Raw genomic sequence first — 57,671 nt, 5'->3', positions numbered from 1 at the left:
GGGGGTAACTACAATCCCGTTGATGAAACTGAAGATAAAATCAACCGCCTAATTGAAGGACGCAAAATGCTGACCAATGCCAGCTATTTCGCCTTTACCGCCACGCCGAAAAATAAAACACTTGAGATGTTCGGTGTTCCTGCCCCTCAACCGGACGGCACAGTAAAACACGTTCCATTCCATAATTATTCCATGAAGCAGGCAATCCAAGAAGGATTTATCTTGGACGTGCTGCAATACTATACACCAATTAAGAGCTATTATAGGCTTGCAAAAACCATCACCGAGAACCCAATGTTCGATAAGAGAAAGGCCCAGAAGCGCCTCCGTTCCTTTGTTGAGAGTGATCATTTCGCATTGAACACCAAAGCGAATATTATCGTAGAGCATTTTCATGAGCAAGTTATCTCCAAGGCGAAAATCGGTGGCAAGGCCCGCTGTATGTTGGTCACTTCCAGCATTGAACGGGCTATTGATTACTACTTCGCTATTAATCGATTTCTTGCGGAGCGAAAAAGTCCATATAAAACCATTATTGCTTTTTCTGGTGAGAAAGAGTATGACGGCAAACCCCTTACGGAGTCGGCCGTTAATGGCTTCCCTAGCAATCAGATTGAAAAGATCTTTAAAACAGAGCCTTACCGGTTTTTAATTGTTGCAGATAAGTTTCAAACGGGCTTTGACGAGCCGTTACTTCACACTATGTACGTTGACAAGGTTCTAACGGATATCAAGGCGGTTCAGACCCTATCTCGTTTGAATCGTGCTCATCCAGATAAACATGACACCTTTGTTTTGGACTTTGCCAATGAGCCGGATGATATTCAGGAGTCGTTCTCTCGCTATTATCGCACAACGATCCTATCTAAAGAGACCGATCCAAACAAACTCTACGATTTGATTGCTGCCATGGAACAGCATCAGGTTTATACAGAGTACCATGTTGATAACTTTATTGAACTTTACCTCAGTGGTGCGGAGCGCGAAAAGTTAGACCCGATTTTGGATGCTTGTGCCGTTTTGTACAAAGGTTTAGATGAGGACGCGCAAGTGGAGTTCAAAAGCTCTGCCAAGGGATTTGTGCGTACATATGGCTTCTTGGGAGCAATCTTGCCTTACGGAAATGCAGAATGGGAAAAACTTGCTATCTTCCTAAGGCTACTCTTGCCCAAGTTACCCTCGCCTGTGGAAGAAGATCTGTCAGCTGGTATTTTGGAAGCAATCGACCTTGACAGCTACCGAGCTGAGGCTCAGGCAATGGTTTCTATCCAATTGAAGGATTCGGATGCAGAAGTTGACCCAGTACCAACAGACTTTGCCGGAAGCAATCAAGCCCCTGAACTTGATTTACTTACCAACATTTTGTCTACTTTTAATGATCTGTTTGGCAATATTGACTGGAAAGACGCAGATAATGTTCGGGCTCAGATACAGCGCATTCCCAGCATGGTGTCGCAAGATAAAGCATACCAAAACGCAATGAAAAATTCCGATAAGCAAAACGCTCGTATTGAAAGTGATCGCGCTCTACAAACGGCAATCCTCGGAGTAATGTCGGATAACATGGAACTTTTCAAACAATTTACAGACAATCCGTCCTTCAAGAAGTGGCTGGCGGACATGGTATTTAGTGTAACGTACAATACCGAAGGAAAACCCTACGAGGGGCAAAAGACGGTTTAAATCTATTAATACGTTTAAAAAGCCTGCCTCTGTTAAGCTCCTGCCGTTAGGCAGGGGCTGTTTTACACTCACAAATACAAGATATTTCACTATTGCTGCAGCTAACCAAAGAATTGACAGGCAGTGTGTCGTATTGAGTAAAAATGAAAATTGAGAGGACCAAGGGAACCGTCAACCAACGCGTTATATGTGATTATGGAAAGAAAAGTCTTCATACTGTGACATTGGTATTTATATTCTTGTAGTTAGGTAAGCTACAAATATAAAGAAATATTCACTAACCTCTTTTCTTAAAAGGGGGCTCTTTGCGCAGGAACCGGTCACCTTTACGTCGAAATCTAAGAGCATATGTAGAACTTTGTACTACTGGGTAAAGGTGGTTCCCATGAGTTTGCCTGAAAGTCTCACTAATATTTTCGCTCATAAACAAAAGTCATATAAAATGATTCTAATTCTCGCCTTATTGGATGAGATGAATAAAACACAACAACTTGAGATTGGACTTCAAATGATTAAATCCCGATTCCTTACTCTAATGCGAGAGAGGGAAAATCGTGGTTTGCCCGTAGATTCTCCGATAAATAAGGCATCCAGCTGGAAGCAAGTGACGATAAGTCAGATCTCTTCTATAATTGGAACGCCAATCAATACTTTAAGTAGTATCCTCGAACTCAAAAACGAACGCCAGACCCTCAGCTTTAAAGAAGACCTCTACAACACCTGGGACGAAAACGTGCTCAAAGATCTTTATAAGTATGCTTCTAAGGAGCTTGAATTATATCATCAGCGGCAGCCGATCGACTTCTCGTTGCGTGATGCGCTCCAAACTGTAATGTTCCGCTACATAGATCAGAAAAGAGAGCCGTTCAAAAACAATGGCTTCGGTCAGTATGTGCGAAACCAAATTCCCACAGGATTCAGAAGCTATTCCTTCATTCAATCCAATCCCAACCTTAAAGTCCAAGCTTCCGTCGGAATGGGCGTCTGGGCGACGATACCGTGGATCGCAGTCATGGATCGCCGGATCACGGAGTCAACGCAGAGCGGGGAGTATATCGTCTATCTATTCGCCGAGGATATGAGCTCGGTCTATCTTACATTGGCGCAAGGCGTCACTGAGGCGAATAAGAACGGAAAGATCGAAGGGCATAAGTACCTTCGTCAGAAGTCCCGAGAGATTAGGGAGCTTATTCCGCTAGAGGGACTTCGCAAGGACGAAGAAATTGCGTTGACTTCAGGCGGGTTAGGCCGCGATTATCAAGTATCAACCGTCGCTTATTATAAGTACGATCGCGATAATCTTCCGAGCGAAGAAATGCTCCGTGGGGATCTTGAGAATCTCGTGAATAACTACAATCGGTATGTAGACCTAACCTTAAGGACAATTCCGGAAGAGGAGTCAACAGTCGTGCTCAATTTCTCGACGTCTGAGCGTCTCGAAGCAGTTAAGGCCTACATATCTCAAAAGGGTTTTGCGTATCCGGATCGCCTGATTGAGAACTTCTATTTGTCGTTGAAGACGAAGCCGTTCGTCATTCTCGCAGGTGTATCGGGAACGGGCAAAACGAAACTTGTGAAGTTATTTGCCGAAGCGCTGGGTGCAACGAGCGAAAACGGACAATTTGCGCTTATTCCGGTGCGTCCGGATTGGAGCGATCCTTCTGACCTGATCGGTTACAAGGATCTCAACCAGCGGTTTCGGCCAGGTCCTCTCACTGAAGTGATGGTCGAGGCATTGAAGCCCAAGAATCGACAGAAACCCTATTTTATCTGTCTGGATGAGATGAACTTAGCACGCGTCGAGCACTACTTCAGTGACGTGCTGAGTGTGTTAGAGTCGCAGGTGCGGCAAGGTGATCACATTATAACGGATGTAGTCATTCGGAAGTCGAGCTTAATCGATGCGACTGATATCCAACAGTATGGAGATCTCTGCATTCCTGACAACGTGTACTTGATCGGTACGGTCAACATGGACGAGACGACGCATCCGTTTAGCAAAAAAAGTGCTGGATCGGGCGAATACGATTGAATTCAATTATATTCGCTTGGATCAGTACCCTATCAGCGAAGCCACGGATTACCAGCCTCAGCCAGCACCCAATGCTTTTCTTCGATCAGATTATCTTCAGCTCGTAGATGCATACCATTCTACATATCAAACGCTGATTGAAGAAACGACTAATCAACTGGTTGCGATCAATAACATCTTGGAGACCATTCATTCACACGTTGGTTTCCGAATCAGGGACTCGATCTGCTTCTACCTCATCTACAATGAACAAGCTGGTCTTATGAGTCGGGAAGCGGCTTTCGACTTCCAGCTGTTGCAGAAGATCTTGCCGCGTATTCAAGGGAGCAATAGCTCAGTCCGGCAGGTGCTGATGCAGCTGCTTCAGATCACGCTAGGCGCAGACAAGAAGCTGGACAAGAGCAAGCTAGAGGAAGACGCTTCGGAGTTGTGGCGGAGTATCGAGAAGACGGTGGACGGTGCGGCTTATCCGCAATCCGCTCGCAAGATCGTATACATGCTGCGGAGGTTAGATGAAGATGGCTTCACTTCATACTGGCTCTCCTAACCGCGCGGTTGAACTTCTTCGAATCGAGACAAACTGGTTCGATCTCTATCTCCAAGGCAAATCATATCATCCGGCGGTAGAGTCACTACAGCTTCATCGACAAGAGGATGCAGGATGGGTGGAAGCGCAGTTTTATCCTCAATCTCTGATGCCAGAGCTCGAGCTAAGCTCGGTAGCGGTGTTTGACCCGGAGATTCGAGCCTTAAAGCTATGGGCGCCTGGCGATGTTTGCGCGCCGGTATTTTTTTGAGACGCAGTCTTATGAGTTGATCGTGGAAATGAAGGATGAGTCGTCGCTAACGTTTTATCATGACAATGCAAATGTTCGAGAATCGGTGCTTCCAAAGGGGGAAGCGACTGCTGTCAGGCGTTCTTAATTTTCAAAATGAGGTTGGCTATACGGAGCTGGAGCTGCGCAGGGATGGCAAGCCGGTTTTCCGTCTTCAGCTTGAGATCTTCCCCCTCGAAGATGGATTATCGAAGGGACTATGAGGTGATCATGCAGGAGGTCAACGGGCAGATCTATAATCTGTCCTTCGACTTTCTACGCAAGACATATCAGCTCACCGGACTGAAGGAAACCCGTAATCAGAGTTTAACGGAGTTCTTCGTCATCGTTCAACATGTGTTCCAACAGCTCGTGCAGACGGTAGAGCGAATGCAGAGTGCGCCGCATCATCGGATGCGGATGGAAAATCGACTGGTCGATGCCGCGCGTGTGAAGAAGGCTGGTCGAGAAAATATTGCCTTTCTCGCCAAGCGCTCTCACTATCTTGCTCGGGATGACCGGAGAGGAATCTTGTCAATCGAGGAGCAGCGTTATTCGCCGACGCATGTCTTAGAGACGAAACGACATGTCGATTACGATACGATGGAAAATCGATTTGTACGCTGGGTGTTGCTGCGGGTGCAGAATCGGCTTCGGAGCTTGAAGCTGCTGCTAAATAAGAAGGATAGAGCGCCGGATCCTGTGCTGATGGGTAAGCTGGATCGGATGCAAAGCGATCTTCAGCGTCTGTTGAAGCTGGACTTCCTCCGGGTAGGAGAGATGCGGCAAATGACGGTGTCTCTGGTGCTGCAGATGGCGCCAGGTTACCGTGATGTATATCGCTACTATCTGATGCTACTGAAGGGCCTCTCTATTCAAGATGACCTGTTCCGTCTCTCGATGAAGGATCTGGCGCAGCTGTACGAGTACTGGTGTTTCCTCAAAATTCACGAACTCCTCAGCCGCAAATATGATCTGGTGAGTCAGGACGTGGTGAAGCTGAATCGAAGCGGATTGTTCGTGACGTTGGATCGGACGCGTGCTTCTCGCTTGGTATATCGGAATCCGAAAAATGGAGAGATTTTCACGCTCTTCTACAACGCGTTACCGGCGGGCGATCGGAGCGCTACCGTTGCGCAGCGGCCGGATAATGTACTGACACTGAAGAAGCAGGATGCGTCTGTCGAGTACAAGTACATCTTCGATGCAAAGTATCGCATTAACCCGGCCTATGAAGGAACGCCATACCGTCAGACGTATAAGACGCCAGGACCGCAAGAAGACGATATCAACACAATGCACCGATATCGCGATGCGATTGTATATGCCAATCCGCATGTGCAAGGACAGGTTGAAGTGGAGCGGACGATGTTTGGAGCTTACGTGCTGTTCCCGTATCCGAATGAGGAGGAGTATCGTGAGCATCACTTTTACAAGAGTATCGAGCTTGTGAACGTGGGAGCGCTGCCGTTCTTGCCAAGCGCAACGTCACTGATGGAAAAGTTCTTAGATGAGCTTATCCTCGACAGTCCGGAGAAAGCTTATGAGCGTTCGACGCGACCGAGAGGGACGCAGTCGTACTATAAGGACAAGCTGTCAGGGAAGAACGTGTTGGTGGGTTCGCTTCGGCGCGCAGAGCAGCTGCAGGATGCGTTGAAGTATGGATTCTACCATGTGCCACTGAGTAGGTTCGCGAAGCATGGGGATCTGGCGAATCTGGAGTATGTCGCGATTTACCAGTCGAATGCGTTGTTTGGGCGGGAAGCAGCGGGGATTCATATCTTGGGGCGAATTCAGTCGTGGAGTGTGCTGCCGAGAGATCAAATAACGGAGATTCCACTAAGACCGGGGGCATCGCCCAGCGAGCTTTATGCAAAACTGGTTGTGGAGAAGTGGCAGCGCAAGAAGCAGCCGATCATGCCGGGTGGTCATGGTGTGCAGAGTGTGCTGCTGACTTCGGAATATATGTTCCAACGTGCCGTGGAGATTGCGGAGCTTCGGTTGGAGACCGAGGAGCAACTGCGGGATTGGCGAGAGAAGCGTAGGCTTGGCAAGGTTGATGTGAAGTGGGACCAGGTTGATGTAGATAAAGCGATGAGGTTAGAATGGTTGGAACTGGGAGATGAGAACTAGCTTTTTAACTCTTGATCAATGAATATTAGCATCTTAATTCTTATTTAGTATTTCTTTATACCTAAGAGGGAAAATAAGGGATTGTGTCGAATACTAGGTGAAATACGGAAAGGGAGTGTTAATTATGAAGGATAAGGTTAAAGGATTGATTATTGGCTTGGTGGTAGGGAGCCTGCTGTCTTCTTCAGCAGCGATGGCTGCTAGCTCCACAAAGATTGATGTCGTTTTCCAGCAGGTAAAATATATGATTGATGGAGTACAAAAGCCAAGTTCAGAAGCAGCAATTACATATAAAGGGCAGTTGTATGTTCCTTTAAAATATATTACAAATGCTGTCGGAAAGGATCTTAATTATGACAGCAAGAATTCCACAGCTTGGATTGGAAAAAAACCAGGAGCATTTAAATATTTGAGCGATATTAGCTACGCAAGATTAGATGCACAAAGGGAATCCTACATAGATTTCAATCAAAATTACGATAGGAAAAAAATTCAAATTTCTTCTAATATATATCAGAAGGGCATTAATTTTTATTTCTACACTAACGGTAAATCTATTGAGTCAGTAGATTATAACTTAAATGGACAGTACAAGAAGTTTGCAGCATTCGTAGGAATTGACGATGAAACAAAAAAACTCAAATGAAACAGTTACTTTTAAATTTATTGGCGACGATAATGAGTTACTCGCAGTGGCAGATGTAAAAGGTGGAAATAACCCTATTCCGGTTAGTGTCGATCTGACTGGTGTTTTAAAGTTCCGTATTGTTGTTGAAAAACCTGATCCAGAAAATATTATATACGGAGAACTTTATGCCTCGTTGGCTGATGGCAAACTGTTTCAATAATTAAGGATTTGAGCTAGATATAAGCGCCATACGTGGCGCTTTTTAATTTAATGTAGGGTATGCTGGTCACTTTATATCATGATGAAATGGAAGAGGTCCCATGGCAAAACGAAGAAAAAGAAGTAAGAAGGATTCAACTGGGGAAATGATTGCCGGACTCGTATTTTTGTCGGCTATTGGTATGTATGTGTGGAGCAAATCGGCAGTAGCAGCTGTTATTACATTCATTTTTGTGCTCGGTATTTTTATTGCAATCAAGCTAATTATAGATAAACAGCGTGAAGAGCGACTACGAAAGTCTGGAATTTATGATATCGACAAAATGGATGGTAGACAGTTTGAGTTGTATCTCGGATCACTGTATAAGGCATTAGGCTATAAAAGTGAAGTGACACGCTCGACCGGTGATTATGGAGCAGACCTTGTAATAGAAAAGAATGGCGTTCGCACCGTCGTTCAAGCAAAGTGTTACTCCAAAAACGTTGGCATAGACGCCGTGCAGCAAGTGCAGGGATCGAAGGCGCACTATAAGGCGGAGCAGGCTTTGGTAGTTACAAACCGCGGATTTACGGAAGCGGCCAAGACTCTGGCTCACTCAAATGGCGTGAATTTAGTTGACCGCGAGTTCTTAATTAACATGATATTAACCATAAATCCTGAGCAGAAGCCCAACACAATAGAAGTCGCAGCGACAACAGAAAAGACCGAGAAGCCTTGTCCCCGCTGCGGAAAGCCGTTAATACTGCGGAAGGGGCCTAAAGGCGAGTTTTACGGTTGCAGTGCATTTCCGAAATGTCGGCATATTAGTGAGGCTAGCCCACAACGAGAAATGAGAGTGACGAAATAATGAGTACAAGTGTATTTATTGAATACTGGCAAAATATTTTCTCCTCCCCGGACCCAATCGAAGCGATGGGACTTAGTGCGTACGGTAAGGAACTTTCTCAGTTTCAGATTGATACGGCACCTGAACCGTACTATGGCTATTTGCATGAAGACATTGGAAATGATGTGTTGCTCCTCTTGTTGAATCCAGGGGCCAAAGACGAGCGTACGCGACAAAAAGGTTGGAATGATAGCGTTAAAGATCGATATATTCGACTGTGGAAAAAAGTGGAGTACGATAAGAAAGAGGAAGAGCTAAAGACGACAAATCGCTGGAGGGATAAGCGTCTCCAGCAAGCGAGAGGCATTATCGAGGGAGCAGAATTCCTGCATACGATGGAGTTTTTTCCTTTCCACTCAAGAAAGGATGAATTGACCGAGGGGTTCAAGCGTGCGTGGGTCAACGATTTCCCTTTAGCGGACCTGACTTTCCATGCGCTAAAGGATATAGCTGTCAACCAAAAGGTAAAGGCCATTTTCTCAGTCAGTAACGACTGGACGCGTCTATTGGACAAGCATAGCATTCCGCTCATAAAGGAAGTTGTTCTTAAAAAAGCATGGTGGCAAAGACTATTCGTTTGCATTCAAATTGTACCGATTCAGTGAGGGCGGTTTACCGATTTTGTTCTGCGACTTGAAGGGTTCACCTATTAACCTGCCGAGGAATCCTTTCGCGGTTCATGTAGCACAAATTTTACTTGGAATAAAGAATGAGGCCCTTCCGATGGTAGCGTCAAGAAGTTTGTGTAAGTAAGGTATCTCATCGTTATGGGCAACCAGATGTTGTGAAGATGGGGAGCGTAGCCCAAGCGAAGGCGCGGGAGTTCTATTCCGCCATTGCCTTTGCATCAGCAGGGTACCGTTCCTCAAACATCTCAGCGAGTTTTTTCTTTACAACAGAATCGCCAAAGCCACGGATGACGCGGTTCTCGAAGCGTTCGTTGTAGTCTGCGGCTTCGAGATAAACAATCTTTTCGGCAGCGTCCATGTTGGTCAAACTGTTCATCGGTTTAAGACGTTTTCGGATTTCTTTGTTCATCCGCTCGATTGGATTGGAGGTGTAGATGGCGTCCTTGATTAAGGACGGATATTTGTAGAACGTAAGCAGCGTCGGCAACTGCTCCTTCCACGCTTTCATTTCTTTGGGGTACAGCTTTCCCCATTTGGCGGTTACGGTGTCGAAGGCAGCGAGCGCCACATCGTAGTCCGCAGCCGTGTAGATGGTCTTGAGATCAGCAATCACATCCGCTCGGTGCTGGACGCGGATCTTGGGGAAAGTGGCTCGAACCTTGTGCACGACGCAGTGCTGCACGTCGGCCTTCGGATAGGTCTCGCGGAAGGCTTCCTCGAGCCCCGACAAGCCGTCAAAAACGCCGAGCAGCACCTCGGTGGCGCCGCGGTTGTACAGATCCTTAAGTACCTCGCGCCAGCCGTTTGAGCTCTCCTGGCCACCGACGTAAAAGCCGAGGATCTGACGGCGTCCGTCCTCGTCGACGCCCATGGCAAAGTAAATGACTTCGCCGCTCACGGTGCTGCGTTTGAGCTTCACATAGAGGCCGTCCAAGTAGATGACGGCGTAACGCTTTTGCAGCGGACGCTGCTGCCAGGCCTGAATGTCTTCAAGCACGGTTGCCGTAATGTTGCTGACGGTTGTAGGCGAATAGTGGCTGCCGAACATGCCCTCGATAAAGCGCGCCACGTCTCGGGTCCCCATACCGCCTTTGTACATCTGGATCACGGCTTCTTCCAGCCATCCGTCGCGGCGCTGGTATGGCTCGAACACATGCGTCTGAAACTGGCCATTGCGATCCCGTGGCACTTCAAGATCTTCAATGTGTCCGTACTTCGTGTGAAGGCTGCGTTTGTAGTAGCCGTTGCGGCTATTGCGCTGGCCTTCCTGCTCGTCCTCCATGAAGTGCTTAATCTCCGCCTTCATGATGGATTCCAGATTGGCTTTTACAAACTGAGTGACAACATTTTCAAATAGATCAGACAGCAGGTTTTCGGGTATAGTAGTCATCGAGTAGGGTTCCTCCTTGGTGATGTCGCAGTCCCGAGGATACCCTACTTTTTTTGTTGCCTGGCTAGGCTCCAAAACCTGGTACACAAACTACTTTACGTCATCCTTCCGATCGAAGATCCGGTTTTCGAGATCCGAGTACGCTGAAGTAGATTTCCGAAAAGGAGAAAACATGATGGCGGGTACGAAGGATTTAGATTTTGAATTGAAAATGTGCGGAAAAAAGGTCTATGTTACTTACTTCGAACTATGGAACAAACCAGGATTTGACGAACAACCAATTAGGGAGCTCATGAAACAAACTGGTAAAGATGAGGGGGGGCATCAAGATGTGCATCCAAGCAGCACGCAGAATTGCGGAAAGCGGACTGCAGGCTGACGCATTGAAGATAATTGTAAATTCCCCTCGTATAGATAGAGTGGCACGCGAGAAAGCAATCAAACTTCTACAGACTATGTAACTAATCATCATTCAATGGACAGCGGTACCTAATTCCAGGCTACCGCTGTATTTTACTCTGCCTCTTCGCCTAATAATTCCGCGACAGATACATCTAAAGCCTTCGCAACGGCGACCACCTCGTAGTCCTGAACAAGTCGATATTGTCCTTCGAGTCGCGATAAACTGGTAGGACTTATATCAAGCCCAAAGGTCTGCAGCTTGGCTAGAAACTCCTTCTGCTTCATCCCTTTAGCTGTGCGAACGGCTACCACTTTGGTACCGATTATATTCTTATCTCCAGGTGGTTCTTTCCGATGTTTCATTAGATCGCACCTCACATTTAGCCAAATTGTAAGTGAGGTTATGGTTGTTTTAATGCGATATTCGCATTAAAATGAAATAAACCGAATTTCGCAGTAAAATGTAGAATTTAACCGCATAATAGCTGAGCAGAGAGCGATCAATTACGATACAGGGAGGGCCAACCATGCTCCACTTACTCCATCAGTATGAGGAGGAAAAGCGAAAGTTAAACGAGCTGGGGCGCCGATCGCTGGAGCAGGGGATACCATTGTATATGAATGAGGCAGTGCAGGCGCAGAGTCGGAAGGTGGACGAGCTGATCGTTCAGTTGCATAAGAGGAAGGCGGGACGCGAAGAGCGGCTGCGCAAATAAATGAAATCTGAGAAAGGGAGAGGGGTATGGAGGTTCCGGCATGGTTCCGAAATGCAATTCAGCAACGGCTCGTTGAGATTACATCCGATAGCGAGGTAGGTCCTGAGCTGCTGCAGGCGCATATAGATGAGCAGAAGGCCTTTGAGTCGTTGTACGAAGGCATGGATGCGGCACAATTCACCAGGTACATGGCCTGGGAAGATCGGCATCTTTTTAGGAGGGCTCTGGAGAATGAGCGTTTGTACATGGAAGGCATGAAAGACGGAGCTCAGTTGGCTGCAGCACTGATGGCTGATTCATGCAAGACATACGATAAATGAAGTTGAGCCTTGGAGCGTGGTGAAGCGAGTTACTTTGCCGTGCTAATATAGAGCCATACCACGCACTTATGCAAAAGGATGAAAATAGATGCCAATCTACAATAAGCTCGTGCGTGACCGGATTCCCGAGGTCATTGAATCCACGGGCAAGGCTTGCCGGACGCGGATCTTGAATGAAAAAGAATATCATGCCGAACTCGTCGTTAAACTAAGGGAAGAGTCGGAGGAATACTTCGCTGCTAATATTGCACAGGATTCTCTGGAAGAACTTGCAGATATGCTGGAGGTCATCCGCGCATTGGCAATCGTGCACGGCGCTTCGTGGGAACAGTTGGAGGCGACCCGGGAAGAGAAGGTGGCAGCTCGCGGCGGATTCCGGGATCGCGTGTATCTCATCGATGTCAGAGACGCATAAGGAGGGACGACCGAATGTCCATTCGGTTTAGAAGCATGCTCATAACCGTTATAGTCGCGGCGCTTCTCGTAACCCTTTTGTACTATGGCATCGACTATATGAAAGGAAGGACGACTACGCATTCCGACGAGGCCATAGCGACCCATATCGATCAGGCGATTTTGAATGCGCCGATTGTCATTATGGGGATTGTGACGGACGGCAAGGGGGGAGCCCCGGAACTTGAGGCGGGATTCAACGGACCCAACGAAAGAAGATGCTCGCGTGGTCGTTCCCGGAACCGACTACAACGTCACCGTGACCCAAGTATTGAAAGGCAATCTGGAGACGGGAAGCCGGATCAAAATTGCGATAGGCGGCGGAAATTACAAATCTAAAAAAAGCGCCGTTACGCGCGACGGTACTGGCCGGAGAAGAATATATTTTTACCATTGCGCCTAGCAGCGCGGGTGCTCAGCAGTATTACGGCATTATCGAACCGTTCATTTACCAGCTCAAGGACAATCGCGTAGTAGCGATCAGCAATATTGAAAAGTATAAAGCGGCATTCCATGAAACTGAGATCAGCGAGGCTGAATTTTTGGATAAGTTTAAGTAATGATCATGAATTAGAAGGAGTGAACGGACCTTGTACAGCTTTGAAAACTTTAAAGAAGATCTTAGTCATGGAGGAGAAGCGAATTTTACATACAAAGGTTTGATATATGCCATTGTCAGAACCGGCGGCGATAATCCTCTCGATGGTTGGTACTATTGCGATCCGACGAAGTCGCATGAAGAAATCGTTTTTTACGACAATATGTCTTCGCTGTTAGATAACTCTATAATCGATGGAAGAAGTCTGAAAGAGGTATTTAATAGCGATGAGATTGAAGATATTACGATTTGGTAAGGATGACAACAGCTTCGTCCTAGCGGGCGGCACGACACAGATGGGATACATCTTAAAAATCGGACTCACCGTTTTGCTTACCTTTACGATGGTCGCATGCAGGCTGCAGGGATCGGACAAACGGGTCGATCAAGTGTCCGGCTATATTACTGACATTCAAAATCATGAGATCCTCTTATCAGCTGGTCCGGATGGCCAACCTCCCATGTGGTTTTCCAATGCGCCTTCGGGCTTAGAGATCGGACAGCAAGTCACAGTCATTCCGGACGCTCATGTGCCTGTCGCTTTGACCATGCCGCCGCATTTCCAGGCTAAGAAGGTCACTGTCATGGCTCGGGCTTCAGACCATCCTTCCAAGCTGACGGAGCAAGAGGCCGTGCGAAAAGCGATTCATAAGGTGACGTTTCCGTACTATGCCATTGAAGACGTGACTTACAGTTCCGCGAGCGCTGCGTGGGAAGTGCGGGTTCGGGAATGGGTGAACGAAGTATTTGGAAGCGAGAATCCGAAGACGGCTCGAACGATTGTTGTGCGAGAATAATGAAGACGCCGGGCAGATGCGCCCAGCGTCTTTAAAACGATCGCCCACATATGGCCGTGCAAGTCCTAAAAGCCCACTTCAAGCTCGCGCCTATGAATTCAATTGAGCCCTTCCGCTTCATTGCATATAATGAAGGTACCGCCCTTCGGGGAGATCGTTAAGGGAGGCCGCGATGAACGAGACCGCATTTGACGAACCTTTATTTGCAAGCTTGAAGCCGGGCTTAACCTCGTTCTGTTACCGGATGCTGGGCTCCATGGACGATGCGGACGATGCTGTTCAGGAGACGAGTATTCGGGTCTGGCAGAGCTGGAGCACGTTCAGACAGGATTCTTCGTTCAAAACTTGGGTCTATCGGATAGCATCCAACCTGTGCTTGGACAAGCTGAGACAATCCAAGCGCCGCGCGCTTCCCGTAGACTTGTTCGATCCGGCCGCCGCCATCGTGGAGCCGCGCGACACGCTGCCGGACTCCGCCTGGATCTGGCCGTCTCCCGACTTTGGGGGCAATCCGGAGGATCGGCTCGTCCGCAGAGATACGCTTCAGCTGTGCTTCATCGCGCTCTTGCAGACCTTGCCTCCGCGGCAGCGCGCGGTGCTCATCTTGAAGGATGTATTCGAATGGTCCTCCAAGCAAATCGCGGAGACGCTTGCGATGTCGCCGGCAGCGGTGAACAGCGCCTTGCAGCGAGCCCGAGAGACGATGGAGCGGGCGCAGCTTCGCTCCGATGAGCTCAGCAGCATGGATGTTCAGCCTGAGCAAGAGCTGCTGTCCCGATATGTGGAAGCCTTCGAACAATTCGATATCAACGCGCTCGTCACGTTGTTCCACGAGGAAGGCTGCATGTCGATGCCGCCCTTCGAGATGTGGATTCGAGGCAAGGACGACTTGTCCGCCTTTTATTCGCTTACGCGCTGGCATTGCGAAGGTTCGCGGTTTGTGCCCGTTACGGTAAATGGCGGTTATCCGGCGCTGGCCCAGTATATGCCGGACAAAGACGGCGCCGGCCTGGTGCCCTGGGGCATCCACGTCATCGAAGCCAAAGAAAATCAAATCCTACACGTTCAAAACTTTATCAATACCAAATTATTTTCGCGATTTGGGCTGCCTGAGCGACTCGACCGATGAATTTCGGATTTGGCTTACGTCTATATATTTGAGATTAACCAAACGACGAATATCATGAGAGAGGTGTCCGTTCATATGGAAACGAATCAACCAACGAAAGTAACCGTGCAGGCCGTCATTCAAGCCCCCGTCGAGAAGGTATGGCGCTATTGGACCGAGCCGGCGCACATCACGAAGTGGAACCAAGCATCCGAGGACTGGCATGCGCCGAGAGCCGAGAACGATCTGCAGGTCGGCGGCAAGTTTCTGACGCGGATGGAAGCGAAGGATGGCAGCATGGGCTTTGATTTTGCCGGCGTCTACGATGTCGTGAATCGCCATGAGGCGATCGGCTACGCCCTCGGAGACGAGAGAAGAGTGGATATTGCATTCGTCGATCAAGGCAACGAGACGAAGGTCATTGAAACGTTCGATGCGGACAGCAGCCACCCCGTCGAGTTCCAGCAAGCAGGCTGGCAAGCGATTATGGACAATTTCAAAGCGTATACCGAACAAAACTAATCATCGCGAAGAAGACGCCGGAGAGTTGCCCGGCGTCTTTCATTTTGACTCCAAGTATGAAGCTTGCTTTCAGTTATCCTTAACCTTGAGCCGCATCCGTGTTCATGTAGTTGATCGCCCACAGATGGCCGTCCAAGTCCACGAAGCCCCAATGATACATGAACCCATGATCCTCAGGTTCAGCGTGCAATTTACCGCCCAGGGAGACCGCGGTATTCACGATTTCATCGACCTTTTCCCGGCTCTCGAAGGCGAGTGCGATCGTCAGCTGCGCATATTTGCTCGTATCTACGATTTCCCGCTCCGTGAGCGTCGTAAAGAAGGCTTGGTTGATCAGCATGACCTGCAGGTTGTCGCCGATCATGATGGCTGCCGAATTCTCGTTATCGGGGTATTGCGGGTTGAGCGCGAAGCCGATTCCGGTGAAGAATGCCTTCGATTGCGCTACGTTTTTGACAGGCAGGTTCAAGCTCGTGAATGTGGACGTTAATGCCATTTTCAAAACACCTCATCGTCAAATGAATTTGTGGTCCATTGTTGTCTTCGTCTGCATAGACGACAGTCGATTCGGTAATTCATCGGTCTGATTGGTCCGAAAGCCGAAATTTTGAAAATATTTTGTCTTTTTGAGCACAAGGAGTGAATCCCTCAGGAGACCCAAGCGGGATGGATCTTGGCTCGGCATATATTGCGCAAGGCGGGAGTTTAGTAGGTTAGAGAGGTTACACTTTGATAGTAAATTAGACATAAAAAAATGAGTATTGTTAACCAGCAAAAAATTCTCAAAATTTACATAATTCGACTGACTCCTAATAGATTTCATTATATACTTATTTTGTACTAATTACTATTTGTATGGAAGGAGCTGAGAGGGAATAAGTTCGATAGTTTTGGTAAGTTGAGCTGACTTCGTGTAAAAAACTATTAGGAGGATCTAACAGATGAAAAAAGTCAGTAAATCGATTCTTACTATTCTAACAGCTGCAAGCGTAATTTTACCCTCATCTGTATTTGCAGAACCAGCTGAAAGCGAAGCTAATTTAAATTTGTCTGCTGAACAACAGCAGCAATACAACATAGAGAAACAGTATTTGAACGATGTTGTTCATACGATTAACACCACTATTGGGTCGACCGAGGCACTCGACGAATATGGAGAACTTTATATTGATACACAGACTGGATACAAGTTTGTCTTGGCTCTTGCGTCTACGGACGAAAAAACAAATCAACTGGGGGAAAAACTAAAAAGTATCGTACCGAGCGAATTTTTGGAATTTAAATCTGTAAAATATTCAAAGTCTCAACTCGATAAAATGAGAGATGAGATTGCTCAAGATCTTGAAGGATCAGGGGTTACAAACTATGAGATCAATACGAGTGTCAAGGACCAAAAAAGTAGAAGTGAATCTTGAAAGGGAGACACAAGCAAGAGGGAATACTATCGAGGCTTTGTTTGACACAAGTGAAATTGATCAAAGTGTAGTCGATGTGAACTACGACGTAGTTATAGATGCGGAACCAGCCTTAGCAAGAACTGCTAACTTTACTACGATGGGCGGCGGAATCGCAATTGATAATAGCAATTGTAGTACAGCCTTTACGGCAACAAAAGACACTAAGGAATTTTTAGTTACGGCAGGGCATTGTGTCACTAGCATAGGCAGCGCTGCGAAACAGAATACAACCAATGTAGGCACTCAACATCTTAGCGCATATGGCGATTATGGTACTGATGTTGGACTGATACTGCTCACAGACACTTCTCGTAGCATTGGGAATGGATATTATTATAACGGTCTTGCAAATGGGGAGTATGACAAGAATTACACGACTACAACTACCGTTATTAACGGACAATTGATCTGTAAATCCGGTATAAAGACGAGTGTAACCTGCGGATCTGTCACTAATACCAGCGCCACTGTAACTTATGGAACAATCCATCTCACAGGGATGATACAGGCCAAGAAAGATGACGGAGGCCTTGTGTTAGGCGGAGACAGCGGCGGAGTCGTATTCAATCCGTATAATTACGGTCAATTAATTGGTATCGTATCAGGAAGGAGTCTTGCCACCTCGACTCTACCTGAAGGTTATTACGGTTATTTCACGAAAGTTGGCAATGCACTAGCTAATGGTGGCGCTGTAACATTGTACACAAGTAGTTCCACTAAGGCAGTTAACCCGAACAGTTAATCATTTCGTAAGACAGTGGGTGTTAATTAGTCGGGCACCCACTGTCTGCTGCAACAACTCAGCACTGTAAAACGTTTAAAGATTAAACAACATAAGGGGTGCTGAAATGAAGTTAAAAACCATTTGTGCTTTCTTGTTGACCTTTTGCTTTGTTGTTTTGGTGAGCGGGTGCGGGAAGAGTAACGATAATGAGACAGGTACTGAAACAGAAATAAATCATTTATTTTTGATTAAACCAGGTGACCTATCTAAAGCGACGATTATGCTTGGTGATGGTACACTCTCAAAAGAGTTGTCAGAGAAAAGTGACATTGAAGAACTTACAAAGTATTTGGATGAAGCGAAGATTGCCGAAGGTTCTGCAACCGCAGATAAACCGAGGCTGATTAGCCTGCATAAAAACGATGGGACCGTAATTTCAATTGAACTGACGGGAACAGGGACAATTTTCATCGACAAAAATACAAACATTGCTTATACAACAAATAAGCAAGATGTTCCCTTTCTAACCTGGATTGAAAATAAAGAGAAACAATAAGTTTCTCTTTTTGCATAAAGGGAGAAGAGTGGATATTGCATTCGTCGACCAAGGCAACGAGACGAAGGTCATTGAAACGTTTGACGCGGACAGCAGCCACCCCGTCGAGTTCCAGCAAGCAGGCTGGCAAGCGATCATGGACAACTTCAAAGCCTATACCGAACAAAACTAATCTTCGCGAAGAAGACGCTGGGGAAGCACCCAGCGTCTTTCATTTTGAATCCAAGTATGAGCCGTACTATCCGTTAGCCTTAACCTTAAGCCACATCCGCGTTCATGCAATTGATCGCCCACAGATGGCCGTCCAGGTCCACAAATCCCCAATGGTACATAAACCCATGATCCTCGGGTTCCGCGTGCAATTTCCCGCCCAAGGAGACCGCGGTATTCACGATCTCGTCGACCTTTTCCCGGCTCTCGAAGGCCAGTGCGATCGTGAACTGCGAATACTTGCTCGTATCGACGGTTTCCCGCTCCGTGAGCGTGTTAAAGAAGGATTCGGCGATCAGCATGATCTGCAGATTGTCGCCGATGACGATGGCTGCCGAGTTCTCGCTATCGGGGAATTGCGGGTTGAGCGCGAAGCCGATTCCGGTGAAGAACGCCTTCGATTGTGCTACGTTTTTGACAGGCAGGTTCAAGCTCGTGAATGTGGACGTTAATGCCATTTTCCTAACACCTCTTCGTCAATTTGGTTTGTTGTTCATTCGTACCTTCGTTTATATAGACGACAGCCGATTCGGGAATTCATCGGTCTAAACATCGAACTTCTCAAATAAAGAATTCGTCTGATTATAGAATAGGAGGTCGCCATGATGCGGAGGAAACGTTGGAAATGGCCTGTATTCAGTATACTAGGCCTTGTCATTTTTTTACTACTAATCGCTGGTCTCTTTATTAATGATGTCGGATACACAAACGTAAAGCTCATCTGGCTGCTAAATACATCCGATCAATCTATTGTCCGTATGGAAGCTGAAGGAGAGTATCTGACTAAAGTTAAAAACGGAAATGGTCGTGAGTTGCTCATAGAACGAATGGAAAGCGAAGGTTGGACATTCGACCGCCAAGAGGGATCCGGTTATTTTTTTAAAAAAAGCCAATCAAGAAGCGATCGTTACGACCCAACAAAGTTGGAATCGACACTATATTGTGTACGACGTAAATGAGAATGTGGTCGATATTTCGGATGCTCGGAAATGAGCATTATCCCTTTGGCGCAACCTCTCTTACAGCCTCTATGAAACCCATCATGATCGGCGACAGCCACTTGTCTTTATGCCACAGCATCTGCGTATACACGCGCAAGTCCGGAATTTGCCACGGAAGAGCGACGAGCTCGCCTCGTTCGACTTCGGCTTCCGTCACGATCTCCGGCAGGAAGGCGATGTCGATGCCCGAGATCGCGCATTGTTTAATCGCTTCGGCGCTTTGAAACTCCAAGTAGGTGATGCTGTCGATGCCCTCTTTCTCGAAGGACCGGTCGAACATGGTGCGGTAGGGACAGCCTTTTTTCTGTTTCGAATACTACGAGATTGGTTTTACCTCCAGAACGAAATAAAAAGCCCTCTCGGGCTTTCAATGATAGTAGATTATTATGTTAGTAATTAAAGGACATGAGTTAACTCGTCTGGCATACCCTTTCGCCGTGGGTGCAACTAGTTGACGCGCACCATAGGTAGTTTATCAAGTCCGCCAAAACCGGTATCGTCCGCTGTGTTGCCGGAATACATGGTGCCGATGTCTTCGTGGCTACGGATTCCGCCTCCATTTCCAGGGCCTGATCCGGTTTCGGATGCGTTCCCGTCACCCATGCCTTCATTCGAGCTTCCGGGAGCTGCCGCTGTTCCTATTGAGCCTTGCGTATCATAACTAGGCTCGAACAGGTTGGTGCCGCCGCCTACATGGTTTGCGCTATTGGTACTGGAACTTGAGTTCGAGCTGCTGGAGCCATTGTACGAATCGCCGTCGTTCTTACCCCATCCAGGAAGGTGGACTCCGATCTGTTCGAGTTTCCCGCCTAGACCGTTATCGGTACCGCTGCCTTCTTCGGGATTAGGTGTCCCGCCGGTGATTGGGCGTCCTTCGTCGTCGAGTTCCCACCTGGCTATTACTTGCCCTGTTTCAGCGTCATATATGGTTACGTAATGTGCGGTATCATCGGAGTCGTCTCCTTTGCCATCTCCGTGATTATCATTAGAGGAATGCCCTTCTCCCTCGCCAGAAGTTCCTCCTTTTGACGGGCCCTCCGTTTGCGTGTCAGATGAACGTGGTGCGCCTACAGTGCCAGGTGTAACTTGAGAATTTCCCGTACCCTTGGGAAGGCTCCCCATATCAATGCCTATTGTTCCCCCCTGAACCTCCGATTGTTATCTTGCCTGCTAAAATATCCTTGATATCCTTGATTTGGCCACCAATAACAGCCTTCAAAATATCTTTATCCGCGCCTTCTACACCTACAGTAATGAGATAAACATCGACGAGGCCGCCTGTAAGGTCGTCTGCGAATGATTTGCCTGGATCTTTGCCTGTTGCACCATTTAGAATCGTATCCGCGGCCGTTTTTACGGACGTCTTGATTATGGATTTGGCAACAACATCGGCAAGCTTGGAGCTTTCACCCGGAAGCGCCTGCCCTATAATTTCCGTAATTGCAGCACTAGCCGTACCGCGGTCAACCGCGCTAATAATACTGACCTTCTTGCCGTTATCCGAGTCAGCGAGCACTTCGCCAAAGTTGACAGCGCCAGCCGCAGCAGTTGCACCGAGCACCGATGCCGCGCCTTTACCGATTTCCGGTGTAGCAACAACCGTAATAATCACTTTAGTAGCTGCAGAGACTGTATCCTTGATCGTATTGTAGCTGTCAGCAATGTCGGTATAAGTATCGCTAGGCACCCAACCTTTGCCGGGAACATATTCACCACCCAGTCCAGCTTCCCAATTGTCAGCATCCTGAAGAACGCTGCCGCCAGTGGTTGTAATCGTTGTTCCATCCGTATTGGTCTTATCTGCTGCCCAGTTCCAGAAAATTCCGAGAGGGGAAATTCTATTCCCTGTACTAGCTTGGTTGCTGCTGGCCCGTGCTGTATCCGCCGCAAAGCTGATGTTGGCAAAGCTGGTACTTAATATAACGCCAAGAATACTTCCGACAAACGCGACTTTCAGTCGTTTAAAATTCATTTTCATAATTCCCTCCAAGTTTTAATTGAAATTTATCCTCCTAGGCTTGGGCGCTGCACTGTTTTCTAACAACTGCCTCCTTTGTATAACTTCGAACATTTTACGTATGGTGCAAACCCGAATTTACATGGCCTGTGGTTGATGGGATTATCTTAATCCAAGTCTAAGCAATTCAATATACTCGAATTTTTGAGTAGTATCCGCAAAAATGGAGGACCGAGTTGAATGATAACAGCGGTAGATCTCAAAGACTTGTTGGCGCTTCATCATTGAACCGGCTGTAACGAATACAGAGCTGAAACGTATATCGTCTCAGCTCTGTTTTTCATTCCATTTATATGAAATAACGCGTCTGCGCTGCCGATGAATCTGGAAGGGAGGTGTGTCGCGTATGGCCGTGGTCTTGTTTATTTTAATCCTTGTATTTGGCGTGCCGGTGATCGGTAAAATGAATAAAAGAATCGCTCAATTAGAAGAGAGAGTAAGAGAGTTAGAAGGAAAAAATAACATCAATATCCCCCATTAAATAAATGCAGTGGATCCCCATATGGCGGATCCGCTGCTGCATGAGCGCCTATATCCATCTAGCTTAATAAGCACCCCGAATATGTTCGCTGACCTGTTCCCGGTAAAATTTCCGCAGCCGCTCGTGTTCTTCCGCAGTGAACGGCTTCGTGGCCAGCACGCCTAGATTGTCCTCAACTTGACGCACGTTCTTGAACCCCGGGATCACGCAGGTGATCTCCTTGAAGTCCAGCAGCCAGCGGAGCGATGCGCGCGTCATATTGTCGCGGCCTTCGGCGATCCAGCTGAGCTGCGACGCGAGCTCTACGCCTTTGGCAAAGGGTAGGCCGGCGAACGTCTCGCCCACGTTGAAGGCCTCGCCGTTCTGGTTGAAGTTGCGATGGTCTTCGGCTTCGAAGGATGCATCCGCCGTGAACTTGCCGGTCAGGAGACCGCTGGCGAGCGGCAGCCGGACGAGCAGGCCGACGCCGCGCTCGGCCGCGCGGGGGAGGAGCTCTGCGATCGGCTTTTGTCGAAAGATGTTGAAGATGATCTGCAGCGCCTGCACGCCCGACTTTTCCAGACAGAACAAGCCTTCGTCCACGGTCTCGACGCTGACGCCGTAAGCGCTGATCTTGCCTTCCTGCTGCAGCTTGTCCAGCACCTCGAACACGGCGCCCTGCTTCAGGGTCTCGAACGGCGCGCAGTGGATCTGATATAGATCGATCGTATCGCGTTCCAGGCGCTTCAGGCTGTCCTCGCACCACTGGCGAACCCGCTGCTCCGAATACGTCTGCTGATCGTGAATATCGCCCTGGCGACAGAACTTCGTGGCAACGTGAATCTTGTCTTCCTTGCCCTTGGTAGCGCGGGCGAGCAGCCGCTCGCTCTTGCCGTCGCCGTACACGTCTGCCGTATCGAAGAAGTTGACGCCCTCGTCCATCGCCTTGTCCAAGGCGCGGAGCGACTCTTCATCGTTCGTCTGCCCCCATGATCCCCCCGATCGCCCACGTACCGAAGCTGACCTCGCTAACCTGCAAGCCCGTTTTGCCTAGCGGACGTAAGTTCATGTGCTCATCCTCCGATGTCGATGCCATAAAGTGTAGTCGAAAAATATTGTAGCAGATGGGTGGTTGGATGCGCTATCAGACCTGTTAAGCGTTTGTTAATTGACGTTTAGTATATTCTTTATAGTTATAATGCCCCTACACATCGAGGAGGACGATCATGAATACTTTGGCTGCGCGCAGACACTTGATTATTTTATTATTAATGTGTCTGATTTTTCCACAGCTCTATTTGACATCCGCGCATGCGGGCAGCCCAGGACTCATCGTAGAGTCCGCGAGTGCGTCAAATGTCGACGGCAGCTTGGCAAGCGTCGTTTACGGCGAGAATATCAACGGCGACGGCGCTTACGTGGCGGTGGGCGCAAAAGGACGCGTCGTCCGGTCCGGAGACGGATTGAATTGGACGCGTATAATCTTGCCGGCGTCTCTCGATAAAGCCGACTGGAGCAGCGTCGCTTACGGCAGCGGGAAGTATGTGGCGGTAGGCACTGATCGTTCGTCTGGAACTGCTCTTGCCAAACTGATCGAATCTCCCGACGGTTTGTCCTGGACGGAGCACGCCGTTACCGGAAGTACGCTGCAAAAAGTTCGGTATGTTGCCGAGGATGCGGCGTTTTACGCGGCCGGCGCAGCCTGGAACGGGAATAACAGTCAGGATCAGGGCATTATTTTGCGCTCTGCTGATGGAGAGACATGGAGCCAATGGGGCAATATTCCCCGATTTGTGAAAAGCGGTTCAAGCAGTTCAAGTGCCTTCTATTTAGTAGACTTTGTTAAGTTTAAAGGGAATTATGTTGCATCAACGAATTTGTTTACCGGCTATGCCTACTCGACGAACGGGTCGAGTTGGACCACTTCATTTGCTACAGCAATCCTCGGCGACGGTTCCCTTGGATTTTCCATTTATAATAATCAGTTGTACGCGAACTATAAATGGCAAGAAGGTTATATCAGCACGAACGGCGTCAGCTTCGCGCGAGCCGCTTCATTCGACGGCACGATCGGAGTCGGCCAATCCGGATCTGCCTTATATCGTTACGGCAAATCGGGGAAGTTGGATATTTCCACGGACAACGGCGTGAATTGGACGCCGTCGGCCAAGGTATCGAACATCTCGATCTTGTCGTTTGCCTCTAATGGTACGAGTATCGTCGCGGTGACAGGGGCGTTGAACAGCTTGCTTGTGACTGCCGACGGCAGCCAATGGCAGAGAATCGAGATCGATTTGAAGGGCGTTGCAAGCGGAGGCGGCAAATGGGTGGCCGTTGGCGAAGCGGTGCCTTCAGATGGCAATGAAAGCGCCGACGGCGGCTTGTTTACTTCCGAAGCTGGCTTCAACCAGCTTGCCCCATCAACGGCTTTGCCTCCATATTATACCTTCTCCAAGATTGTATACGGCGAGGGGCGGTTCGTCGCCGGCGGCTCTAAGCTCGGCTCAAGCGCAGACGGCGTCAACTGGGCGACGTACGATCTGCCTGCGGGTGCTTCCGGCAAAGTCGTCGGGTTGGAGTACGGCAACGGCGTATTTGTGGCGGTGACTGACGGCGACGATGTGCTGACTTCTCCGGACGGAATTAATTGGTCTTTGGAGACGGAATTAGACGGCGCCTACGCAATGAACCTTGGCTATGCCAACGGCATGTTCTTCGTCTTTGGTTATGGGGGCGTCTGGATGACGGCTTCGAGCGGTGCCGGTTGGACCCCCATGAGTTCTTTGGACGATTACGTTGCGAACAGCGATAGCTTTAGAGATATTGCATTCGACGGTTCCCGCTATGTTCTTGCAGCAGTGGACGGGACCACGGGAGCGCCCAAGGCGCTTTCGTCGGCAGACGCGCCGACCGGGGGCCCGATGACGTGGATCGAGCATGAGATCGATCCTGCGTATTCCGATCTGAGCAGCATGGCCTACGGGGATGGCTACTTTGTCGTCGTCGGTACGGTTTACGATGCCGACAGCAACGTTCATCCCGGAGTCTATTATTCGACCGATGCCGAGAACTGGATATCCATCTCCGAACAAAAGCTTGGCATAGCGGGCAGCACGCTGAACGATGTCTATTTCAAGGACGGCAAGTTTTATGCGGTGGGCGGCGACAATGCCATGGTCGTGCTGGCGTCCGATCCGGTTCCGGTCGGCGACGCTCCTTCGCTCGCAAGCGTCCTGGGCCAAAACGATCTATCTCCCGGAGGCGGGACAGGCACAGCTGCGGATCCGATCACGTGGTCCATCAACGTGGCGAACAGCGTGACGAAGCTGGACATGGCCGACATCGTGCCTGTCGCGGGCAGCGGGACCGTCTATCTCTACGATGATCCGGATTATGCAGGTACAAACAGCGGAGGTTACAGTCTTTCATTCTTGAACCTGCCGGAAGGCGGTTCTTCGACTGCATACATTCAGATCGATAGCAGCGACCTCTTTAAATCCCTCTACTATGCCGTGACGATCCATCGGGCCGGAGCGGCTGCGGATGTGACCTCGCCCGTCTTATCGGGAATCGACGTATCAGGGATTACCCAGTCGGATGCCGCTTTAAAAGCGACAAGCGACGAAAATGCAACGCTGTATTACGTGTTGACGACAAGCGCGACGCCGCCTACGGCGGCACAAGTCGTTGCCGGCCAGAACCACTTGGGAGCGACGGCAATCAAGTCGGACAATGGCGCGGCTACAGCTGCGGCGGCCAAGTCGTTTAACGTAACGGGATTGACGGCAGGCACGCATTACTATGCCTACTTTGTGGCTAAAGACAGTGCGGGGAATGCAAGTCTTGTCGGCAGCAAGGATTTTACGACGACCGCGGCACCGCTTAGCGACAATGCCTATCTCAGCAATCTGATAGTAAATCCGGGCTCGTTGACGTTCGATCCGAATACGGAAACTTATACCGTAAACGTACCGTACGGGACGACTTCGATCGACGTGACGCCGACGGTAGCGGACAGCGGCGCGACCGTGACGGTCCACGGCGACTCCACGACAAGCGGCAGCGCGCGAACGATCACGCTGGACGCCGATGGGTCCACGTTGATCGATGTCATGGTTACCGCCGCTGACGGATCGACCAAGTCTTACAAGATCACGGTTAACGAAACGGCGCCGTTGAACAGCACGATCAGCCCAACGACGGCGACGTTCGATCTGAATTCTGCGAATACGTCGGCGGGGCACTATCAGGATGTCACGACGAGCATGACATTGAACGGCAATGAGCTGTCCAGCATTAAAAACGGGACGACTTCGCTCAGCCTCGGCACCGATTATACGGTCAGCGACTCGACGTTGACGATCAAGAAGACCTACTTGGCATCGCAGTCGGTCGGTACGACGACGTTGACGTTCCATTTCAGCGCGGGATCGACGCAGACGCTCGCGATTACGGTAAGCGACACGACGCCGATACCGGCATCGGGCTTGACGGTCGCAGCCGGCGACCCGAGCGGCGCGAGCAATGACGGCAAGACGAAGATTGAAGTAGGTGGGATGCTGCCGGAGGGTCACAAGCTGATGTACGTCAACTTCGGCAGCGGCACGGTAGTCGTTCCGAAGGTAGGCGACACATTAACGGGCTATGACGAGCTGCCAAGCAACGGCCTGATTCCGGCTACCGACGGCGACAAAGTCGGCGTGGCGGAAGTCGACGCTGATGGCAAGGTCGTGCGCTTCGGCGATGCGACAGCGGTCGTAACGTCCGAGCCGAAGCCTGACGCGCCGAATGTAACGGCGGATAACGATTCGAATACGATCGTCGGCGCTACCGCGGCGATGGAGTATGCGTTAAACGGCGGGTCGTGGACGGCATACGATCCCGGCAATCCGCCGGTATTTCCGGGCACGGCTGAGGTACTCGTGCGCGTGGCGGCGAATTCCGGTACGGACAAGCCGGCAGGGGAGACGACGACGCTGAACTTTACGCTGAATCCGCCAGCAGCGCCGTCTGTATCGGCAAATGACATAACCAACGTCATCACAGGCATCAATGACTCGATGGAGTACGCCATCGACGACGGCAGCTGGATCGCCTACAACCCGGCGAGCCCGCCGGTTCTGAGCGGCGAGCACACGGTCAAGGTTCGCGTGAAGGCAAGCGGCAGTGTGCCGGCAGGCGAAGAGAAGGTCATCGCCTTCACGACCAACCCGCCAGCGGCGCCGTCTGTGTCGGCTAATGACGTAGCCAACGTCATAACCGGCATCGACGTCTCGATGGAATACGCCATCGACGACGGAAACTGGGTGTCTTATGACTCGGCGAACCCACCGGTTCTGAGCGGCGAGCACACGGTTAAGGTTCGCGTAAAGGCGAGCGGCAGCGTACCGGCAGGCGAGGAGAAGGTCATCACCTTCACAACCAATCCGCCAGCCGCACCGTCTGTAATGGCTAATGACGTAACCAACGTCATCACAGGCATCTATGACTCGATGGAGTACGCCATCGACGACGGCAGCTGGATCGCCTACAACCCGGCGAGCCCGCCCGTTCTGAGCGGCGAGCATACGGTAAAGGTTCGCGTGAAGGCAAGCGGCAGTGTGCCGGCCGGCGAGGAGAAGGTCATTACCTTCACGCCGAACCCGCCAGCACAGCCGTCTGTGTCGGCCAATGACGTAACTAACGTCATTACCGGCATCGACGATACGATGGAATACGCGATCGACGACGGCAGCTGGATCGCCTACAATCCGGAGAGCCCGCCGGTTCTGAGCGGTGAGCATACGGTAAAGGTTCGCGTGAAGGCAAGCGGCAGTGTGCCGGCAGGCGAGGCAAAGACGATCTATTTCACCATCAACGGCACTTACAACGTCCTCGGCACGGTCGTGGATGACGCGCCGGAAGCCAACTACAGCGCCGGAGCGACCGTCAAGGTGATGAAGGGCAACGTTCAGATCGGATCGACCGCGACCACCGATGCTGTGGGACACTTCAAGGCAACCGGCGTACCGAACGGCACCTACAATCTGGTCGTCACCAAGGACGATCAGATCATTACGGTCGCCGTGACGGTGAAGGATCAGGATTACGACTTCAGCCCGCGGTTCATCGTACTGCCGAGGGGCAACAAGAACAGTGCGCTGGAGATCAAAGGCGACACGCCTAGTATCGTCGTGGACGGACTGAACGACCTGTTCGCGGATACGCAAAACGTGTACACGGCCGACGATAGGCAGCTTGTCGCGAACGGCGGGTCGGTGAAGATCACGCTGGGCGTAGAGAAGCTTGGCGCTTCCGCAGCAACGGGCGCTTCGCAGTTGCAAAATCTGGCCGGCGGTCAGTCGCTCGACCTGTACCTGGACATGACGTTGACCAAGACGCGCGTCGATACGTCCAATCAAACGACGCGCAGCACGCTGTCTACGGTCGGAAGCCTGCTGAAGATTATCGTGCCTTACGATCTGGCGGGCAAAGATAATGTCACGATCTACCGTTACCATGACGGCGCCGCTCAGAAACTGACGCTGCTGCCTTATTCCGCAGTCACGCCTTCTACGGAGGGCTATATGCTGGATGCGGAGGGCAATCAGATCGTCATCTGGGCGCAAAACTTCTCGACGTATGCCGTCGCTTACGGAACGGTCGGCACGCCTCCTGTCGTCGGTTCGACAAGCGCGAGCTACACCCTTACCGCGATAGCGGGTATTGGCGGCAGCATGAGTCCATCCGGGGCGATCGCGGTGACGCAGGGCGGCAGCCAGACCTTCGCGATCAAGCCGGATGAAGGATATGTCATCTCGGATGTGACGGTTGACGGCAAGAGCGTAGGCGCAGTAGACAGCTACACGTTCGTAAGTGTCACGGCGGCGCATACGATCAAAGCTGAGTTCTCGAAAATTAAAGCAGCCGGACTGCCATTCTACGAAGAAGGCGGCAGCAAGGTGTTCATCGGCTTCGCCACCGACGCTTCGGGTACGATGAAGTACATCGCGCCGAGCGGCAAGACGGTGCAGTTCGAAGCGAACCCCAAAGCGTTCAGAGATATTGCGACTCACTGGGGCAAGTCCTACATCGACTTCGTCACGGAGCGCGAGATCTTCGTCGGTACGAACGAGCGGACTTTCTCGCCGGACACGGGCATGACGCGCGCCATGCTGGCAACCGTCATCGGCCGTTTGTACGAGAGAAGCTATGGCCCGCTGAGCGCGACGGATAAGCACGTTTTCACGGATGTCGATTATGACGGCTGGTACGGCGCTTATCTGGACTGGGCGGCCGGCAATGGCATCATCCAGGGCGTGGGCGGCACGCGATTCGAGCCGGATCGCCAGGTGACGCGCCAGGAGTTGGCGGCGATGCTCTATCGGTTCGCGCAGTTCATCAAGGCGGACACGAGCGTGGCTGCCGACAAGACGCTTAGCTATTCCGACGCGTCCGCGATCGATGCCTGGGCACGCCAAGCGGCGCTGTACATGCAGCAATCCGGCATCATCACCGGTCGGAGCGACAACGCCTTCGCGCCGAAGGAAACGGCGACGCGCGCGGAAGTCGCGGCCATGCTGCAAAGATTTATTGAGACGGTCGTGTAAAAAAAGATAGGGTCACGCTTATCAGGCGAGGCCGCTGTATAAACGAAACGGGACCAAGACTGAGGCGATCCTCAGCTCGGTCCCGTTTTGCTGTAGTAACAGACACAAAGCTACATTAACCCGGCTGCCTTCTTGATCCGCGTTCGCTCGCCGACGATGACCGTCTTCATCGCTTCGGTGCCATAGGCGCCGGCCGTGAAGGCATTCGCCTTTTCGTAGAAAACCATTCGGAAGGAAGTGCCATCCAGCAGGTGCACCCGCAGAAAAATGCCGTATTCGGGCTTGTTGTCTTTGTAGATCGTATCGAAGCCAACCAGCTTCAGCTGCGGCAAATCCCTGGCGAAGACGGCCGACGCTTCCGGCGCGAAGTCGCCGATCGGGCTCCCGTCCATGCCGCTCTCGAGGCTGACCTTCGCGATTTTCCCATCGATGTCCCACAGGTCGCCGAGCGTCTTCGCATTCGGATTGGAATGGGCCTCATACACTTTGCCGCCCGCCATGACCCTGTACGACGGTTTATAGTCGTTCATCGCATAGATCGCCGTGCCGATCGGCAGAAAGGCGGCATCGCCGTTCTTAGCCTGGTGGTCCGTGCAGGCATGATCGTTTAACATATACGAAACCTCGCCTACCTTCTCTCCTTGCTTGGCTTGCGAGACTTCCTTCGTTCCTTCGGAATTGGCCGTGTACATGACATCGCTCAGCATGAGAAAGTCGACCCATTCAATCTCTCCAAGGCACTCTCCCCCTAAGCGCTCCGGGCAAACCATCCTTCAATCCGCAGCCGGACGCGGACAGCATCGCTGCCAGCATGAGAAGCGTCACGCCAAGCCGTGTTAAGATCTGCACGGTCGTTCACCCGTTCAACCGTTTGTTATTGGCAAGGGCGATGGACATTAAGGTCGTGTAGATCGGCTTCGCGTTAAATTTTTTGCCGAATTCAAACTTGTACGATGCGACTGAAATATTGTTGCTCTTGTGATAAGGGGAAGAAATATAGTGGATCGTCACTTCGCAATCGTCGAATCCGGTGCCCGACGTCTCCATCGTCACCTCGTAGATCGCGTCCAGGTGAATCGACACGACTCTTGTTTTGCTGCCGGTCACGCCTTGATGATCGATCAGAATCAGCCGTTCGTCCGTGAACACAAAGGCGTCCCGAATCAGCTTGAAGCCGGTCTGAATCGTCTCGTTCGGCGTCAGGTAAGCGCCGTATTTCTCCTGCAGCTCCTGGACCGACACTTCCGAGTAGTTGTTGAATAATCCGCTGAAAAGACCCATGAACGATAACCTCCTTAGGGTTGAGATGGATACACCATTCGGCACAGTCCCGCTAAAACCCTCCTCAAATGGTAAATCATTCATCTATAATGTGGATGGCGAGTTTTTTTGGCGTTTCGCAAGCTGAACTTGGACGGGGGGAATCGCGTGTACAAGGGGACTGGAAACCGAACTTATAAAATCGTTATTCTAATTTTGCTTCTATCGATGATGCTCATGGATGCCGCTTTACTGATCTTATTTTTGAACGACTATGTTTTATTCTTTTTTAATGAAAGCCATGTGTTGTCGCTGATACTCGTACATTTTGTCATCCTGCTTTTGTTTTCCCTCTCCCATAGCTGGGCAAAGGCGATCCTGCTCATCTCCATGCCAATTGGCATATGTGTCGGGCTTGGGTTGTATCTGTATGCGCATTATGCGCTTCCGCAATGGAGCTATCAACATTTGGATTCTCCTCAGCATGAGCATTCGTTGGTATTCCGTTATCGGACTGCAACGTTAGGGGAGAGCCGCTATTTTTTCGAAATCTATCAGAAGTCCGCCAATCAACTGCTTCTGCGTCATTCTCGATCTAACGATTTCAACTTTGAGCTGCCTTATGGCAAGAAGTACGCCGGCATCCAAAATGTACGCTGGTTAAACGAATCCACGATTGTGTTTGACGTGCAAGGCGTCTCGAAAACCTTATCCTTAAATTAAACGAGCTTGCGCCATTCCTACCCATCTCCAGTAAATGAATATATACTATTATCAATTGGGATAAATCAGTTAAAGGTGTGACAGAGATGGCCTATATGGTCCCGGAGGTTATTCGGACAAGTGCGGCAGCGGGGGAACGTCTACTTTTTCGCACCTTGAAGGAATGCCTGCCGAGCGATTATATGGTGTATTATGAGCCGGAGATTGATGGGAAAAGGCTCGACTTCGTCGTCATCGGCCCGGATCTGGGTTTGGTCGTATTGGAAGTGAGGGACTATACCCCGTCGATGCTCTTCCAAATGGATGATCGCGGATGGCAGCTGCACACCGCTGCGGGTCGCGTGGAGACGGTGCGGAATCCGTACAACGAGGTGCGAGATCACGCGAGGCATGTGGCGAATCAGCTGAGGCAGGATCCCGATCTGATCCAGACGGAAGGGAAGGATCGAGGTCAGCTGAAGTTTGCGTGCGGGTGCGGGACCGTATTTACGAGATTGAAGCGGGATGACTTCATTCGATATGACTTGTACGAGGTCATCGCGCCGGCGTTCGTGCTGTGTCGCGACGAGATCGACCCGGAGGATGCGGGATTCTCGGCAGATGGCCTGATCGATAAAATCCATGGGTTGTTCACGGCGTGGAGCCGCCGCCGCTACCATCTGACGGCGGAGGATATGCGGGCGATTCGGCAGCATCTGTTCGCCGAGGCGCGGATCAGCGCGGAGTTCAGGCAGCCGGCCGAGGACCAGGATCAGCTGCTTCTGTCGCTTCGGCATATCCAGACGACGGATCTGCATCAGGAAAATAGAGCTCGGGCGGAAGACAGGGGCGGGAAACCGGTCGTACTCGCCGGCCGCGCCAGAAGGCTCGCCAAACAGTATCCGGACTGGAAGATTCTCGTGCTCTGCCGCGAGATCGCGCGAGCGCGGACGCTTCGGCAGACGATCGATCGGCTGATGAACGAACCGGAGGATCTGCTGGATCTCATCCGCCTCGAAGAGCAGAAGGCCGGCGCCGCCGTGGAGTCGAACATCGCGGTGTTCCCTTTTCACGAATGGCTAAGGACAGTCCTGAACGGGCGGGAGGCGGACATCCCGGTGCTGATCGAGAAGCTGGACCAGAACGAGGCGATTCTGCCCACTTACGATGCGATCTTCGTCGACGAAGGGAAGAGCTTCGATCCGGAGTGGCTGCAGCTGCTCGGGCTCGTGTTGAATCCGGAGACGCAGCGTCTGCCGCAGGCGGGGAATCGGGCGCAGGGCATGGGACGTCGCGACAGATCGCGTATTCTATCGATGAACTACCGAAATACGGCGCAGATCGTGCAGTTCGCGTGGGACTTTTACCAGCGGCACTCCGCCTTACAGCATAAGGTTCAGAACGGATCCGTCGACGGCGTAGACCTCATCCCCCCCGTACAGCACGCACCGCAAGGGACCGGAGCCGGTCATCGCGCGATGCGATCGGTTTAGCGACGAGCTGAAGAAGGTCGTGGCGCGTATCGCTTATCTGCATGACGAGCAGAAAATCTCTTATGCCGACATGGCGATTCTGTACCGCGTGAAGGACAATTATCACGCCTCTTATGTGGACGCGATTCGTAGGGCGCTGTCTGAAGCGGGCATGCCCTATGACTGGATCTCGGAAAACGAGGATGCAGCAGGGTGGTCCGATCGCGCCAACGAATCGATTAAGCTCTCGACCATCGCCGGCGCGAAGGCGCTTGATTTTCGAGCGGTGTTCGTCGTCAATGTCGACAGCATGCCGTACCCGCTCGAGCAGGCTGAGGAGAAGGAAGTGTCGTTGTTCTACATCGCGATGACGCGGGCGCTCGACTGGCTGTTCGTTTCCTACAGCGGCGAGTCGAAGTTTACGGCGTATCTGGATGAGGTGCTGGAGCAGCGGGGCAAGAAGGGGAAGACGGCGAAGAAGATGGGGTAATGATGAACAGGCCCTCCGGTCGCGGAGGGCCTGTTCGGTGTCTATAACGCCATACATGCGACGCTAAACATGCGGATTGTGCCGCGCCCCTCATACTATCTGCCTCGGTATCCGCACCCGCATGCACGCCCCCGGGATCGTAAGCGCTTCAATCGTTAGCCCGAAGTCGGCGCCGAAGATGAGCTTGATGCGCTCGTCGACGTGCTTGAGACCATAGCCCGCGGTCGGCGTGGAGAGTAGCTCCGATAATCGCTGCGGCTCGATGCCCGGCCCGTTGTCCCGCACGCTGAATTCGATCGTGTCGTCGTGCAGGCGCACCGAGATCTCGATCAGGCCCTTGCCGCCGTCCGTCTTGCGGTTGATGCCGTGCTTGACGGCGTTCTCGACCAACGGCTGCAGGATGAGGTTGATCATGCCGTAGGCGTAGATCTCCTCGTCGATGTCGTAGAGCACGTCGAAGCTGTGCCCGCTCGTCGTCAGGACAATGTCCAGATACGACTGGACGTTGATGATCTCGTCGCGGACGGAGATGATGTTGTCCCCGCGATTGAGCGCGGTGCGATAGAAGCGGGACAGGTTCGTCACCATCTGGCTGATCTCTTGATCGTCGCTCCTCAGCGCCTTCCAGTTGATGAAGGACAGGGTGTTGTACAGGAAGTGGGGCGTGATCTGCGACTTGAGCGCCTTGAGCTCGGCTTCCTTCTGGATGATCTTGTTCTTATAGCCCTCGTTGATCAGCTCGTTGATCCGCTGCATCATGTGTCCGAAGCGGTCGGTCAGCTCGCCGATCTCGTCCCGCGAAGTGTTCTGGATGCGCAGCTCGAGCTCGCCGTCCTCGGCCCGCTTCATCCAGTTGTTCAGCCGGTACAGGCGCCGGATCATGGAGTTGGCGAAGAGGGAGATGATGACGATCAGGATGAGCAGGCAGATGCCGGCGATGATCAGCGTCGCGCTCACGATGCTGCCCGAATCCTCGACGATGTCCCGGTAGGGCACGAGGCAGTACAGGGTCCAATCGGTGCGCGGGATCGCCTGCTTGAGCATCAGCATCTTCGTCCCGTCGATACGCGTTTCGCCCATCCGGCTGTTCTGTATTTTCTCCATCAGCGCTACGGTCTGCGTATCCATCACATGATTGGAGTAGATGGACGACCCCTGGCCATCCATCAGGAACACCCAGTGCTGGCGCAGCGTGTCGGGCAGGTCGGCGAACAGCGTGCGGTTGTTGACCCGGATGTACAGCACGTTGTCCTCGCTCGCCGTCACGGCGGACCGGTCGGAGGCATACAGCTTGGGAAAAGGGCCGGCGAGGAACAGCGAATTGTTCTCGTGATACCACTTCACGCCCTTCACCTTCTCCACGTCCGCGTACCAGGGCAGCGCCTTGATCCGGTCGATCTTGTTGATATACTCGCCGTATTCGGGCAGCTGGCTGTTCGTGTAGATCGACAGCTGGGTCGTATCCTTGTTCAGATTCATCAGCATGTTGAGGTAAGGATTGAGGAACTGGTTGAAGTCCAGATACAGATTGTACAGATCCATATATCGATTGGACAGGATGCGCTGCACGACGTTGTTGTACAGGATGAGGCTGGACATCGTCTCGTAGTGATCCATGTTGGATTGCACGCTCTCCGAGATGACGTCCACGTTCCGCTGGAAGCTCTCGAGCGCCTGCTCGCGCAGGAAGGTCTTGGACTGATAATAGGAGTACATGCCCAGGATCAGGATCGGGATGATGCTGATGACCAGATACGTCAGGATGAGCTTCTGCCGGAACCGCAGCCTGTCGAGGAAGCGCCGGACCAGCCGGATCATGGCAGGTTCCCTTCCCGAATCTGCGTCGGGGTCTTGCCGTAGTAGTTCTTGAACAGCGTGCAGAAATAAGGAAAGTTCGAGTAGCCCACGTCATGGCTGATGTCGATGATCTTGCGGTTGGTCTCCTGCAGCAGCGCCTTGGCCTTGGCCAGCCGGTGCATGGTCAGATACTTGATCAGGCTGAGCCCGGTCTGCTTGGCGAACAGATGGCTGAGATAGCTCGGCGTCAGATACACGCGCTCGGCGATGAGCTCGACGGACAGCTCGGATCGATACTCCCGCTCGATGATCTGGATGACATCGGCCACGACCTTGTGCACGGACTCCGAGTGCGGAGGCGGGGCGGCAGGCGCCGGCTGCGCGCCGCACGCGTCGAAGATGCCGGCCATGACGCCGCGCAGATCCTTCAGCACCGCGGTCTTGTAGATCGTCTCCAGGCTGTCCTTGAAAAAGCCGAGATCCTTGGTCTTGGTGGACTTCAGGATCGAGCGCACGATCTCCGAGCAGATGTACTTCACGTAGATCACGGAGAACCGGTCGCTGTTCCTCAGATGATCGAACAGCGACTCGAAGCGCGTGCGGACCAGCCCGAATTCCTGCCGCTCGATCAGCGCATTCATCTCTTCCAGCATCTGCTCGATATTGTGCGTATCGACAGGCTGCTCCGCCAAGGTCGCGGTCAGCCGGACGCCGCCCTCCTCGTAGAAGAACTTGCTCTCCAGGATCGCCTCGATCTTGCGGTATTCGCCGCGCATGCCCTCCGCGTCGTTGAACGTCTCGCTGACGATGACGCTCGTCTCCTGCTGCGCCCGCGCTATGAACCACGCCATGATCCCGCGGCCCAGCTCGCCGAACCGCTCCGCCGGTTCATCCGCCTGCAGCTCGAGCAGGATCAGACTCTGGTATTCGTTCATGTCGATGATGGAGCTGGGGTAGGGCAGCCACTCGGTCAGGCTCTGCTCGAATTCGGGATCCGCCGAGTCGAAGAACCGCTGTCTCGTATCCAGCATCATCATGCGGTAACTCCGTTCCCCGGACAGATTCCCGTTCGGCAGCACCTGATGCCAGGGCAGCAGGGCATGCCGCGGATCGCCGTCCGTCAGGGCGCCCGCATCGCCGCCGCTGCTGAGCAGATCCGCCAGAATCCGATGCTTTTCCCACTGGATGCTCTTCTGACTCTCCTGACGGAGCGACTGCTGCGCCCGCTCCTCCTCCTGGAGCATCTGCATCGCCTTCATCAGCACGTCGAGGAAGTTGGTCACGTCCACGGGCTTCAGGATGTATTGAATCGCCTGCAGATGAATCGCCTTCTGCGCGTACTCGAACTCGCCGTAAGCGCTTAAAAAAATGATCTTCACGGACGGCTGCAAACCGCGGACCTGCTCGGCCAGCTGCAGTCCGTCCATCTCCCGCATGCGGATATCCGTCAGCAGGATGTCGATCGGATGCTCCGCTATATATTGAAGCGCCTCTTCGCCGCTCGCCGCCTCCGCGATCTGGAGCGCAAGGCCGTATTTGTCGATGAGGAACTTCACGCCGTCCCGCTCGAAGCGCTCGTCATCCACGATCAGTATGCTGTACACGGCCGATGCCTCCCCCTGATTCTCCTCGCCGATGCCTTCCTATTTGATTATCGGGCTGCGCCGAAAGTCTCGTCAACATCGTCCGGAGAACATCGCAGTAAAGTGAAACGAATCGAAGATATGAGAAGAATACAGCGCTTCCAAACCTATGCTACGATGTACCTGCGATTAAGAGCGCAAGTCATGCGCAACCAAGAGAGAGGAGGGGGGAACCGTGTCGGATATCGGCGCACCGACGGCTTACCGCGAGCTCCGAACCCGGGCAGGACCCGGCGAGAGAGCCAGGCGCTTCGTCAAATATCGCGCGCTGCTGCTCATGCTCGTACCCGGTTTTGTTTTTTTGATCATCTTCAATTATATCCCGATGTACGGGGCGATCCTGGCCTTCAAGGAATTCAAGATTATGGGAGGCATCGCGAACAGTCCCTGGGTGGGCATGAAGTACTTCGACAAGGCCTTCAATGACCCCCACTTCTACGTAGTGCTCAAAAATACGCTGATCATCAGCTTCTACAAGCTCTTGTTCGGCTTCCCGGTCCCGATCCTGTTCGCCATCCTGCTGAACGAGCTGCCGGGCCGCCGGTTCAAGCGATGGGTGCAGACGATCTCGTATCTGCCTCACTTTATCTCATGGATCGTCCTGTCGGGCATCTTCATCACGATCTTCTCGCTGGAAGGCCCGATCAACCTGCTGCTCAAGGCGATGGACCATCTTCCGATTATCTTCATGGCGGATGAGCATTACTTCCGGTCGATCCTGGTCGGGACCTCCATCTACCAGAGCTTCGGCTGGGGCTCGATCATCTATCTCGCGGCGATCGCGGGGATCGACCCGCAGCTCCACGAGGCGGCCATCATCGACGGCGCGGGACGGTTCAAGCGGATGCGCTATATCACGCTGCCGATGCTCGTGCCCGTCATCTCGATCATGCTGATCCTGTCCATGGGGTCCATCCTGGACGCCGGCTTCGATCAGATCTTCAATATGTACAACGCGCAGGTCATGGACGTAGCCGATATCATCGATACCTACGTGTACCGGATCGGACTCATCAACGCGAACTACAGCTACTCCACGGCGGTCGGGCTGTTCAAGTCGGTCGTGGCGCTCATCCTCGTCCTCGGCGTGAATCGGATCGTGAAGACGATCGGCGGGAACGAGCACACGCTGTGGTGATGCCGCAGAGCAAGGAGGTTCTACGATGGTGTACCGCAAGAGTCTTACGGGGAAAATGATCGACGCGCTGCTGTACGCCGGCATGGTCGTCCTGATGTTCGTCACGCTGTACCCCTTCTGGAGCCAGATCGTGCTGTCCCTGGAGGAAGGCGCCTCGGCCTATTCGACCGGCTTCATGCTCTTTCCGCGCCAGCTGTCGTTCGAAGCGTATCGCTTGGCCTTTCACTACACGCCGCTCTGGACGGGATATCTCAATACGATCGTCCGCACGGTGCTCGGCGTCGTCCTGATTCTCGTATTCACGGCGCTGACGGCGTATCCTTTGTCCAAGAAGGATCTGCCGCTCAACCGGACCTTCACGGGCTTGCTGCTGTTCACGATGCTGTTCAGCGGCGGGCTCATCCCGAACTATCTGCTCATCAAGAACCTGGGGCTGTTGAATTCGGTCTGGTCCCTCGTGCTGCCGGGCATGATCAGCGCGTTTAACGTGCTCATCATGCGCAACTTCTTCCGGTCGATCCCCGAGAGCCTCGAGGAGTCCGCCCGGGTGGACGGCGCCGGCTACGTCCGGATCTTCGTCAGCCTGATCGTGCCGCTCTCCACGCCGGTGCTGGCCACGGTCGCGCTGTGGGTCGGCGTCGGGCACTGGAATGCCTGGTTCGACAGCCTGATCTACATCTCGGACAGCCGCAAGCAGGTGCTGCAGGTCGTGCTGCGCAAGATCGTCATCGAGAACGATACCTCGAACCTGAACGCGATGATCCAGAAGATGAGCACGAACACCAAGTATACGGGCCGGCAGCTGCAATCGACGGTCATCGTCCTCTCGATCGTTCCGATGCTGGTCGTGTATCCCTTCGTGCAAAAATACTTCGTCAAAGGTGTCATGGTCGGTGCTATTAAAGGCTAAGTCCTTCAAATAGAGCTTCAACGGATCATCGGACAGATCATAAAAAAAGGGAGCGGTATCCAGATGGTTAAACGCATGAAGTGGCTCGCTGCAGGTCTAAGTGTCATCCAGGTGGGACTCATCGTCTCGGCGTGCGGCAACTCGAACAACAATGACAGCCCCTCGCCGGCAGCGGCGTCGGGCACGGCCGGCGCGTCGGCTTCCGCAAGCGCTTCAGGGGAAAAAATGAAGCTCATGGTATGGAACTTCGACGCGGACAAGACGAATCTCAACGGCTACGCGATGAACGCCATCCGGGAGAAGCTGGGCGTAGACCTCGACTTCTACACGTCCACCAACGACCCCGACGCGATCCGGGAGAAGCTACTGCTGCAGATCGCCTCGGGAGACATCCCGGACTGGTGGAAGGAAGTGCCCTTTGCCGACGCCGACAAGTTCGCGGATCAGGGCGCGGCCGCGGAGATCCCGCTGGACCTGCTGGAGAAGAACGCCCCGAACTATATGAAGTGGATGGAGAAGAACCTCGGCCCCGATCCGATGCGCTACGTGAGACGTCCGGACGGCAAGATCTACAGCCTGCCCGTCCTGTGGACGCTCGCCTCCTCCTCCGAGGTACTCGGCTACCGCAAGGACTGGCTGGAGAAGGTGGGCATCACGAAGACGCCGGAGACGATCGACGAGATGGGCGAGGCGCTGACCAGGTTCCGCAACGACGATCCGGACGGCAACGGCAAGAAGGACACCTACGGCATGACCGCCGTGACCACGTCGGGGCAAGGGCCTTCGATCGCCGCGATCTTCTCGCCGGTATTCGGCGCCTATGGGGTGTATCCGGGCGCGACGGTGGACATGGACGGCAAGGCGGTTCGCGGCGAGGTGGAGCCCGGCGCCAAGGAAGCGCTGACCACGTTGAGCAAATGGTTCAAGAGCGAACTGATCGATCCCGAATTCTTCGTCAATAAAGACACCAATCTCGACGATAAGGTCATCTCCAGCAAAGTGGGCGCCGTGGCCCGATCATGGTGGGAATTCATCCAGCCGGAAGCCTTCTTCAGCGGCAAGTATTACGTGAAGCTGCGCGAGCAGGTGCCGAACGCCGAGTGGGCGCTCAGCAGCGGGCCCAAGGGACCGGACGGCAAATTCGGCATCACGGAAGGCAACCCGATGCTCGGCACCGGCATTCAGTTCGGCATCCAGCTCGAGAAGGACCAGGCCAAGATGGCCAAGTACCTGCAGATGTTCGACGCCACCTCGTTCGACATGGATCTCTTCACCAAGATCAAGTATGGAGAAGAGGGCGTCACGTACGAGCGCAAGGAAGACGGCAGCTACGTCTATCTGCCGCCGTACGACAAGGAAGAGGAGCGGACGAAGTTCGGTATCGGCCCATACTACCATGCGCCGGCCAGCTTCAACGATTATGACTTTCAGGCGCCGTTCATGACCCGCAAGGATCTCATGCCGGTCAAGGAAGAGGCCGCGAGCAAGGGCATCGGCAAGTACGACTTCATGACGCCGCTGAGCAAGCCGGTCTATACGGAGTTCAAGGACGCGCTCGACCAGATGACGATCAAGAACTATATCAACTTCATTACGGGCAGACGTCCGATCGGCGAGTTCGACGCCTTCGTCGCGGAGTGGAAGAAGGCGGGCGGCGAGCAGGTGCTGGCGGAGGCGCAGGCCAAGCTGGACGAATTGAACAAAAAATAATACAGAACAAGGCTAGGCAGCGGCTGAAGCGAAGATCGAGGCGATAGAAGTGCGCTCCGGTGTTCGCTTCAGCGCTGTCCGCAGGTTCGCGAGGAGTGTGCATCCCGATGCGTATCGAAGGCGCTTATGAGGTAACGATCGCAGGTCCGCTGCGGAAGAAAAGCCAGCTGAAGGCGGTGGTACGATCGCTCGGCGGCGTGACAAAAGGAACTGAAACTGGAACCAAGGAAATCTCCTATAAATGGTTCAATTCGAATGCGAAGGAGGGAACTTACAACCCGGTGATCGGGGCGGTCCAGGATACGCTGCCGCTCGCCGCCGACGCCGTGGGCCGCTATTACAAATGCGAGGTCACGGTTCGCGAGGATGCCGATGGCGCCGTGCCCCGGTCCGCGACGAGCGATGCCGCAGGGCCGATCGCCGACGTGGAGGGCAATCCCAACACGGACTGGCTGCACCGCGCGCGCTACGGCATCTCCCACCATCTGCTGGCCGAGTTCATGAACCGCGTCGCCGCGGAGCCGGGAGAAGCGTGGCAGCCGGGCGAGTCTTGGGACGCGGTCATTAACGGCTTCGACGTAGACGCGTACGTGCAGCAGGTCGTGGAGACGGGCGCCGGCTTCGTCATCCTCACGACCGGGCAGAACAGCGGGTACCTGCTGTCGCCCAACGCGACGTACGACCGCATCGCGGGCGTGCAGCCGGGCGAGCGGGCTTCGACCCGGGACCTGCCGATGGAGATCGCCGAGGCGCTCGCTCCGCACGGCATCCGGCTCATCCTGTATTCCCCGGCGAATCCCCCCCAGCAAGGCGCACAAGAATGAGGGCGACTTCGCCATCAACAAGGCATTCGATTATCCGGTCGAGATCGCGCCGTCCCAGGAGACGCAGGCCAAATGGCAGGCGGTCATCCGGGAGTGGTCGGACCGGTACGGGGACAAGGTCGCGGGCTGGTGGTTCGACGGCATGTGGTTCCAGGAGGCTTACGACGATCTGAGCAAGCCTTACAACTGGTACAGCCTGGTGAACGCGGCCAAGTCCGGGAACGCCTCGCGGATCGTCGCGTTCAACGCCGGCATCGGCAGCGACATTCTCGTCAACTCCCCTTTCGAGGACTACATCGCTGGAGAGACCAACGAGATCGGACCGCTGCCGGCGGACGGACGTTGGGCGGACAAGGCGAACGGCGTGCAGTGGTTCCACTGGACATTCCTGGGCGAGTTCGTGAAGGATTTGGCCGGATGGGGCAATGCCGGCTTGAACTGGCCGACCGATGACCTCGTCTCCTGGGTGACGGAGGCGGTGGCCCGCGGCGGCGTCATTGCGCTGGACACGAAGGTCAACCGGTTCGGCCGGCTGGACCGGCAGCAGATGGCGCAGCTGCTGGCGATTAAGGACAGTCTGAAGGACAGTTAGGGCCCATATACGTAAAGGAGGCTCATGAGGATGACGAAGTCGATGATGACGATGGGATTTCTCAAGAAAAACGCATTATTCCGGATGCTATTGGTCGCGGCGATGCTGGTCGGACTCGCGATACCCAGGCAGCAGGCGTCCGCGCAGACGTACAATGCCAATACGGACTGGTTCATGCAGGGGAAGTACGGCCTCTTCGTCCAATGGCTCTATGGCGGCGGCGATATGACGGGCGACTGGAATACGCTGGTTAACGGCTTCAACGTCACGCGATTCGCCCAGCAAGCGAAAGAATCCGGGGCGAAGTACGTGATCTTCACGCTAGGGCAGAACTCCGGATACTTCGCTTCCCCCCAATGCGACCTATGATCTGCTGACGGGCAGGACCGCCGCGACGACCAAGATGTCCACGCGGGATCTGCCGATGGATCTATACGACGCGCTCGCGCCGTACGGCATCAAGCTGATGCTCTATCTTCCCGCGCGCACGCCCTCCGACGATCCCGACGTCGGCGACATCCTCGGGGATCCGGCGCCGATCTACGATCATCTGGCCACGCAGGATTTCCAGGCCAAGTGGGAGAGCATCATCCAGGAATGGTCGGACCGGTACGGCTCCAAGGTCGCCGGCTGGTGGTTCGACGGTACGTACAACAACGGCGCACAGTACGGCAAGCCGGACATCTCGCAGGCGTATACCGACTATACGAAGGCGCACAACTTCCAGACGTTCGCGGCGGCCGCGAAGCATGGCAACGCCAATGCCATCGTCGCCTTCGATCCCGGCCTGGCCGTCGATCTGCCGATGACGACGCACGCGGATTATATTACGGGCGAGCAGAATCAGCTGTCCATTCTCCCGTCGCAAGCCAATGCGGCCCCGTATACGAGGTGGATCGGCGGCATTCAGTGGAGCGAGACGGCCTACCAGGGCAACGACTGGAATAGCTTCGGGCTGAAGTATACGACGCCCTACATCGTCGATTATCTGTCGAAGGTGACCAATCAGAACGGCGTGCTGTCCTTCGGCCCGCATGTGGACAAGACCGGCAATATCAACGCGCCGCAGCTCGCGCAGCTGGTCGCGATCAAGAACGGCTTGCTCGGAAAAGGGCCCGGCGTCCAGGTGACGGACGATGCGGATGCCGCGTTTACTTATACGGGAACATGGGGGACGAGCATTCCTTCCGGGACGGGCTATTATAGCAATACCGGCCACTTCACCAAGACGCCGGGCAGCTACGTCCAGTACGCGTTCAACGGTACCAATGTCGTATGGTCGGGCGTGAAGGGGCCGGATCACGGGACCGCGGACGTCTATATCGACAATGTCCTGGATCAATCGGTCAATCTGTACGCCGCCAACCGGTTCGTCGACACGGAGATTTATTCCAAGACGGGCCTGACGCCGGGCAGCCATACGATCAAGATCGTGGCCCGCAGCGACAAGGACGCCGCGTCCACCGACTACTACGTCGAGGTCGATCGCATGAACGTCACGACGGGCATGCCGACGGCGACGGATGACGCCGCGAGCGGCATCGCGTATTCGGGCACGTGGCCGACCAGCATTCCGACTGGGACGGGCTACTACGGAGATACCGGCCACTTCTCGACGACGTCGGCCAGTTATGCGCAGTATACGTTTACCGGAAAAAGCATCGAGTGGTACGGCGTGCTGGGGCCGGACCACGGGAAGGCCGACGTGTACATCGACGGAACGCTGGACCAGACCGTCGACCTGTACAATGCCGAGCGCTACATCGACACGCTGCTCTATACGAAGCGGGATCTGTCCGCCGGCTCGCATACGATCAAGATCGTCGCGCGGAGCGACCGGAATGCCTCTTCGGTAGGCAGCTATGTCGAAGTCGACCGGTTCAACGTCTCGCAGGGCACGCCGGTCGTGACCCGGGACGACACCCATCCGAGCTGGAATTATGCCGGCACTTGGCTCACCAGCGTATCCGGCGTCGACTATTACAAGCATACGGGACACTACACCACCACGGCGGGTTCCTATGCCGAAGCGTCCTTCACGGGGACGAGCGTGGAGTGGGTGGGCAAGTTGGACGCGGACCACGGCAAAGCCGACGTGTACATCGACGGGACGCTGGACCGGACCGTCGACCTCTACAGCCCGAACCGCCATACGGGCATCACGGTATACAGCAAGCAGGACCTCCCCAGCGGGAACCACACGATCAAGATCGTGGCCCGTAGCGACAAGAACGTGATCGCCACGAATTATTATGTCGAGGTCGATGCGTTGATCTATCAGTAAGGAAAGAACCATGTAAACGGGACCGAGCGGAGAAGTTCTCCGCGCAGTCCCGTTTTTGCGTTCGCTCGATGTTATACTAAGGTTATTGCACCAACCCGCGGGAGGATATAAGGCCATGAACAAGGAAGATCAGGTCATTAGCGGCTTCAGGGATCTGTACAACAAGCTGGTATGGCTTAATAAGTCCAAGATGGAAGTCAGCCTGAAGGGGCACAAGCCTTCTGAGGTGCACTGTATTGAATACATCGGCAAGCATGCGGATGCCAACGTGACGAAGCTTGCAGAGCACTTTTACATGACGAGAAGCGCGATCAGCAAGATCGCGAAGAAGCTCATGGAGAAAGGGCTGATCGAGAGCTTCCAGCGGCCGGATAACAAGAAGGAAATTTATTTTAAGCTGACGGAGCGGGGCGAAGCCGTTAATCGAATCCATGAGCAGCTGCACAACGAGTTCCGGGAGCGGGACAAAGCGGTATTCGAGCCGATAACCGAGGCGCAATGGGATCAGATGATGCGCTTCGTGGAGCGGTACAGCCGACATTTGGATGCGGAGATGAAGAATCAGGGCGTCGATCGGACGCCGGAATGATTGGAATTCCAGACGTGAAATGAGGGGCAGCGCATCTCGTTGGAGAAGGGCTGCTTTTTTTTTGCTCTAAATTTTGTTGACAAGGAAACAAAATGACATTACGATTAGCATGTTTCCTGGGAAACAAAATATAAATCGTCAAGGAGAGAATATGCAATGACACTAGATAAAAAGGCGCTTCTATTCGGCCTGATGTCGGTGTTCCTGTGCGGCATCGGCTTTAGCATCGTCGCGCCCGTCGTTCCGTTCCTGGTGCAGCCGTATATCCGCGATCCCGGAGATCAAGCGACCGCGGTGACGCTGCTGACCGCCGTTTATGCAGGCTGCGTGTTTTTTTGCCGCTCCCGTACTGGGCGCGCTGAGCGACAGATACGGCCGTCGCCCGCTGCTCTTGCTCTGCCTGCTCGGCTCCGCTATCGGTTACTTCGTTTTCGGCATCGGCGGCGCGCTGTGGGTGCTGTTCGCCGGGCGTATCATTGAAGGGATTACGGGCGGGAGCATCGGCACGATTTTCGCCTACTTTGCGGACATCATCCCGCCGGAGCAGCGGACCAAGTACTTCGGATGGGCGGGCGCGGTCGTCGGCGCGGGCACCGTCATCGGCCCGACGCTCGGCGGGTTGCTGGCCAAGTTCGGTTATGCGGCGCCCATGTATTTCGGAGCCCTCATCACTTTATTGAACGTTGTTTTCGGATTCTTCTTTATGCCGGAGAGCCTCGCCAAGCCGAACAGATTGAAGAAGATCGCCCCGTCCAGATTGAATCCTTTTGCGCAGCTTGCCGCCATCTTGTCCGCCAAAAATTTGAGCAGGCTCCTCGTCGCAGCGTTCTTGCTCTGGGTTCCCAACGGTTCGCTGCAGGCCCTGTTTTCGCAATTTTCCATGGATACGTTCGCGTGGAAGCCTGCGCTGATCGGACTGATGTTCTCGATCATGGGCGTTCAAGACATCGTATCGCAAGGCTTGATCATGCCCAAGCTGCTGAAGAAACTTGGCGATAAGCAAATCGCGTTCCTCGGGATGGCTGCGGAAATGACGGGCTATGGCTTGATTGCGGCATCGGCTTTGCTCTCGTTCTATCCGCTATTAATCGCCGGTATGTTTGTCTTCGGATTCGGCGACTCGATCTTCGGGCCTTCGTTCAATGGAATGCTGTCGAAGTCCGTGGATGCGAGCGAGCAAGGACGGATTCAGGGCGGCAGCCAATCGATTCAGGCGCTGGCCAGGATGATCGGGCCGATCGCCGGGGGGCAAATCTATGTCTTGCTGGGGCATGAAGCGCCTGCCGTGATGGGGATTATATTGATCGCGGCGGCCATTCCGGTATTATTGGCATTCAGGCAGACGCTGAGGCTGTGACGCTTAACCCGCAAGATGCGCACATTGAAAAGTGCCACCTAGCGGGTTATTTCGGTTATAGCCGCAGCTCCTCGAAAGGGGTGACGGCATGTCTTGAACGCTAAAAGGTACAGCTCCCTTGGAAGCTCGGGAGACTGTACCTTATTGATACTTCTATTGCGCGGTCAGAATTTGCGGACCTTCGGCCGTGACGGCGATCGTATGCTCGTATTGAGCGGCGAGCTTGCGGTCCAGCGTCCGCGCGGTCCAGCCGTCCGCATCGATGGTCATGTTGTAGGTGCCTTCGGTGATCATGGGCTCGATCGTGAATACCAGGCCCTCCTTGAGACGGAGGCCTTTGCCGGGCTTGCCGACATGCATATAGTTCGGCTCCTCGTGCAGGTCCCGGCCTATGCCATGCGCGAGCAGGTCGCGCACGACCCCGAAGCCGTTCGATTCGGCATGCTGCTGGATGGCGCTCGTCACGTCGCCGAGCCGATTGCCGGGCTGCGCCAGCGCGATGCCGAGGTCGAGGCATTCCTTGGTGACGCGCATGAGCTTCTCGGCCGTAGGCGAGATCTTCCCGACCGCATAAGTCCAGGCCGAATCGCCGAGCCAGCCGTCGAGCTCCGCGACCGTGTCGATCGTCACGATATCGCCCTCCGCAAGCGGCTTGTCGCTGGGGAAGCCATGCGCGATCACGTCGTTGACGGAGGCGCAGGTCGTATATTGATAGCCCTTATAGCCCTTCGTGTAGGGCTTGGCGCCGTGCTTCAGGATGATCTCGTCGAAGATGCGTTCGATCTCGTTCGTCGTGATCCCCGGCTGGATGAGCGGGGCGATCGTGCGGTGACATTCGGCCACGACCTGGCATGCCTTGCGGATGGCCTCGATTTCGTGCTTGCTTTTTAAAATGACCATGTCGGATCAGGACTCCTTCGTAATGGCTTGCATCGCGAGCTTGGCGATTCGGTCGACGTCCAGCTCGGAAGTGCCCGCATAGTAGCGCAGCCCGCAGCAGCCGACCAGCAGGGCAAACATATAATCGATACCGTCGTCTGCGCGCCGGACGATCGATTGGAGCGGAACGTACAGCCGATCCATGAATCGTCTCTTGGCGGCTTGCCGATCCTTCTCAGGCAATCCCGCATAATGCTCCGCCGCCATCTTGTAGACGAGATAGGCGCGGGCATCCGACTGCCACAGCCGGAGCAGCGCCGTGCAATAAGCCAACAGCTGCCTGTCGTCCGCGCTGCCGCCGCAGCTTGCCGTCCATTCTGCCAGGGCTTGCTCGCATCGCTCGAAGCCGCTGTCCAGCACGTCCTCTATTAATAAATGCCGGTTCGGGTAGTAATGGTATACCGTGCCGTAGCCGAGCTTGGCTTCGCGGGCGACGTCGCGAATATCGAAGCCGCCTCCCGTATGGAAGTAGGCGCGCGCTGCGGCGTCCAGGATCTGTTCTCTGCGTTGCAAGCGGATGCGCTCGTTTTGTTCTTTGGTGCGGGGGGCACATGAACGCTTGAATCCTCCTTATATAGACCTGCATATTTGTCGATATAAAAATCGTAACGCACGGAGCGGGGATATGCAAGTCGGCACTGGACCAAAAGAGCGAAGTCTCGCTTGGCGGCTCCGAGCGGATCCCTTCATTTTTTGGCGATTTCACCACCGGATGACATTAACTCGCATCCGACTTAACATCGGCCTTCTATAATCTCATTTATTGGCCCTATGCATGAATGAGAGGATGTGCCTTACTTGAGAAAAAGTCAAAAGAGCCTTGCCCGAATCATCGTCGGATCGATGGCGGTGCTATTCGCCGTTCCCTTAGCCGTGCCTGCGACGGCCAAGCATGTCGCGCTAGCGGCCCCGACCGTCCCCGACGCCGACGGCGTGCTGATGCTGGAGAACTTCGAGTCCGGCAACGCCGGGGCCGTCAAATTGAATCCGAAGCGAGTCGTCTCGGCCAGCGCGTCGATCGAGGACGATATAGAGCACGTGAGGAACGGCAACTACTCGCTGAAGATCGATTACGACATGATCGACGTCGTCGACAATCCGTCGCAGCTGGAGCTGGCTCCCGGTGCCGGCAGCATCGCGATTCAAGGCAAACCGCTCAAGGTCGGCCTATGGGTATACGGCAGCAACGACGGCCATCTGTTGACGACCAAGTTCCGCGACAGCAAAGGCTCGTCCTTCACGCCCCAATACTATGCGGACGCGTCCGTCGGCGTGAACTGGACGGGCTGGAAGTACATAGAGGTCGACGTGCCTCAGGACAAGATCGAAGGCAGCTCGCTGGAGCTCTACTTCCAGCTGAAGCAATCGGACATGTCCAAGAAGAACAAAGGCTCCGTCTGGATCGACGACGTCCAGCTGATCTACGAGGACAAGGGGCTCGATCGGGAAGTACCCGCGATTCAGGCCGTCTCTCCGGCGCCGAATGCGCTGCTGACGAGCGACCTGGATAAGTTCGAGGTGAGCATTCAGGACGTGCAAGCGGGCACCGACAAGATGTCCGGCATCGACCCGAGCTCGATCTCGCTCCTCGTAGACGGGAAGGATCTGACGACCCAGTCGGCTTACTCGGAGGAAACGAAGCTGCTGACCCTGCCGGCGGCGCTCATCACGAGCGGATACCACGAGGTGGTCGTGTCTGCCAAGGATCAGGACGGCAATCCGGCCCGGCTAAGCTATTCCTTCACGGAAGATGCCGGCGAGCGCCTCGTCATGTCGGCTCCGGCCGAGGCGGTCAGCAACGAGCTGTACGAAGTGACCGTATCCCTCGCCGGAGACCGGACGAGCAAGTCCTCGAAGGTCGAACTTCAATATGACCCAAGCACGCTGACGGTCGAGCAGATCGTTGCCAAGAACGGCACGACGGCGACCAAGACGTCGGATGCCGGCGGTAAGCTTCAATTCGACGTGAAAGACATCTCATCCGCCGGCGAGCTGGCCACGGTGCAGTTCCGCGTCAGCCCGGATGCCGTGCTGAGCCGCGGCGAGAGCTTCAAGCGCGTGAAGATGAGCGCGGGCACGCTCGCATCGGATGCCGCTGCGGTCTCTTCCTTGGCCCAGCCGATCCGCTATACGATTGCCTTTCCTTACTTGATGACGGTTGAGGGCGTCGGACTGAATTCGACGTCGACCTTCAAGGTGACGACGCATGACGGCACGCCGTTCGCGGGGGCGGACGTCTACCTGCGCGGCATGCTCGAGCAGATGGCCGTCGTGAAGTTAAGCGCGCAAGCGTCGGTGTATGAGGACGACGATACGTCCGAGCCCGTGGTGGCTACCCTTCCCGAAGGCACGCGTGTCTACGGGACCCCGGAAGCGGACCACGGCTGGTTCGAAGTCATGCTGCCCGACGGCGCCACGACCGGGTACGTGGAAGAGACGAACGTGGACGCCGCGTCGATCGTTCCTTTAAACCTGTCCTTGGGCCGGACGGACGAGAAGGGCGAGCTGAAGACGAATCTGACGACACTGGCGCTCGGGACGTACAAGGCGCAAGCGGTCGTCGGCAGCAAGAACAGCGCGGCGATGAGCTTCGAGGTCGTCGAGCCGTACGGTAATCTGAAGCCGGAATACGTACAGACGTACGTGACGGAGGATCTGTCGTCGCAACTGAGCGTGGGATGGATCACGAGCCCGATGGCCCAGGCGAACTACATTCAATATGTGAAGGCAGCCGATTGGGCGAAGGACGCGCCGGCGCCTGACGCCTCGAAGGTCACGACCGTCGAAGCGGAGAGCGCCAACCAAGTGCTCAGCGAGCTGGAAAACGGACCGAAGGGCGAGATCCGGTTCAACACGGCGCTGATCGGGGGCTTAAGCGAGTCGACGGCCTACAAGTATCGCGTCGGCAGCGAAGGCGCGTGGAGCGATTGGTACGACTACGCGACGACGGACGCGAAGACATCCACGCCGGTGTCGTTCGTGTTCGTGACGGACTCCCACGTCAAAGCCGACAACGGCAAGGTGACGTACCAATCCCTCGTTCAGAACGCGCTCGATCAGTATCCGGATACTCAATTCCTGATGCATGGCGGCGACGCGGTTGATGTCGGCGGGGCGTTTGCGGAGTGGAAACGATTCTGGGAAGCTTCGGCAAGCTACGCGACGTTCCTTCCTTCGGCGACGACGCTCGGCAACCACGACGTGAAGGCGGAGGGCAAAGAGGTCTATGCCAAGGGCGCGAGCCTGCCGGACAATGGACCGGAGGCGTACAAGGAGTACGCTTATGCCTACGATGTGGACGATACGCACTTCGTCGTCCTGAACTCCGAAGGCACGAAGGAGCAGATGGCCTTGCAGGCGGATTGGCTGCGCAAGGACCTGGACGGCAACAAGAAAAAATGGACCATCGCGATGTTCCATCGTCCCGTCTACCACACGGAAGCCGGCCGCGGGGATCTTGCGGAGGACGTGAAAATTTATTTTGCCGATATCCTCGAGAGCCGCAAGGTCGATCTGGTCCTCGTCGGTCACGATCACGTGTACGCGCGGACGTATCCGATGGCGGGCGGCAAGGTCGCTGCCAGCGGCACCGGTACCGTGTACCTGGATGGCGGCTCGTCCGGCTGGAAGTTCTACGATGGCGAGAAGTACGATTACCTGAACTTCTCGTACGATGACGACGTGCCTGTCTATACGCATGTTCGAGTCGCCGACGACGCGATGAAGGTCGAAGCCAGAACGCTGACCGGCGAGCTCGTCGATTCGTTCGCTATTGCCAAGACGAGCGGGACGACGGATCCTGGTACGCCAGGACCGGGTACGCCGAACAACCAGACCGGTTCAGGAGACACGGGCAAGACGGTCTACGAGCTGACCGAGAAGGAGCTGCAAGCGGTCCAGTCGAACGGCGAGCTGACGGTGAAGGTGGCCGGCACGGTTCAGCAATTGAAGATCGGAACCGGCATGTTGTCCAAGCTGGCCGCCAACAAAGTCGGCTCCCTGGTCATCCAAGGCGACGGACAGCCGGGCATTCGGATCGAGGCCGCGCAGCTGAGTGCGCCTGCCGACGGGTCCGATCTCGTCCTGACGTGGAAAAAGGAGGAATTCGCGAATGCCGGCGCACTGAAGCAGCTCGCGACGGCACCGAACGCGGAAGCCTCCGGCCGCATAGCCTTCACCGTGGCTTCGAACGGCAAGGCCTTCGCGTATAAGCTGGATTGGAACGGCTTGTCCCTGACGCCTTATACGAATCTGTACCGGGTGACCGACAGCGGCAGCCTGGAACTCGCGGCCTTCAGCATCGTTAATCAAAAGCAGGCGGCGTCTTTGTCCTCGGGCGCGACGTACGCGGCGATTGAAGTGAAGCACGATTATTCGGATCTTGCGGCGTCCCATTGGTCTTATCCGTACGTCCAGATGCTGTCCGGCATCGGCGTGATGCAAGGTACCGGCAACGGGCAGGTAAGCGCGGACAAGAAAGTGACGAGGGCGGAATTCACGGCGATGATCGCCAGAGCGCTTGGGCTGAAGGCATCGGGCGCGGCTGCATTCGCGGACGTGAAAGGAAATGCCTGGTACGGCGCGGCTGTCGCCGCGGCGGCAGAGAACGGCATCGTGACGGGCGACCGCGGCGGCCGCTTCAACCCGAACGCGGACATCTCGCGGCAGGAAATGGCCGTCATGCTCCAACGGGCCCTGGAATATCGCAAGGTTGCCGTTCCTCAAGAAGGCGGCGGCGCGAGCTTTTCGGATCAGGCCGATCTCGCGGATTGGGCGCGCGACGCGGCTCAAGCATTACGCAAGCTTGGCCTCATGGAGGGCGATGCAACGGGCAGCTTCAAGCCGCTTGACCCGGCCAGCCGTGCGGAGACCGCCAAAGTGATCTCGATGCTCTTGTTCCAATAATCGCTCAGGTTGAAGCACAAAGCTGAATCGAAGCTGACATTGTCAAACGGGACGGAGCAGAGAAATTTTCTGCTTCGTCCCGTTTGCGTTTTTGGCCTATCGCTACTGTTTTGGCCGCTCCCGCATTTGGCGCGCATTTGATGTCGACGCCCGCCCGTTTCGTATGGATGCCGGCTCAAGGAGTTTCGAAGGGGGGCGTCGAATCCCTTTGGGTATGGAATTCAGCCCAAGCGAATTAAAGGGGATAATCGGGAAATGGCCAACATACTTGTCGCGGACGATGACGCGCATATTCGCAAGCTTATCGCCTTGTATTTGCGTAACGAAGGATTTGACGTCTTCGAAGCGAAGGACGGCGTCGAAACCCTCTCTGTCCTGGAGCGCTCGGCCGTCGATATGGCGATTATCGATATTATGATGCTGCATATGGACGGCTGGGAATTGTGCAGGGAGATCCGACGACTGTACGCGGACATGCCGCTGCTCATGGTCACGGCCATCGGAGAAGCCGGTCAGAAGGTGAAGGGATTCCAGCTCGGTACGGACGATTATGTGACCAAGCCGTTCGATCCCGTTGAGCTTGTCATGAGAGTAAAGGCGCTGTTGAAGCGTTATCGAATCGCAGCCTCCCAGATCGTTCAACTAGGCGGAATCGTGTTGGACCGGCGAGCCCATAAAGTCGTCCGCGAAGGCGAAGCGCTTCTGTTGCCGTTAAAAGAGTTTGAACTATTATTCAAGCTGGCTTCTCACCCGGGGCAGATCCTGACCAGAGAACAGCTCATCGTTCAAATTTGGGGGATGGATTATGAGGGCGACGACCGAACCGTCGATGTTCATATCAAACGGATAAGGGAGCGCTTCGCCGAAGATGCCGGGCATTTCCGAATCGAGACGGTCCGCAGTCTCGGATACCGGCTCGAGGTGAATAGATGACGAGGTCCTTGTACGTCCGCGTCGTGTTCACGTTTTTGGCGGCCATGCTCATCGGTCTGCTAGTCTCCATTCTTGCCGCGCTTGCGCTATTCGAGGCAAAAATAGACCGGATCGGGCAGAACGATCTGATCGCCGCGGGCGAAGAGATCGTTCGCGTCTATGCGCAGACGCACCCGGCCGATATGGGGGCGTTCATGCAAAGCATGGTGAAGCTAAGTTCCTACTCCGTTCAACTGTACGCCGACGCAGGCGTCATGAGATCGTTCAAGTACAGCGCCGACGCGGACGAGCTTGCGATCTCGCAGGAAGCCGTTCGTCAAGTAAAGGAGGGGACGATCTACCGATCGACCCGCAAGGACAAGGCGACGTTTATCGGACTGCCGTTCCAAATCGGAAGCGAGCGGCAAGCTTTATTTTTGCTGCCCTCCTCCAAAAACGAACCGACGCTCATTCGCTTGATGCTGACCATCCTCTTGTTCGTTTTGATTACGGGAAGCATCTGCATTCTCATCGCCGCCATCTATGTGGTCAAACCGATCAAGGCGCTAACCGCCGCCACCCGACGACTGGCGAAGGGCGACTTCGACGTGAAGCTGGGCGTGAAGCGCAAGGACGAACTGGGCACCTTGGCTCGGCGCTTTAACGAGATGGCGGTCGGGCTCAAACAATTGGAGCGGATGCGTCAGGACTTCGTCTCGAATGTGTCGCACGAGATTCAGTCACCGTTGACATCCATATCCGGATTTGCGAAAGCGCTCAAGGATATGAACGCCATCCCCGAAGAGGAGCGCATTCAGTATCTGGATATCATCCTGACGGAGAGCGGTAGATTATCCAGGCTCAGCGACAATTTGCTCAAGCTCGCCTCGCTCGATTTCAATCGGCAACCGATGGACGATGCCACGTTCCGGCTTGACGAACAGATCAGGCAAGTCGTCGTGAGCTGCGAACCGCTCTGGTCGGCGAAAAACATCGATGTGCATCTGGATCTGCCCCAGGCTGCCGTAATAACGGCCGATAAGGATCAACTCAACCAAGTATGGATGAACCTCCTCGTCAACAGCATCAAGTTTACGCCCGAAGGCGGACGCATCCATGTGCAAATAACCGCTTGCACGGACGCCTATCTCTTGACCCTATCCGATTCGGGCATCGGCATTGCGCCTGAACAACTTGGCCGGGTTTTCGAGCGTTTTTACAAGACGGATCGGTCCAGAAGCGACAGCGAAGGCAGCGGTCTTGGTCTGTCCATCGTCAAAAAAATCGTCGAGCTTCATCGCGGCGACATTCGCATAGAAAGCAAAGTCGGACTGGGCACGAAGGTCATCGTCGAGCTGCCTGCCGCTCCGCCTGTCAAAGCGTAAACCGGTTCACGCTCCGTTCATATTTCTTTCCTACTCTTCCGTATGTATCGCATGGGGGGCTAGGGAGTAAATGAATGGAAGGTGTTGGAACATGAGCGTGATCGGGACGATCGATTCGGTAAAATGGCTGACGGTTTATGAGCTGGCGATGTGCGTCATCAATTTATTCGTGTTGACGCTTTACGCCGTGCCTGTCAAGAAGCATTACAGATGGTTTGATTTTTTACCCGGCGCAGGGATGCTTGCGGCGATCGCAAGCCTTCTGTCCGGGGACGCGACCCTGCTGGCGCTGATCGTCGATTCGCTGACGTTGGCCGTGTTTTTATGCACCGCGAGGAGACTGTATAAGCCTAAGGCTTGGGCCGCTCCGAAGAGGAAGGTATTCCGAATCGTAAGGAGCGTCATCTGCGTATGCGGCGTTGTCCCCATCATACTCGCGTTGGCGTATGCGGGAGTCATGCGGTACAACCCGGTTAGCGATCTTAGCGGATTGAGCTACGCCGAAGCTTTTGTGAAAATGAACGAGCGCTTGTCGCGGGAGTATCCGTTCGGCGAATGGAAGCGCATCGACTGGGAGGCGCTCCGAAGCAAGTACGAGCCGCTATTCGAACAGGCTGAGAACGACAAAAACTTCGATTTGTACTATACAACGTTAAGAGAATACCTGTTCTCCCTGAACGACGGGCATATCAAAATCGTGAACGATAACGTGTACGATGGGAATACGGTGTTTAAAAAAGGAAGTCGGCGGCGGCTTCGGGCTAAGCGCCGTACAGTTGGATAACGGCAAAGTTCTCGTGAGTCTGGTCCTGGAGAACAGCCCCGCCGCCAGGAGCGGAATCAAGCTGGGCGCGGAAATCGTCTCATGGGACGGAATGACGGGAGCGGAAGCCTTCGAACGAACGAGCTGGAGCGAGAACGGAACGGCTACGGATGAGGGGAAAAGGTTCAATCAGGGACGGTTCATGGTGCGGGCGCCGATCGGCAAGGAAGTACAGGTCGAATATCGCAATTGGGGGTCGTCCGAGACGGAACGAACGAAGCTGACGGCGTATGACGATCAATTCGAGACGTTGAAGAAAACGAAGAACAAGCTGACCCCGGCCGACCTGGAGGCATCTCCCATTGAAGGCGAAATGCTTGACAACGGCTACGGCTATGTGAAAATCAAGCATTTTCTTCCCAAGTCAAATGTCGCTTCGCCCGAAAAAAAACTGGCGGACCTGTTGAGGATGTTTAAAGCGAAAAATGCGAAAGGCCTGATCATCGATCTGCGGGATAATCCCGGCGGAGAAGATCAGCTTGCCGCCAATCTGGCCGGCTTCTTCGTCAACAAGGAGAAAATCTATGAATACGTCAGCTATTACAACAGATATACGGGCAAGTTTGAACTGAACCGGAATGAGGTCATCAAGGTCAAGCCTTCAAAGCCTTACTATGACGGCAAGGTAGCGATCTTGATCAATAGCAGAACCGGCAGCTCGGGAGAAGGAATGCCGCTTGTTCTAAAAGGGATGCCGAATGTCAAAATCGTAGGATTTACCTCCACGGCCGGGTCGTTCGGCCTCGTGAGCAGCCCGATCGAGATCAAGATGCCGGAAGGCTACGTCATCCATTTCCCCGATGGAAGGTCGCTCAACCAGGATAAAACGGTCCAGGGCGACGCCGATGCATCCGGCGTAGGGGGCGCGGTTCCCGACATCCAAATTCCCCTCAACGAAGCAACGTTTAAAGAAAGCGTAATGGAAGGGCAGGATGTCGAGCTGAAGTATGCGACCGGCGCGATGGAGAGATAGCATCGGCGGGGCGGTTGCGATCATTTTTGAAAATGGACAGCAAGCAGACGCGCGGCGTCTGCTTGTTTGTCTTTGCTGCGCTTGGCGATGCCGCCGAAGCCTAGCTGCAATTTTCCTTCACTTCGACCCCGTCGTTCTGAATCGTGATCGTGGAATAGCCGGACGCGCTCTCCGTGTACGAGCATACCGTTCGTTGAACCGTGTCTCCGCGCGAATTCGTGTACTTGAGATAGATGCCGCCCTCGCCGTTCATGCGCAGCTTGGGACTGATCACCTTTTTTGTCTCCCGCCTTGATCGTTTTCGCGAAGGTGTGTTTAGCGTTGCTCTTGACCGCTTGGCCGGAGCCGCCGCCGCCCAGAATGCCCGTCTCGACCGAGACCAGGTCGTAATCGGACTGATTGACCACGGTTACGGAGAAGCTTCGGAAGCGCTGGAACAGTTCGTCGTTCGTCCTCCACAGCACGAAGAGGGACATCAACAGGACGGCTACGGCTGCAGGCAAGGCGACCGCGACGATCGCGACTTTCGTGTTTCTTTTCATCATTCGTCATCCCCCCTTCTATAATTAGACACTTTAGGTCTATGGAAAGTTACATCCAATAAACGCGTTGACATGACACTAAAAGGTGTCATATAATTGAAAGCGTCACCAAACGGTGTCCGATCAGAAGGGAATAGAACTTAGGAGAGGGTGTTGTGAGCGACAAGAACCAATTGCGGGACGTGTTTGATGCGATCGCGGATCCGGCGAGGCGCCGGCTGATTCGTCTGTTGGCGGAGGCGGAGGAGATTCCGCTGCACGAATTGACGGAGCAGTTTTCCATGTGCCGGACGACGGTCTCCAAGCATTTGACCATCCTCAAGGACGCCGGGCTGGTCGTCTATCGCAAGGTCGGCAGGGAAACGCGATACAGGCTCAACGCCTCTCCGCTCAGGGAAGTTCAAGATTGGGTCGCTCACCACAGCAAGTTCTGGAACGGAAATTTACGGCGCTTAAGCCAACTATTAGAGGAGGAACGACCATGAGTTTGTCTTTATCCCTGGATTTTGAGTACGAGACGTCGATCGAAAAGCTATGGTCCGCTTTGACCGATTCCAGCAAGCTGGCCAAGTGGATCGCCAATATCCACACCGGCAAGCCGATGGAAAACAACTTCGAGCCGGTCGTCGGTCATCGCTTTCAATTCCGCACGGAGCCTTCGCAGTATTGGGACGGCATCATCGACGGCGAGGTGCTCGTCGTAGAAGCGCCGAATAAGGTGTCCTACACGTGGGCCAGCGGCGACGAGAAGCATACGGTCACGTGAACGCTTCAGGATCTGGGCGACGGCAAGGTGAACCTGCATCTCGAGCAAACCGGCTTCTCCAACGTGCACGGTCTCGAAGGCGCGCGTCACGGCTGGACCCAATGGTGCGGCGAGCTGGAAAAAGCATTGGCGGCCTAAGGCGAGGGGAGAATCGTTCGATGAATATCGTATTGATCGTTCTGCAGAGTTTTCTGATTTTCCCGATGGCGGGCGGCGGCGCGACCAAGCTGGCCGGATCCAAAAATTTCGTCGACATGTTCGATTCGCTGAGATTGCCGCAATGGTTCAGGGTCGTGACGGGGACCGTTCAGA

Annotated in this window: 54 protein-coding genes and 4 pseudogenes (2 of these 58 cut by a window edge); 44 read left to right on the top strand and 14 right to left on the bottom strand. The window is 53.9% G+C overall.

All coding sequences use genetic code 11. From position 1 onward, the window contains the following. The 10 genes from OMP38_RS16295 to OMP38_RS16250 form a co-directional block, all read left to right on the top strand. Nucleotides 1-1,683, top strand: partial view of a type I restriction endonuclease subunit R gene (locus tag OMP38_RS16295; protein ID WP_277566072.1) — the 3' portion only. 1,122 nt of this gene lie to the left of the window's left edge; the window shows 1,683 of its 2,805 coding nt (coding positions 1,123-2,805); its start codon lies beyond the left edge, outside the window; the stop codon is at nucleotides 1,681-1,683. Between the two features lie 385 nt (nucleotides 1,684-2,068). Next, complete coding sequence (locus tag OMP38_RS16290) at nucleotides 2,069-3,715, top strand: MrcB family domain-containing protein (RefSeq protein WP_277566071.1); 1,647 nt, start codon at nucleotides 2,069-2,071, stop codon at nucleotides 3,713-3,715. A gap of 262 nt (nucleotides 3,716-3,977) precedes the next feature. Beyond that, on the top strand, nucleotides 3,978-4,262 hold the full coding sequence (locus tag OMP38_RS16285; RefSeq protein WP_277566070.1) for a hypothetical protein: 285 nt from the start codon (nucleotides 3,978-3,980) through the stop codon (nucleotides 4,260-4,262). Continuing rightward, nucleotides 4,234-4,512: a hypothetical protein gene (locus OMP38_RS16280; RefSeq protein WP_277566069.1), complete on the top strand. Its 279-nt coding sequence runs from the start codon at nucleotides 4,234-4,236 to the stop codon at nucleotides 4,510-4,512. Before OMP38_RS16285 ends, OMP38_RS16280 begins: the two co-directional genes overlap by 29 nt. Nucleotides 4,513-4,571: 59 nt before the next feature. Further along, entirely contained in the window at nucleotides 4,572-4,754 is a 183-nt protein-coding gene (locus OMP38_RS16275) for a DUF2357 domain-containing protein (RefSeq protein ID WP_338130527.1), read from the top strand. Further along, complete coding sequence (locus OMP38_RS16270; RefSeq protein WP_277566068.1) at nucleotides 4,684-6,663, top strand: DUF2357 domain-containing protein; 1,980 nt, start codon at nucleotides 4,684-4,686, stop codon at nucleotides 6,661-6,663. The genes OMP38_RS16275 and OMP38_RS16270 overlap by 71 nt, the downstream gene beginning before the upstream one ends. A gap of 124 nt (nucleotides 6,664-6,787) precedes the next feature. Further along, nucleotides 6,788-7,309 carry an NPCBM/NEW2 domain-containing protein gene (locus tag OMP38_RS16265; RefSeq protein WP_277566067.1) on the top strand — a complete coding sequence of 174 codons (522 nt, stop codon included), beginning with the start codon at nucleotides 6,788-6,790 and terminating at the stop codon, nucleotides 7,307-7,309. Next, nucleotides 7,287-7,511, top strand: coding sequence for an NPCBM/NEW2 domain-containing protein (locus OMP38_RS16260; RefSeq protein WP_277566066.1), 225 nt, complete (start codon nucleotides 7,287-7,289; stop codon nucleotides 7,509-7,511). Before OMP38_RS16265 ends, OMP38_RS16260 begins: the two co-directional genes overlap by 23 nt. Before the next feature lie 100 nt (nucleotides 7,512-7,611). After that, nucleotides 7,612-8,358 (top strand): restriction endonuclease, encoded by a 747-nt coding sequence (locus tag OMP38_RS16255; protein WP_277566065.1) that lies wholly within the window; start codon nucleotides 7,612-7,614, stop codon nucleotides 8,356-8,358. Further along, nucleotides 8,358-9,002 (top strand): hypothetical protein, encoded by a 645-nt coding sequence (locus OMP38_RS16250; RefSeq protein ID WP_277566064.1) that lies wholly within the window; start codon nucleotides 8,358-8,360, stop codon nucleotides 9,000-9,002. The genes OMP38_RS16255 and OMP38_RS16250 overlap by 1 nt, the downstream gene beginning before the upstream one ends. A 220-nt stretch (nucleotides 9,003-9,222) precedes the next feature. Here OMP38_RS16250 and OMP38_RS16245 read toward each other — a convergent pair whose 3' ends face one another. Continuing rightward, nucleotides 9,223-10,416 carry an IS256 family transposase gene (locus tag OMP38_RS16245; RefSeq protein WP_277566063.1) on the bottom strand — a complete coding sequence of 398 codons (1,194 nt, stop codon included), beginning with the start codon at nucleotides 10,414-10,416 and terminating at the stop codon, nucleotides 9,223-9,225. Between the two features lie 172 nt (nucleotides 10,417-10,588). Between OMP38_RS16245 and OMP38_RS16240 the strand changes: the two genes are divergently transcribed. Then, nucleotides 10,589-10,795: a hypothetical protein gene (locus tag OMP38_RS16240; protein ID WP_277566062.1), complete on the top strand. Its 207-nt coding sequence runs from the start codon at nucleotides 10,589-10,591 to the stop codon at nucleotides 10,793-10,795. Between the two features lie 134 nt (nucleotides 10,796-10,929). Here the strand turns inward: OMP38_RS16240 and OMP38_RS16235 are convergent, their stop codons facing one another. Next, nucleotides 10,930-11,181, bottom strand: coding sequence for a helix-turn-helix domain-containing protein (locus OMP38_RS16235; protein ID WP_277566061.1), 252 nt, complete (start codon nucleotides 11,179-11,181; stop codon nucleotides 10,930-10,932). Between the two features lie 379 nt (nucleotides 11,182-11,560). On the opposite strand from OMP38_RS16235, the gene OMP38_RS16230 reads away from it, so the two are divergent. The 6 genes from OMP38_RS16230 (at nucleotide 11,561) to OMP38_RS16205 (ending at nucleotide 15,332) form a co-directional block, all read left to right on the top strand. Continuing rightward, on the top strand, nucleotides 11,561-11,854 hold the full coding sequence (locus OMP38_RS16230) for a hypothetical protein (RefSeq protein WP_277566060.1): 294 nt from the start codon (nucleotides 11,561-11,563) through the stop codon (nucleotides 11,852-11,854). A gap of 88 nt (nucleotides 11,855-11,942) precedes the next feature. Then, on the top strand, nucleotides 11,943-12,269 hold the full coding sequence (locus OMP38_RS16225) for a nucleoside triphosphate pyrophosphohydrolase (protein WP_277566059.1): 327 nt from the start codon (nucleotides 11,943-11,945) through the stop codon (nucleotides 12,267-12,269). A gap of 628 nt (nucleotides 12,270-12,897) precedes the next feature. Next, a complete protein-coding gene (locus OMP38_RS16220; RefSeq protein ID WP_277566058.1) occupies nucleotides 12,898-13,161 on the top strand; it encodes a hypothetical protein in 264 nt (87 codons plus the stop codon). After that, nucleotides 13,133-13,702 (top strand): sugar phosphate isomerase family, encoded by a 570-nt coding sequence (locus OMP38_RS16215; RefSeq protein ID WP_277566057.1) that lies wholly within the window; start codon nucleotides 13,133-13,135, stop codon nucleotides 13,700-13,702. Before OMP38_RS16220 ends, OMP38_RS16215 begins: the two co-directional genes overlap by 29 nt. Before the next feature lie 172 nt (nucleotides 13,703-13,874). Beyond that, a complete protein-coding gene (locus OMP38_RS16210; protein ID WP_277566056.1) occupies nucleotides 13,875-14,831 on the top strand; it encodes a sigma-70 family RNA polymerase sigma factor in 957 nt (318 codons plus the stop codon). A 75-nt stretch (nucleotides 14,832-14,906) separates the two neighbouring features. Continuing rightward, nucleotides 14,907-15,332, top strand: coding sequence for an SRPBCC family protein (locus tag OMP38_RS16205; protein ID WP_277566055.1), 426 nt, complete (start codon nucleotides 14,907-14,909; stop codon nucleotides 15,330-15,332). Nucleotides 15,333-15,411: 79 nt separating this feature from the next. On the opposite strand, the gene OMP38_RS16200 is transcribed toward OMP38_RS16205, so the two are convergent. Continuing rightward, entirely contained in the window at nucleotides 15,412-15,828 is a 417-nt protein-coding gene (locus tag OMP38_RS16200; RefSeq protein WP_277566054.1) for a VOC family protein, read from the bottom strand. 445 nt (nucleotides 15,829-16,273) lie between these two features. Between OMP38_RS16200 and OMP38_RS16195 the strand changes: the two genes are divergently transcribed. The 4 genes from OMP38_RS16195 (at nucleotide 16,274) to OMP38_RS16180 (ending at nucleotide 18,241) form a co-directional block, all read left to right on the top strand. Further along, nucleotides 16,274-16,747 (top strand): hypothetical protein, encoded by a 474-nt coding sequence (locus tag OMP38_RS16195; protein ID WP_277566053.1) that lies wholly within the window; start codon nucleotides 16,274-16,276, stop codon nucleotides 16,745-16,747. Then, nucleotides 16,713-17,531 carry a S1 family peptidase gene (locus OMP38_RS16190; protein WP_277566052.1) on the top strand — a complete coding sequence of 273 codons (819 nt, stop codon included), beginning with the start codon at nucleotides 16,713-16,715 and terminating at the stop codon, nucleotides 17,529-17,531. Before OMP38_RS16195 ends, OMP38_RS16190 begins: the two co-directional genes overlap by 35 nt. Before the next feature lie 106 nt (nucleotides 17,532-17,637). Next, nucleotides 17,638-18,069, top strand: coding sequence for a hypothetical protein (locus OMP38_RS16185; RefSeq protein WP_277566051.1), 432 nt, complete (start codon nucleotides 17,638-17,640; stop codon nucleotides 18,067-18,069). 28 nt (nucleotides 18,070-18,097) lie between these two features. Continuing rightward, on the top strand, nucleotides 18,098-18,241 hold the full coding sequence (locus OMP38_RS16180; protein ID WP_277566050.1) for an SRPBCC family protein: 144 nt from the start codon (nucleotides 18,098-18,100) through the stop codon (nucleotides 18,239-18,241). Nucleotides 18,242-18,326: 85 nt separating this feature from the next. Here OMP38_RS16180 and OMP38_RS16175 read toward each other — a convergent pair whose 3' ends face one another. Beyond that, on the bottom strand, nucleotides 18,327-18,737 hold the full coding sequence (locus OMP38_RS16175; protein ID WP_277566049.1) for a VOC family protein: 411 nt from the start codon (nucleotides 18,735-18,737) through the stop codon (nucleotides 18,327-18,329). A gap of 144 nt (nucleotides 18,738-18,881) precedes the next feature. Between OMP38_RS16175 and OMP38_RS16170 the strand changes: the two genes are divergently transcribed. Further along, on the top strand, nucleotides 18,882-19,238 hold the full coding sequence (locus OMP38_RS16170) for a hypothetical protein (RefSeq protein ID WP_277566048.1): 357 nt from the start codon (nucleotides 18,882-18,884) through the stop codon (nucleotides 19,236-19,238). Nucleotides 19,239-19,275: 37 nt separating this feature from the next. Here OMP38_RS16170 and OMP38_RS16165 read toward each other — a convergent pair. Together OMP38_RS16165 and OMP38_RS16160 are read right to left on the bottom strand one after the other, a co-directional pair. Then, nucleotides 19,276-19,584: pseudogene (locus tag OMP38_RS16165) on the bottom strand (substrate-binding domain-containing protein); the annotation flags it as partial. An 819-nt stretch (nucleotides 19,585-20,403) separates the two neighbouring features. Beyond that, on the bottom strand, nucleotides 20,404-21,258 hold the full coding sequence (locus OMP38_RS16160; protein WP_277566047.1) for a hypothetical protein: 855 nt from the start codon (nucleotides 21,256-21,258) through the stop codon (nucleotides 20,404-20,406). Nucleotides 21,259-21,643: 385 nt separating this feature from the next. On the opposite strand from OMP38_RS16160, the gene OMP38_RS16155 reads away from it, so the two are divergent. Next, nucleotides 21,644-21,778, top strand: a complete 135-nt coding sequence (locus tag OMP38_RS16155) for a hypothetical protein (protein ID WP_277566046.1) — start codon at nucleotides 21,644-21,646, stop codon at nucleotides 21,776-21,778. 63 nt (nucleotides 21,779-21,841) lie between these two features. Here OMP38_RS16155 and OMP38_RS16150 read toward each other — a convergent pair. After that, nucleotides 21,842-22,826, bottom strand: a pseudogene (locus tag OMP38_RS16150) (aldo/keto reductase). 157 nt (nucleotides 22,827-22,983) lie between these two features. On the opposite strand from OMP38_RS16150, the gene OMP38_RS16145 reads away from it, so the two are divergent. Beyond that, nucleotides 22,984-29,346 (top strand): DUF4073 domain-containing protein, encoded by a 6,363-nt coding sequence (locus tag OMP38_RS16145; protein ID WP_277566045.1) that lies wholly within the window; start codon nucleotides 22,984-22,986, stop codon nucleotides 29,344-29,346. 110 nt (nucleotides 29,347-29,456) lie between these two features. Here the strand turns inward: OMP38_RS16145 and OMP38_RS16140 are convergent, their stop codons facing one another. Together OMP38_RS16140 and OMP38_RS16135 are read right to left on the bottom strand one after the other, a co-directional pair. Beyond that, on the bottom strand, nucleotides 29,457-30,053 hold the full coding sequence (locus OMP38_RS16140; RefSeq protein ID WP_277566044.1) for a hypothetical protein: 597 nt from the start codon (nucleotides 30,051-30,053) through the stop codon (nucleotides 29,457-29,459). A gap of 148 nt (nucleotides 30,054-30,201) precedes the next feature. Beyond that, on the bottom strand, nucleotides 30,202-30,627 hold the full coding sequence (locus OMP38_RS16135; RefSeq protein WP_277566043.1) for a PH domain-containing protein: 426 nt from the start codon (nucleotides 30,625-30,627) through the stop codon (nucleotides 30,202-30,204). A 108-nt stretch (nucleotides 30,628-30,735) separates the two neighbouring features. Here OMP38_RS16135 and OMP38_RS16130 point away from each other — a divergent pair, with 108 nt between their 5' ends. From OMP38_RS16130 to OMP38_RS34735, 3 genes are all read left to right on the top strand, one after another. Beyond that, nucleotides 30,736-31,329 (top strand): hypothetical protein, encoded by a 594-nt coding sequence (locus tag OMP38_RS16130; RefSeq protein ID WP_277566042.1) that lies wholly within the window; start codon nucleotides 30,736-30,738, stop codon nucleotides 31,327-31,329. 86 nt (nucleotides 31,330-31,415) lie between these two features. Beyond that, nucleotides 31,416-32,801, top strand: coding sequence for a nuclease-related domain-containing DEAD/DEAH box helicase (locus OMP38_RS16125; RefSeq protein ID WP_338130526.1), 1,386 nt, complete (start codon nucleotides 31,416-31,418; stop codon nucleotides 32,799-32,801). Nucleotides 32,802-32,820: 19 nt separating this feature from the next. Continuing rightward, entirely contained in the window at nucleotides 32,821-33,270 is a 450-nt protein-coding gene (locus OMP38_RS34735) for a 3'-5' exonuclease (protein WP_338130525.1), read from the top strand. 90 nt (nucleotides 33,271-33,360) lie between these two features. Here the strand turns inward: OMP38_RS34735 and OMP38_RS16120 are convergent, their stop codons facing one another. Together OMP38_RS16120 and OMP38_RS16115 are read right to left on the bottom strand one after the other, a co-directional pair. Continuing rightward, nucleotides 33,361-35,088, bottom strand: a complete 1,728-nt coding sequence (locus OMP38_RS16120; protein WP_277566041.1) for a sensor histidine kinase — start codon at nucleotides 35,086-35,088, stop codon at nucleotides 33,361-33,363. Continuing rightward, nucleotides 35,085-36,671: a response regulator transcription factor gene (locus tag OMP38_RS16115; RefSeq protein WP_277566040.1), complete on the bottom strand. Its 1,587-nt coding sequence runs from the start codon at nucleotides 36,669-36,671 to the stop codon at nucleotides 35,085-35,087. Before OMP38_RS16115 ends, OMP38_RS16120 begins: the two co-directional genes overlap by 4 nt. Before the next feature lie 214 nt (nucleotides 36,672-36,885). Here OMP38_RS16115 and OMP38_RS16110 point away from each other — a divergent pair, with 214 nt between their 5' ends. The 9 genes and pseudogenes from OMP38_RS16110 to OMP38_RS16070 all read left to right on the top strand — a co-directional run bounded on the left by OMP38_RS16110 (nucleotide 36,886) and on the right by OMP38_RS16070 (nucleotide 46,114). Beyond that, on the top strand, nucleotides 36,886-37,848 hold the full coding sequence (locus OMP38_RS16110; protein WP_277566039.1) for an ABC transporter permease: 963 nt from the start codon (nucleotides 36,886-36,888) through the stop codon (nucleotides 37,846-37,848). A gap of 25 nt (nucleotides 37,849-37,873) precedes the next feature. Then, nucleotides 37,874-38,758, top strand: a complete 885-nt coding sequence (locus OMP38_RS16105) for a carbohydrate ABC transporter permease (RefSeq protein WP_277566038.1) — start codon at nucleotides 37,874-37,876, stop codon at nucleotides 38,756-38,758. A 63-nt stretch (nucleotides 38,759-38,821) separates the two neighbouring features. Next, nucleotides 38,822-40,468, top strand: coding sequence for a type 2 periplasmic-binding domain-containing protein (locus OMP38_RS16100; protein ID WP_277566037.1), 1,647 nt, complete (start codon nucleotides 38,822-38,824; stop codon nucleotides 40,466-40,468). A 107-nt stretch (nucleotides 40,469-40,575) separates the two neighbouring features. Continuing rightward, complete coding sequence (locus tag OMP38_RS16095; protein WP_277566036.1) at nucleotides 40,576-41,292, top strand: hypothetical protein; 717 nt, start codon at nucleotides 40,576-40,578, stop codon at nucleotides 41,290-41,292. A 142-nt stretch (nucleotides 41,293-41,434) separates the two neighbouring features. Beyond that, entirely contained in the window at nucleotides 41,435-41,884 is a 450-nt protein-coding gene (locus OMP38_RS16090; RefSeq protein ID WP_277566035.1) for a hypothetical protein, read from the top strand. Nucleotides 41,885-41,914: 30 nt separating this feature from the next. After that, the gene (locus OMP38_RS16085) at nucleotides 41,915-42,253 is read left to right on the top strand and encodes a hypothetical protein (protein ID WP_277566034.1); all 339 of its coding nucleotides are present in this window, start codon (nucleotides 41,915-41,917) and stop codon (nucleotides 42,251-42,253) included. Nucleotides 42,254-42,287: 34 nt separating this feature from the next. Further along, nucleotides 42,288-44,168: a hypothetical protein gene (locus OMP38_RS16080; protein ID WP_277566033.1), complete on the top strand. Its 1,881-nt coding sequence runs from the start codon at nucleotides 42,288-42,290 to the stop codon at nucleotides 44,166-44,168. A 115-nt stretch (nucleotides 44,169-44,283) separates the two neighbouring features. Beyond that, a complete protein-coding gene (locus OMP38_RS16075; RefSeq protein WP_277566032.1) occupies nucleotides 44,284-44,757 on the top strand; it encodes a MarR family transcriptional regulator in 474 nt (157 codons plus the stop codon). A 156-nt stretch (nucleotides 44,758-44,913) separates the two neighbouring features. After that, nucleotides 44,914-46,114, top strand: a pseudogene (locus tag OMP38_RS16070) (MFS transporter). A 153-nt stretch (nucleotides 46,115-46,267) separates the two neighbouring features. Here the strand turns inward: OMP38_RS16070 and map are convergent. Next, entirely contained in the window at nucleotides 46,268-47,014 is a 747-nt protein-coding gene (map, locus tag OMP38_RS16065) for a type I methionyl aminopeptidase (protein ID WP_277566031.1), read from the bottom strand. 6 nt (nucleotides 47,015-47,020) lie between these two features. Further along, a complete protein-coding gene (locus OMP38_RS16060) occupies nucleotides 47,021-47,566 on the bottom strand; it encodes a TetR/AcrR family transcriptional regulator (protein WP_277566030.1) in 546 nt (181 codons plus the stop codon). Nucleotides 47,567-47,851: 285 nt separating this feature from the next. Here OMP38_RS16060 and OMP38_RS16055 point away from each other — a divergent pair, with 285 nt between their 5' ends. The 5 genes from OMP38_RS16055 (at nucleotide 47,852) to OMP38_RS16035 (ending at nucleotide 56,051) form a co-directional block, all read left to right on the top strand. Then, nucleotides 47,852-51,958, top strand: a complete 4,107-nt coding sequence (locus OMP38_RS16055) for an S-layer homology domain-containing protein (RefSeq protein ID WP_277566029.1) — start codon at nucleotides 47,852-47,854, stop codon at nucleotides 51,956-51,958. A gap of 255 nt (nucleotides 51,959-52,213) precedes the next feature. Beyond that, nucleotides 52,214-52,891 (top strand): response regulator transcription factor, encoded by a 678-nt coding sequence (locus tag OMP38_RS16050; protein ID WP_277566028.1) that lies wholly within the window; start codon nucleotides 52,214-52,216, stop codon nucleotides 52,889-52,891. After that, a complete protein-coding gene (locus OMP38_RS16045) occupies nucleotides 52,888-54,255 on the top strand; it encodes a sensor histidine kinase (protein ID WP_277566027.1) in 1,368 nt (455 codons plus the stop codon). Before OMP38_RS16050 ends, OMP38_RS16045 begins: the two co-directional genes overlap by 4 nt. Before the next feature lie 91 nt (nucleotides 54,256-54,346). Further along, nucleotides 54,347-55,039 (top strand): hypothetical protein, encoded by a 693-nt coding sequence (locus OMP38_RS16040; protein ID WP_277566026.1) that lies wholly within the window; start codon nucleotides 54,347-54,349, stop codon nucleotides 55,037-55,039. Next, nucleotides 55,032-56,051 (top strand): S41 family peptidase, encoded by a 1,020-nt coding sequence (locus OMP38_RS16035; protein WP_277566025.1) that lies wholly within the window; start codon nucleotides 55,032-55,034, stop codon nucleotides 56,049-56,051. The genes OMP38_RS16040 and OMP38_RS16035 overlap by 8 nt, the downstream gene beginning before the upstream one ends. Nucleotides 56,052-56,071: 20 nt before the next feature. Here the strand turns inward: OMP38_RS16035 and OMP38_RS16030 are convergent, their stop codons facing one another. Beyond that, nucleotides 56,072-56,596 carry a hypothetical protein gene (locus OMP38_RS16030; RefSeq protein WP_277566024.1) on the bottom strand — a complete coding sequence of 175 codons (525 nt, stop codon included), beginning with the start codon at nucleotides 56,594-56,596 and terminating at the stop codon, nucleotides 56,072-56,074. Between the two features lie 152 nt (nucleotides 56,597-56,748). Here OMP38_RS16030 and OMP38_RS16025 point away from each other — a divergent pair, with 152 nt between their 5' ends. The 3 genes and pseudogenes from OMP38_RS16025 to OMP38_RS16015 form a co-directional block, all read left to right on the top strand. Then, nucleotides 56,749-57,078, top strand: coding sequence for an ArsR/SmtB family transcription factor (locus OMP38_RS16025; protein WP_277566023.1), 330 nt, complete (start codon nucleotides 56,749-56,751; stop codon nucleotides 57,076-57,078). Further along, nucleotides 57,075-57,497 (top strand): annotated as a pseudogene (locus OMP38_RS16020) (SRPBCC family protein). The gene OMP38_RS16025 and the pseudogene OMP38_RS16020 overlap by 4 nt, the downstream one beginning before the upstream one ends. A gap of 20 nt (nucleotides 57,498-57,517) precedes the next feature. Continuing rightward, a protein-coding gene (locus tag OMP38_RS16015) for a DoxX family protein (protein WP_277566022.1) crosses the window boundary here: on the top strand, nucleotides 57,518-57,671 show its 5' end (the start). The gene runs 197 nt beyond the window's last position; the window shows 154 of its 351 coding nt (coding positions 1-154); the start codon lies at nucleotides 57,518-57,520; its stop codon lies beyond the right edge, outside the window.

It is taken from the genome of Cohnella ginsengisoli (assembly GCF_029525555.1).
Classification (GTDB): domain Bacteria; phylum Bacillota; class Bacilli; order Paenibacillales; family Paenibacillaceae; genus Cohnella; species Cohnella ginsengisoli.
Note: the sequence above shows the minus strand (reverse complement) of the source record. Positions and strands in the feature narration are given on the sequence as shown.

Coding starts and splice junctions, on each gene's coding strand:
- OMP38_RS16080 (WP_277566033.1), top strand. CDS start 42,288: ATGTCCACGCGGGATCTGCCGATGGATCTATACGACGCGCTCGCGCCG.
- OMP38_RS16105 (WP_277566038.1), top strand. CDS start 37,874: ATGGTGTACCGCAAGAGTCTTACGGGGAAAATGATCGACGCGCTGCTG.
- OMP38_RS16090 (WP_277566035.1), top strand. CDS start 41,435: ATGTGGTTCCAGGAGGCTTACGACGATCTGAGCAAGCCTTACAACTGG.
- OMP38_RS16230 (WP_277566060.1), top strand. CDS start 11,561: ATGGAGGTTCCGGCATGGTTCCGAAATGCAATTCAGCAACGGCTCGTT.
- OMP38_RS16270 (WP_277566068.1), top strand. CDS start 4,684: ATGGCAAGCCGGTTTTCCGTCTTCAGCTTGAGATCTTCCCCCTCGAAG.
- OMP38_RS16160 (WP_277566047.1), bottom strand. CDS start 21,258: ATGAAAATGAATTTTAAACGACTGAAAGTCGCGTTTGTCGGAAGTATT.
- OMP38_RS16195 (WP_277566053.1), top strand. CDS start 16,274: ATGAAAAAAGTCAGTAAATCGATTCTTACTATTCTAACAGCTGCAAGC.
- OMP38_RS16085 (WP_277566034.1), top strand. CDS start 41,915: ATGACGAAGTCGATGATGACGATGGGATTTCTCAAGAAAAACGCATTA.
- OMP38_RS16155 (WP_277566046.1), top strand. CDS start 21,644: ATGGCCGTGGTCTTGTTTATTTTAATCCTTGTATTTGGCGTGCCGGTG.
- OMP38_RS16040 (WP_277566026.1), top strand. CDS start 54,347: ATGAGCGTGATCGGGACGATCGATTCGGTAAAATGGCTGACGGTTTAT.
- OMP38_RS16200 (WP_277566054.1), bottom strand. CDS start 15,828: ATGGCATTAACGTCCACATTCACGAGCTTGAACCTGCCTGTCAAAAAC.
- OMP38_RS16240 (WP_277566062.1), top strand. CDS start 10,589: ATGATGGCGGGTACGAAGGATTTAGATTTTGAATTGAAAATGTGCGGA.
- OMP38_RS16215 (WP_277566057.1), top strand. CDS start 13,133: ATGAGATTGAAGATATTACGATTTGGTAAGGATGACAACAGCTTCGTC.
- OMP38_RS16045 (WP_277566027.1), top strand. CDS start 52,888: ATGACGAGGTCCTTGTACGTCCGCGTCGTGTTCACGTTTTTGGCGGCC.
- OMP38_RS16225 (WP_277566059.1), top strand. CDS start 11,943: ATGCCAATCTACAATAAGCTCGTGCGTGACCGGATTCCCGAGGTCATT.
- OMP38_RS16255 (WP_277566065.1), top strand. CDS start 7,612: ATGGCAAAACGAAGAAAAAGAAGTAAGAAGGATTCAACTGGGGAAATG.
- OMP38_RS16095 (WP_277566036.1), top strand. CDS start 40,576: ATGCGTATCGAAGGCGCTTATGAGGTAACGATCGCAGGTCCGCTGCGG.
- OMP38_RS16125 (WP_338130526.1), top strand. CDS start 31,416: ATGGCCTATATGGTCCCGGAGGTTATTCGGACAAGTGCGGCAGCGGGG.
- OMP38_RS16250 (WP_277566064.1), top strand. CDS start 8,358: ATGAGTACAAGTGTATTTATTGAATACTGGCAAAATATTTTCTCCTCC.
- OMP38_RS16145 (WP_277566045.1), top strand. CDS start 22,984: ATGAATACTTTGGCTGCGCGCAGACACTTGATTATTTTATTATTAATG.
- map (WP_277566031.1), bottom strand. CDS start 47,014: ATGGTCATTTTAAAAAGCAAGCACGAAATCGAGGCCATCCGCAAGGCA.
- OMP38_RS16185 (WP_277566051.1), top strand. CDS start 17,638: ATGAAGTTAAAAACCATTTGTGCTTTCTTGTTGACCTTTTGCTTTGTT.
- OMP38_RS16050 (WP_277566028.1), top strand. CDS start 52,214: ATGGCCAACATACTTGTCGCGGACGATGACGCGCATATTCGCAAGCTT.
- OMP38_RS16285 (WP_277566070.1), top strand. CDS start 3,978: ATGAGTCGGGAAGCGGCTTTCGACTTCCAGCTGTTGCAGAAGATCTTG.
- OMP38_RS16280 (WP_277566069.1), top strand. CDS start 4,234: ATGGCTTCACTTCATACTGGCTCTCCTAACCGCGCGGTTGAACTTCTT.
- OMP38_RS16290 (WP_277566071.1), top strand. CDS start 2,069: ATGAGTTTGCCTGAAAGTCTCACTAATATTTTCGCTCATAAACAAAAG.
- OMP38_RS16275 (WP_338130527.1), top strand. CDS start 4,572: ATGACAATGCAAATGTTCGAGAATCGGTGCTTCCAAAGGGGGAAGCGA.
- OMP38_RS16120 (WP_277566041.1), bottom strand. CDS start 35,088: ATGATCCGGCTGGTCCGGCGCTTCCTCGACAGGCTGCGGTTCCGGCAG.
- OMP38_RS16135 (WP_277566043.1), bottom strand. CDS start 30,627: ATGGGTCTTTTCAGCGGATTATTCAACAACTACTCGGAAGTGTCGGTC.
- OMP38_RS16075 (WP_277566032.1), top strand. CDS start 44,284: ATGAACAAGGAAGATCAGGTCATTAGCGGCTTCAGGGATCTGTACAAC.
- OMP38_RS16175 (WP_277566049.1), bottom strand. CDS start 18,737: ATGGCATTAACGTCCACATTCACGAGCTTGAACCTGCCTGTCAAAAAC.
- OMP38_RS16205 (WP_277566055.1), top strand. CDS start 14,907: ATGGAAACGAATCAACCAACGAAAGTAACCGTGCAGGCCGTCATTCAA.
- OMP38_RS16170 (WP_277566048.1), top strand. CDS start 18,882: ATGATGCGGAGGAAACGTTGGAAATGGCCTGTATTCAGTATACTAGGC.
- OMP38_RS16100 (WP_277566037.1), top strand. CDS start 38,822: ATGGTTAAACGCATGAAGTGGCTCGCTGCAGGTCTAAGTGTCATCCAG.
- OMP38_RS16210 (WP_277566056.1), top strand. CDS start 13,875: ATGAACGAGACCGCATTTGACGAACCTTTATTTGCAAGCTTGAAGCCG.
- OMP38_RS16140 (WP_277566044.1), bottom strand. CDS start 30,053: ATGCTGAGCGATGTCATGTACACGGCCAATTCCGAAGGAACGAAGGAA.
- OMP38_RS16030 (WP_277566024.1), bottom strand. CDS start 56,596: ATGATGAAAAGAAACACGAAAGTCGCGATCGTCGCGGTCGCCTTGCCT.
- OMP38_RS16265 (WP_277566067.1), top strand. CDS start 6,788: ATGAAGGATAAGGTTAAAGGATTGATTATTGGCTTGGTGGTAGGGAGC.
- OMP38_RS16245 (WP_277566063.1), bottom strand. CDS start 10,416: ATGACTACTATACCCGAAAACCTGCTGTCTGATCTATTTGAAAATGTT.
- OMP38_RS16235 (WP_277566061.1), bottom strand. CDS start 11,181: ATGAAACATCGGAAAGAACCACCTGGAGATAAGAATATAATCGGTACC.
- OMP38_RS16260 (WP_277566066.1), top strand. CDS start 7,287: ATGAAACAAAAAAACTCAAATGAAACAGTTACTTTTAAATTTATTGGC.